This window comes from Streptomyces sp. NPDC091972 (assembly GCF_044756385.1).
In the GTDB taxonomy this organism is placed as follows: domain Bacteria; phylum Actinomycetota; class Actinomycetes; order Streptomycetales; family Streptomycetaceae; genus Streptomyces.
In genome coordinates this window covers 1-41,844 of sequence record NZ_JBIVSV010000013.1, presented here as the reverse complement: position 1 = coordinate 41,844, position 41,844 = coordinate 1, and the positions used below count along the sequence as shown (strand labels likewise).

General features: G+C 71.9%; 26 protein-coding genes. 8 read left to right on the top strand and 18 right to left on the bottom strand.

Features of this window, described 5'->3' with window-relative positions:
• Positions 1-134 precede the first annotated feature (134 nt).
• From ACIQJT_RS31905 to ACIQJT_RS31880, 6 genes are all read right to left on the bottom strand, one after another.
• Entirely contained in the window at positions 135-1,274 is a 1,140-nt protein-coding gene (locus ACIQJT_RS31905) for a hypothetical protein (protein WP_365464802.1), read from the bottom strand.
• Positions 1,275-1,328: 54 nt separating this feature from the next.
• Positions 1,329-1,919 carry a TIGR00730 family Rossman fold protein gene (locus tag ACIQJT_RS31900; protein WP_365464800.1) on the bottom strand — a complete coding sequence of 197 codons (591 nt, stop codon included), beginning with the start codon at positions 1,917-1,919 and terminating at the stop codon, positions 1,329-1,331.
• 132 nt (positions 1,920-2,051) lie between these two features.
• Positions 2,052-3,368 carry an MFS transporter gene (locus tag ACIQJT_RS31895; protein WP_365464797.1) on the bottom strand — a complete coding sequence of 439 codons (1,317 nt, stop codon included), beginning with the start codon at positions 3,366-3,368 and terminating at the stop codon, positions 2,052-2,054.
• Positions 3,365-3,958, bottom strand: a complete 594-nt coding sequence (locus tag ACIQJT_RS31890) for a helix-turn-helix domain-containing protein (RefSeq protein ID WP_365464794.1) — start codon at positions 3,956-3,958, stop codon at positions 3,365-3,367. The genes ACIQJT_RS31895 and ACIQJT_RS31890 overlap by 4 nt, the downstream gene beginning before the upstream one ends.
• Positions 3,959-4,172: 214 nt before the next feature.
• Complete coding sequence (locus ACIQJT_RS31885) at positions 4,173-6,737, bottom strand: FtsX-like permease family protein (RefSeq protein WP_402649322.1); 2,565 nt, start codon at positions 6,735-6,737, stop codon at positions 4,173-4,175.
• On the bottom strand, positions 6,737-7,525 hold the full coding sequence (locus ACIQJT_RS31880; RefSeq protein WP_402649321.1) for an ABC transporter ATP-binding protein: 789 nt from the start codon (positions 7,523-7,525) through the stop codon (positions 6,737-6,739). Before ACIQJT_RS31880 ends, ACIQJT_RS31885 begins: the two co-directional genes overlap by 1 nt.
• A 270-nt stretch (positions 7,526-7,795) precedes the next feature.
• On the opposite strand from ACIQJT_RS31880, the gene ACIQJT_RS31875 reads away from it, so the two are divergent.
• Both ACIQJT_RS31875 and ACIQJT_RS31870 read left to right on the top strand, forming a co-directional pair.
• Positions 7,796-9,100 (top strand): sensor histidine kinase, encoded by a 1,305-nt coding sequence (locus tag ACIQJT_RS31875; RefSeq protein ID WP_402649320.1) that lies wholly within the window; start codon positions 7,796-7,798, stop codon positions 9,098-9,100.
• Positions 9,072-9,758: a response regulator gene (locus ACIQJT_RS31870; RefSeq protein ID WP_402649319.1), complete on the top strand. Its 687-nt coding sequence runs from the start codon at positions 9,072-9,074 to the stop codon at positions 9,756-9,758. Before ACIQJT_RS31875 ends, ACIQJT_RS31870 begins: the two co-directional genes overlap by 29 nt.
• A 152-nt stretch (positions 9,759-9,910) precedes the next feature.
• Here ACIQJT_RS31870 and ACIQJT_RS31865 read toward each other — a convergent pair whose 3' ends face one another.
• Together ACIQJT_RS31865 and ACIQJT_RS31860 are read right to left on the bottom strand one after the other, a co-directional pair.
• Entirely contained in the window at positions 9,911-11,131 is a 1,221-nt protein-coding gene (locus tag ACIQJT_RS31865) for a sensor histidine kinase (protein WP_402649318.1), read from the bottom strand.
• Positions 11,112-11,765: a response regulator transcription factor gene (locus tag ACIQJT_RS31860; RefSeq protein WP_402649317.1), complete on the bottom strand. Its 654-nt coding sequence runs from the start codon at positions 11,763-11,765 to the stop codon at positions 11,112-11,114. Before ACIQJT_RS31860 ends, ACIQJT_RS31865 begins: the two co-directional genes overlap by 20 nt.
• 111 nt (positions 11,766-11,876) lie before the next feature.
• On the opposite strand from ACIQJT_RS31860, the gene ACIQJT_RS31855 reads away from it, so the two are divergent.
• Genes ACIQJT_RS31855 through ACIQJT_RS31840 form a run of 4 tightly spaced genes read left to right on the top strand, consistent with a single transcriptional unit; the run spans position 11,877 to position 15,677 of the window.
• Positions 11,877-12,446 carry a hypothetical protein gene (locus ACIQJT_RS31855; RefSeq protein ID WP_402649316.1) on the top strand — a complete coding sequence of 190 codons (570 nt, stop codon included), beginning with the start codon at positions 11,877-11,879 and terminating at the stop codon, positions 12,444-12,446.
• Entirely contained in the window at positions 12,443-13,744 is a 1,302-nt protein-coding gene (locus ACIQJT_RS31850) for a peptidoglycan-binding protein (RefSeq protein WP_402649315.1), read from the top strand. The genes ACIQJT_RS31855 and ACIQJT_RS31850 overlap by 4 nt, the downstream gene beginning before the upstream one ends.
• Positions 13,741-14,457 carry an ABC transporter ATP-binding protein gene (locus tag ACIQJT_RS31845; protein ID WP_402649314.1) on the top strand — a complete coding sequence of 239 codons (717 nt, stop codon included), beginning with the start codon at positions 13,741-13,743 and terminating at the stop codon, positions 14,455-14,457. Before ACIQJT_RS31850 ends, ACIQJT_RS31845 begins: the two co-directional genes overlap by 4 nt.
• A 47-nt stretch (positions 14,458-14,504) precedes the next feature.
• Positions 14,505-15,677 carry an ABC transporter permease gene (locus tag ACIQJT_RS31840; RefSeq protein WP_402649313.1) on the top strand — a complete coding sequence of 391 codons (1,173 nt, stop codon included), beginning with the start codon at positions 14,505-14,507 and terminating at the stop codon, positions 15,675-15,677.
• 133 nt (positions 15,678-15,810) lie between these two features.
• Here the strand turns inward: ACIQJT_RS31840 and ACIQJT_RS31835 are convergent, their stop codons facing one another.
• Entirely contained in the window at positions 15,811-17,211 is a 1,401-nt protein-coding gene (locus ACIQJT_RS31835; protein ID WP_402649312.1) for a prephenate dehydrogenase, read from the bottom strand.
• Positions 17,208-18,563, bottom strand: coding sequence for a PLP-dependent aminotransferase family protein (locus ACIQJT_RS31830; protein WP_402649311.1), 1,356 nt, complete (start codon positions 18,561-18,563; stop codon positions 17,208-17,210). Before ACIQJT_RS31830 ends, ACIQJT_RS31835 begins: the two co-directional genes overlap by 4 nt.
• A gap of 170 nt (positions 18,564-18,733) precedes the next feature.
• On the opposite strand from ACIQJT_RS31830, the gene hppD reads away from it, so the two are divergent.
• Positions 18,734-19,831 carry a 4-hydroxyphenylpyruvate dioxygenase gene (gene hppD / locus ACIQJT_RS31825; protein ID WP_402649476.1) on the top strand — a complete coding sequence of 366 codons (1,098 nt, stop codon included), beginning with the start codon at positions 18,734-18,736 and terminating at the stop codon, positions 19,829-19,831.
• A complete protein-coding gene (locus ACIQJT_RS31820) occupies positions 19,818-21,044 on the top strand; it encodes an alpha-hydroxy acid oxidase (protein ID WP_402649310.1) in 1,227 nt (408 codons plus the stop codon). The genes hppD and ACIQJT_RS31820 overlap by 14 nt, the downstream gene beginning before the upstream one ends.
• A gap of 55 nt (positions 21,045-21,099) precedes the next feature.
• Here the strand turns inward: ACIQJT_RS31820 and ACIQJT_RS31815 are convergent, their stop codons facing one another.
• The 8 genes from ACIQJT_RS31815 to ACIQJT_RS31780 form a co-directional block, all read right to left on the bottom strand.
• Entirely contained in the window at positions 21,100-21,333 is a 234-nt protein-coding gene (locus ACIQJT_RS31815; protein ID WP_402649309.1) for a ferredoxin, read from the bottom strand.
• Positions 21,334-21,358: 25 nt separating this feature from the next.
• Positions 21,359-22,630: a cytochrome P450 gene (locus ACIQJT_RS31810; protein ID WP_402649308.1), complete on the bottom strand. Its 1,272-nt coding sequence runs from the start codon at positions 22,628-22,630 to the stop codon at positions 21,359-21,361.
• Positions 22,631-22,643: 13 nt separating this feature from the next.
• Entirely contained in the window at positions 22,644-23,837 is a 1,194-nt protein-coding gene (locus tag ACIQJT_RS31805) for a cytochrome P450 (protein ID WP_402649307.1), read from the bottom strand.
• A gap of 18 nt (positions 23,838-23,855) precedes the next feature.
• A complete protein-coding gene (locus ACIQJT_RS31800) occupies positions 23,856-25,340 on the bottom strand; it encodes a tryptophan 7-halogenase (protein ID WP_402649475.1) in 1,485 nt (494 codons plus the stop codon).
• A 37-nt stretch (positions 25,341-25,377) separates the two neighbouring features.
• Positions 25,378-26,655, bottom strand: a complete 1,278-nt coding sequence (locus tag ACIQJT_RS31795) for a cation:proton antiporter (protein WP_402649306.1) — start codon at positions 26,653-26,655, stop codon at positions 25,378-25,380.
• Between the two features lie 28 nt (positions 26,656-26,683).
• On the bottom strand, positions 26,684-26,905 hold the full coding sequence (locus ACIQJT_RS31790) for an MbtH family protein (protein WP_402649305.1): 222 nt from the start codon (positions 26,903-26,905) through the stop codon (positions 26,684-26,686).
• A gap of 70 nt (positions 26,906-26,975) precedes the next feature.
• Entirely contained in the window at positions 26,976-33,458 is a 6,483-nt protein-coding gene (locus tag ACIQJT_RS31785) for an amino acid adenylation domain-containing protein (protein WP_402649304.1), read from the bottom strand.
• Between the two features lie 37 nt (positions 33,459-33,495).
• Positions 33,496-41,835 (bottom strand): amino acid adenylation domain-containing protein, encoded by an 8,340-nt coding sequence (locus ACIQJT_RS31780; RefSeq protein ID WP_402649303.1) that lies wholly within the window; start codon positions 41,833-41,835, stop codon positions 33,496-33,498.
• Positions 41,836-41,844 lie beyond the last annotated feature (9 nt).

The window sequence follows — 41,844 nt, the reverse complement described above, 5'->3', positions numbered from 1 at the left end:
GCCCCCACCCCCCCGCCCCCCGCCGGGCGCGGCGGGCCCCTCGGCCCGGCGGGCGCGCCCGCCCCCGCCCCCGACCGACCCGGTCCCCGGGGGGGGGGGGGCGCCCGGGCCCCCCCCCCACCGCCGTGTCGGAGTCACTTGTGGCGTGCGGCGAACGCCTCGTACTTGCGGCCGAGTTCGTCCGCCCACTGGGCGGTCTCGGAGAGCTTCATGGCGGGGCAGTCATAGCCGAGCATCCGCTTCATGACGGCCATCTCGGGTTCGGTGAACGTCACCGTCCCGTCGTCGTCGATCCGTTCGATGCCGTCGGCGCGCTGGCACTCCACATTCAGCCGTACCGCCTCGTCGAGGGTGAGGGAGGGGTCCAGGTCCACCGTGGCTCCCTCCGCGGTCACCCGGACGGGATAGCCACCGGGCAGCCCGCCGGGCGCGGGGGCGTGACACAGGGCCCCGCTGTCGGTGGCCATCGCCTGTAGCACCCGCATCGCGGAGGAGGCCGTCAGGAGCTGGCCGTCGAGACCGCCCAGGCGTTTCAGCCGGCCGTTGATCTGGGTGAAGACCTCATGGTGGGGCCTGTCCAACGACTCTCCGCCGGCCCGCGCGGTGAGGTGGTAGACGCCCTTGCCGGCCTCTCCGTAGCGCGGCACGTAGTGGCTGAAGTAGTGCTGGGCGACGAGCCGGACCTCGATGTCGGCCGGTTCCCGGTCGGCGCAGTGCGCGTACGCCAGGGTGAGGGCCGGAACGATGTTGGCGACGTTCCCGATGCCGGTGGTGGGGGCCAGTCCGGCGGTGGCGAGTACGGGTCCCACCGCGTCGGGGTAGGCCGCGTTGACCACCTTCGCCCCGGTGCCCGACATCCGAACGGCCTGCATCAGCAGGTGGTTCAAGGTGAGATGGCGAGGCAGCCAGGGGCCGAGCTGAGCCTGGTCGAGTTCCTCGAAGACGTCCTTCGGGAGCTGGGTGATGACCCGCCACGACTGGAGTGACGCTCCCATGAACACGATGTCGGGACGGACCCGGTCGAGCGTCTCGGCGGTGCCGGGAACGTCGTACAGGTCGATCCGCTCCGTCGCCACAGTGCCGAACAACCCGAGGTTCACGGCTGTGAGTTGGGCGAGGTTGGCACGGCGTCGGAGGGTCTCCGGATCGCGTCCGGCCACGACGACGCGGTTGGTGGCGGGGTGGGACAGCAGCATGGTGAGCAGTCGGGAGGACAGGTCTCCCATTCCCACCAGCATGATGAGGGGCTTGTCCGGACCTGTCGGAGTCGGCATGGTCACCACTTCACTCGGTCGGTGTCGGGATCCACGGCCCGGGAGTGGGGCCGTTCACTGGTGCACGACGGCGGGACGGCTTTCCAGCCGGTCGCGTGCCGTGTGCCGTTCGATGTACGTCAGCGCCTCCGCGGGGTCGGCGGCGACGGTGAAGACACGGGGGTCGCGCAGGAAGCCGCGCTCGTGCAGGCTGTCGATCAGCGCCACGAACGGGGTCCAGGCCTTGTCCACGTCCACCAGCACCAGGGGTGCGTCCAGCAGGCCCAGGGCCTTCATGGAGATCACTTCGAGGACCTCGTCCAGCGTGCCGTAGCCTCCGGGCAACGCGACGAACGCGTCGGCCTCGTCGATCATGCCCCGTTTGCGTTCCAGCAGGTCGCCGGTGAGGACCAGGCGCTGTTCCGGGAGTTCGTCGGCCTGTTCGCGCAGACGCAGGAAGTCCGGGATGAGACCCGTGATCCGGGCGCCGCGCTCCGCCGCCCCGGCGGCCACGGCCCCCATGAGCCCGCCCGTCCCGGCGCCGTAGACCAGCCGGTGCCCGCGTCGGCCGAGCAGCGCGCCCAGCTCCCTGGCCGACTCCACGTACCGTGTCCCCGCTCCGGGAGAGAAGCCGCAGAAGACGCAGACGGAAAGGGGAACGGTCATCGGGTCTCCTCACGCAGCGGCCTCGTTGCGCTGTGGAGTCAAACAGAGGACGCGCCGCCGCTCCGGCAGTTTCGCGGGCAGCCTGGCCCTCCGACAGTTCCGGGGCAGCAGCACCGGTCGGCCGCGGTCCGTTCAGGACCGGTCGTCGCGCCGGTGCTGGGTCCGCGCGAGCACCGCGGCACGGGCCAGCCGTCCGCGCGTGAGGATCCTGCCGTGCTTCGCGGCCGAGCCCCTTCCGGGGTGCAGCCGGAGGGCGAGCAGGCCGGCGCAGAGCAGCAGGGCCGCCTGGATGTTGAGGGCGGCGAGGGTGCCGACGACTCCGGTCAGCAGACCGGCGACCAGCATGCCCAGCGCCTGGAGGCCGTCGGACAGTCCGAGCACGAGGGCCATGACCCGGCCCCGTACCGGAAGCGGTGAGGACTGCTGGACGAGGGAGAGCCAGGCGGCGGCCAGCCATACGGCGGGCACGCCCGCGACGGTGAACAGCGCTGCGTACACCCAGAGTCCGGCGGTCACCGTCGACAGGTTCCACGTGAGGGCGCTGACCGCGCCGAAGACGAGGACCCCGGTGCTGAGCAGACGCGGCGCGCCGAGGCGCCGGGTCAGCACCCCCGCGGTCACGGTGCCGGCGAATCCGCCGACCGCCTGCACCCCGCGCAGCAGGCCCGCCTGGGCTTCGCCCGCGGAGATGAGGTCGGTGACGAAGAGCAGGAACAGCACCACGAACATGCCCTGCGCGAGAGACAGCAGTCCCACACAGGCGAAGGTGCCGCGCAGCACGGGGACGTCCCGGATGGTGCGCAGACCTCGGCCCAGACCGGTGAGCAAGCGCTGGTCCGCCCCGGGGGCCTCGCGGGTGCGCGGCCCCCGGGGGATGGTCCACGCCAGTGCGGCGGCGACCAGGAACGACAGCGACCCGAAGCCGATGACGAACGGCAGCCCGGCCGTGCTCAGCAGGATGCCGCCGAGCGGGCTGCCGACCAGCCGGCCCATGGAGACGTTGAGGCCGATCGCTGCGTTGGCGCTGACCAGTTGGTCCGGAGCCACCAGGGTGGACAGGGCGACGTTCTTGACCGACTCGAACGCCACGGTGAGGATCGCCTCGGCGCCTGTGACCAGATAGATCAGCCACAGGTCTCCCCTGTCGTCGACGCCGAGGAGGAGGGGCAGCAGCGCCGCCTGGGCCACGCTGACCACCACCAGGACACCACGCCGGTCCCAGCGGTCGACGAGCGCGCCGACAACGGGAGCCATGAACAGGCTGGGCAGCAGTCCGAGCATCGCCACGACCGAGGTGACCAGGGCCGAGCTGGTCAGCTGCAGCACGTACAGCGGCAGGGCCAGTTGAAGCACCCACTTGCCCGTCTCGGACAGGAGTCCCGAGACCCACAGCCGGGCGAAGGCCGCGTCCCGTAACGGATGGCGTGCGGGTGCGGCCTGGCCGGTCATTCGGTGCGCCCCGCCGCGTTCAGCCGGGGAAACAGCCGCAGCCCCACGTAGGTCAGGGTGGCGTCCTCGGGCGGATCGTCACGGACAGTGGCCAGGTAGGGCCGCAGCAGGGCGTTCAGTCGCTCCGCCAGCTCGTCCATCTCCTCGGGAGTGGCCCGCAGTACGTACCCGTCGAGACGGGCCGTGTCGAGCCACCGGGGGTCGATCTTGTCCCGGTGGTCGAGGAAACGCCGAGTGAGCTGGCTCTCCTCCGCCATGCTCGCCGCGATCAGGGCGTCCTGTTCCGGCATGACGACGGGGTCGGTGCTCATCGCTCCGAAGTCGAGTCCGACCTGTGCGGCCCGCCAGGGGCGTTCGCGGCCGTCGGACGGCTCGACGGGTTCGACGAGTCCGTGGCCGGCCAGATGGCGCAGGTGCCAGCTGATGTTGGAGGCGGTGGAGCCCACCTCCACCGCGCACTCGCTCGCTGTCCGCGGCCCCACCGCCATCAGGTACTGGAGCACGGCGAGCCGCAGTGGGTGGGCCAGTGCACGCAACTGCCGGGGGTCGTTGATCTGCCGCCGCGGCGGCGGGTCCTGTCCGGTCACCATGAGAGAGAAGCCTTATGTTAAAGAACTCTTTCGAAACTGTTCCTTCATTCTGGCTCGCGCTCCTGGCGATGTCCATACCGGAGTTTTTCCGACGGGGCCGGATCGCATGGCATCCGGGAAGGCGCCGGTCGGCTGCCTGCCCGATCTGCCGGGGCTCGGTCGCGTCGGCGCGCTGGACGGGTCGTGTGTCTGGTCGCCTCCCGCGCTTCCGGCGTCATTCCTTCGTACCGATGGCGTGCACCGCAGGCGTCCGCAGCATCAGCCGGGTGGGCAGCATCGCTCCGGCCACTGCCAGGAGCGCTGTCGATCCGACGATCGCGAGCCAGCCCAGGACGGGAACGGTCGGCACGGGGCTGCCGGTCAGCGCCAGAGCGACCAGGGCCAGCGGAGGCACGGACAGCAGAGTGCCCAGAAGGCTGCCGACGGCCGCCACCGTGGCGCTCTCCCGCCGCATCATGCCCAGAACCTGGGACCGGCTCGTACCGGTCAGCCGCAGCAGCGCGAACTCCCGGCGGCGGGTCGCGGTGTTCATCGCCTGGGTGTTGATCACGGTAAGGGCGGTGTAGGCGATGATGAGGCCGACCACCACGTAGTTCACCCAGGCCAGCGCCCGCTGCTCACGAACCTGCGCGTCGGCGGCCGGCGTGGTGCTCAGGGTCGTACCCGGGTAACTGCGCGCGAGTGCGGACAGCTCGGGAGCGTCTGCGGACCGCGAGCGGATCAGCACCGACTGGTCGACGTGCGCCGTGGTGTGGGACAGCAGCAGGTCGTGGTCGAAGGTGAGATCGGCGAAGCCGAGCCCGCGGCTGTACACGGCGACGACCTCGCCGCTGAAGGGCGTGCCGTCGCCCAGGTGGAGGTGGGCGCGGTCGCCGACGTCCAGGCCCAGCCATGAGGCCGCTGTCGTGCTGAGGGCGACCGTCCTTGGGGCCAGGTCCGACAGGTTCCCCTCGCGGACGTCCAGGTCGACGGTGTCGGCCAGGGCAGTGGGTTTCAGGCCCTGGGCGCTGAGAGAGACGGTCTCCTGGGTGCCCAGCAGCGTCCCCACGCCGATGGCCTTGGAGCGGACCACACCGGTGGCGGCCGTGACACCCGGCAGTCGGGCCGCCCTTTCCGCCAAATCGGGGGACACACCCTGGGGGGCGTTCACCACCCGGGTGGCGAGCGTCCCCGCGCGGGTCTCGTCCGCGGCCTGCTGGAGCTGGGTGGTCTGGGTGAAGACGACCGTCGCGGCCAGGGACACGGCCAACAGCAGCGGGGTGACGGCTGCCGCGGTCCGTGCGGCGCGGGTACGGGAGTTGGCGGCGGCGAGCCAGCCGGTGGCACCGGTGCGGGTCAGCAGGGGCGCCAGGACGGTCATCGCCGCCCGGGTGACGAGCGGGCCGAGGACCGCGGCGGCGATGACGAGGACCAGCACCAGGGAGTTGGCCAGTCCGACCAAGGTCATGAAATCGGTGCGGTAGCCGAGTCCGAGGCCGACCACGGACGCGGCCAGCGCCAGCAGGACACCACCGGTGATCAGGCGTCCGCGCCCCAGACGGGCGGGTTCGGTCGATGCCTCGCGCAACGCCTCCGTCGGGCGGACACGGACCGCCCTGCGTGCCGCGACGAGGGCTGCGATCACCGCGGTGAGCACGGTGGTGCCCACCGCCGCCAGGAACGGCAGCGGGCCGAGCACCGGATGGAAGTCCGGCGGCACCAGGCCGCGCCCGGCGAACTGACCGCCGAGCCAGTGGACGACCCCGACGCCGAGCGGACATCCGAGCAGCCCGGCCACCAGGCCCGCCACCGCGGACTCGGCCGCGATCATGCGGCGCAGTTGTCCGGGGGTGGTACCGATCGCGCGCAGCAGAGCCATCTCACGGCGGCGGTGGCGCACCGCGAGCGAGGTGGTGGCGCACAGCACGAACACGGCCACCAGCAGAACGTTGCCGCCGATGCCGGTGGAGAGCTGCACCAGGTTGGCCGCCCCGACGGCGATGTCGGTGAACTCCGCTTCGCCGCGGCTGTCGCCGGTGTACACGGCCGCGCCGCGTCCTCGCAGTGTCTCTTCGACCGCGGACGCCACGTCCGACGCGTCAGTGCCCGGCCGGGTGAAGACGCCGAAGGCATTGACGTGTGCACCCGACCGGGGTGCCAGGTGATCCATCGCCGCCGAGGAGGTGAACAACACGGACTGCCGGGGGGTGCGTCCGCCGTCGAGGGTCACGAGCCCGGCCACCTCGAAAGTGAGCGGTGTGGAGGTTGCCATGATCCGCACGCGGTCGCCGGTCCGCAGCCCGGCCCGCTCCGCGAGATCACGGTCCAGGACGACCTGCCGGCTTCCCTGAGGGCTGTGCCCCTCGCTGAGCCGGAAGCCGCCCAGGACGCGGCTGTTCCAGGTATGGGCCTGCGGTACGGCTCCGTTGGCGCCGGTCACGGTCCGCTCACCGGCCAGCATCCGGACGGGGGCGCCGCGGTCGGGCACCACGGAAGCCACACCTTCCACAGCGGCGAGGTCCTTCGCCAGCGCGGCGTCGAGCCGGGACCGCTCGGACAGCGGCTGGGAGCTGTCGTAGGCGGAGCCGTCGGCGGATTTCACCTGAAGGTCGACGGATTGGCGGCCGGCCACGATGACGGGCGCCTTGGCGTACCGCTCGGGCGGCACGGAGGAGCGCAGGCCTGATTCCAGGAGTACGCCGCAGGCGGTGATCACGGCTGAGCCCATCAGGAGGGCTGCGAACGTGGCAGCGAAGGCTCCGGCGCGCGTGCGCAGGGTCGCGAGAGCGATGCGCAGCATCAGGCGTTCCTCCTCAGCTCGGTCATGGCGGCCTTGATCCGAGGGGCGGAGGGCGTCGTCATGCGGCGTACCACACGTCCCGCGGCGAGGAAGATCACCTCGTCGGTGTGCTGGGCGGCGGCCGGGTCGTGGGTGACCATCACGACGGTCTGGTGCAGGTCGGTGACCGCTTGCCGGAGCAGAGTGAGGATGCCGTCGGCGGTGTCCGGATCGACTGCGCCGGTCGGCTCGTCCGCGAAGATCACCTCCGGACGGGTGATGAGGGCCCGGGCGATGGCCACGCGCTGCTGCTGACCGCCGGACAGTTCCGCCGGGTGCCGGGTGAGCAGTCCGGTCAGGCCCACCGCATCGGTGACACCGCGGACCGTGTCGTGGTCGGTGCCCTGGCCGTCCAGACGCAGGGGCAGGGTGATGTTCTGCTCGACAGTGAGCGCGGGCAGCAGGTTGAAGGCCTGGAAGACGAATCCGATGCGGGTACGGCGCAGTCGGGTGAGCTGCGTCTCGTCCAGCTCGCCCAGGTTCTGGCCGCCGAGCCGGACGGTTCCCGACGTCGGCCGGTCGAGTCCGGCGGCGCAGTGCAGGAAGGTGCTCTTTCCCGAGCCGGACGGGCCCATCACCGCGGTGAAGGTGCCCGCCGCGACGCCGACGCTGACGTCGTCCAGTGCGACCACTTTGCCGGAACCGCGGCCGTACTCCTTGGTCACCTGGGTCAGTCGTACGGCGTTGCCGGATGGATCAGTGCCGATGGGGCCGCTGGGGGACGTGGTGCGGCTGCGTGCTCCGAGCATGGTGGAACCTCACGTTGCGTGGCGGGGGTTCTTCCAGTTGACCGGGGAGCGCGGCCCGCGGCCTCCGCCCCCGCGTCGAATCGGACGCTCCGCCTGACGGCTGAGGCCCGTGCCGCCTTCCTCCGACCGGAGGAGCGCAGGGCGCACAGCGAGGCGTCGCCACCGGGGTGTCTCCTACGAAAGGAGGAGGACCCGGAGGAGGAAACCTGACGGCGGGGGTCAGACCTGGGAAGGTCATCCCGCGTGAACAGCGCCTTTACCGTTGAGAGCATGAGAGAGTCGGGGCCCTTCGCGGGCCACCAGGTGCCGGCGGCGGTCACGGACACCGCGCTGGCCGTCCTCGCGGCGGCCGCATGCCTGGCACTGCCCGCAGCCATTCCACCCGGTGGGCACAGCCTGCGGGCACCCGACCAGTGGTGGTACGGGCTGGCGCTGCTTTCGAGCCTGCCGCTCGCCGTGCACCGCAAGCTGCCGCTGGTGAGCCTGCTGGTCATGGCTGTCGCATCGGCGACGCTCCAGTCCCTCTCCTACATCCCTCAGCTCTCCGGACCGGACGGTACCTCGATCGGTCCCACCTATCTGGCCGTGGCCACGGCCGTGTTCCTGACAGCGGTACGCGACACACCGCGCGTGACGACCTTCGTGGCCGCCGTGGGCATTCCCCTGAGCGCGTTGACCGAGGCACTCCTCGCGCCCTCCGGGTACGCGCTGGCCGCACTGGTCACGGACGCCGTGCTGCTGCTGGCGGCGTGGGCCCTGGGCCGGCTGTCCCGGGCCCGCAAGGCCGTGAGAGACGAGGTCGTGCAGCGTGTCGCGGCCTTGGAGCGGGAGCAGGCGGCCAACGCGCGGGCCGCGGTGATGGAGGAGCGGGCACGCATCGCCCGCGAACTGCACGACATCGTGGCGCACAACGTGAGCCTGATGGTCGTGCAGACGATCGCCGCCGACCGCGTCCAGGACCGCTCCCCCGACAAGGCGCACGAACTGCACTCCGCCATCGAGCAGACGGGGCGGGACACCGTCACCGAGCTGCGCCGGCTGCTGGACGTGCTGCGCACCGACGAGGACGCGGATGCCGCACCCTCGAAGGAGCCGCCCCAACCGACCATCGCGGCCCTGCCCGCCCTCGTCGACGCCGTGCGCGCCACCGGCGCGAAGGTGGACTACGAAGTGTCGGGCACGCCGGTGTCCCTGCCGGCGGGATTCCAGCTCACGGTCTATCGCATCGTGCAGGAGGCACTGACCAACACCGTCAAGCACGCGGGACCGACTCACGCCCGGGTCCGGCTGCTGTGGGGAGAGCACCCGCAGGAGCTGCACGTCCGCATCTGTGACGACGGGCCCAGCGTCGCCGGCGGGCTCGCAGGACGGGCCCCCACAGCCGCGGGCGGCTCCGGTCACGGCCTGCTGGGGATGCGGGAGAGAATCTCCGCGACGGGCGGCACCCTGCACACCGGCCCACGCCCGGGCGGCGGATACTGCGTCCACGCCGTACTCCAGCTGCCCGACGAGGACGGCATCACCCACACCGGAGGAACAGCACACCATGCGGCCGATCAGCGTCCTGCTGGCTGACGATCAGCCGATGATCCGCACCGGCTTCCGGTTCATCCTGGAGGCGGAGGCGGACATCCGAGTCGTGGGTGAGGCAGCCGACGGCCAGGAAGCCGTCGAGGAGACCCGCCGCCTGGCTCCGGACGTCGTCCTGATGGACATTCGCATGCCGCGGATGGACGGCGTCGAGGCGACGCGGTTGATCGCCGAGTCCGGGCTGTCCAGCCGGGTCATCATCCTGACCACGTTCGATCTCGACCAGCATGTGGTGGACGCCCTGCGGGCAGGAGCGAGCAGCTTCCTCGTCAAGGACGGGCCGGCCGACTCCCTGGTGGCTGCGATCCGCACCGTGGCGGCCGGCGACGCCGTGCTCGCCCCCCGGGTCACCCGGCGCCTGCTGGCGAGGTTCGCCGGCATGCCTTCCGCGACCGCTCCACCCGTCCCACCCCAGCTGGACATCCTCACAGGGCGCGAGGTGGACGTCCTGCGGACCCTGGCCCGCGGTCTGTCCAACGCGGAGATCGCTGCCGAGCTGGGCGTCGGGGAGACGACCGTGAAGACACACATCGGGCACATCCTGGACAAGTTCCGTCTGCGGGATCGCGTGCAGGCGGTGATCCTCGCCTACGACTCCGGGTTGGTGACCCCCCACACGGCTCACCGGCCCGACCGCGGCTGACCGCTCCCGCTGCCGGCCGGGCCGGATACCTCCGGGCGCTGCCGGAAGGTGTCGCTGTGGCGCCGAGTCTTTGGGCACGTTTTGGCCGACAGATCGAGCTGAACCGGTTGGCCCGTTCGGGGAAGCGCGATGGCAGGTCGGCGCGCGTACCGTCAACGCCAAGGGGCTCGTGCGTTGGACGGGTGTGGGTCGGGCGTCGCGTACAGGTCGTCCCTGCGACGAGGGAAGGCGACGACGATGTCCAGCCCGCCCTCCGGCCCCTGCTCGGTGACGATGCGGGCCCGGTGGGCGCTGGCGATCGCCGCGACGATCGACAGGCCGAGGCCGTGACCGTCGGCGCCTGCGGAGCGGTGGCCGAGCCGCTGGAAGGGCTGGTACAGGGAGGGGATCGCCTCGCGTGGGACCACCGGCCCGCTGTTCACTACGCGCACCGTGGACACTCCGCCGTCGAGGCCGGTGGTGACCCGGATCCAGCCGTCGGGATGGGTGTAGCGCTGGGCGTTGCCGACCAAGTTGGTCACCAGTCGTTCCACGAGGCTGGTACTGCCCTCGGCGGGGGCGGGGGCGAGCGCGACGTGCAGGCTGACGTCCTCGGGGCGAGTGGGCTCGAGATCGTCGAGTACACCCTTGACGACCTCGGCGAGGTCCAGCGGCTCGGTCACAAAGACGCCGCTCTGACTGCTCGCCAGGGTCAACAATGCCTCGATCAACTCGTTCTGGTCCTCGCCGATGGCCAAGGTCCGCCGACACACCGCCCGCAGGGTCTCCACGTCCGGGTCCGGGTTGCTGAGCGCTACCTCGATCACCGTGCGCTGCAGGGTCAGCGGGGTGCGCAGTTCGTGCGAGGCGTTGGCGACGAACCGTCGCTGCGCGTCGAACGCCGCGTCCAGGCGCGCCAGCAGTCCGTCGAAGGTGTCACCGAGGTTCTTCAACTCGTCGTCGGCGGGGCCGGGCATGGCGAGCCGCTCGTGCAGATTGTGCGCCGAGATGCGCCGGGCCCGTTCCGTCATCACGCGTACGGGCCGCAGCACCCGCCCCGCCACCAGCCAGCCCAGCCCACCGGAGACGGCGGTCATGACACCGAGCGCGATCCCGGACCGGGTCAGCAGGGTGCGCTGTGCCTCCTGGCGCTGGCGGTCGGCCACGTAGGAGATCTGTGCCGAGATCTCCTGTACCGCCGGAGTGCGCGAGGCAGGCAGGGTGGTGATCTTGGTGCCTTTAGAGGCGGGGCTCTGCACGACCAGGAGGTAGGTGACGGCGAGCAGAGTGGCACCCGAGACGAGGAACAGCGTCCCGTACAGGAGGGTGAGCCGGAGCCGGGCCGACCAGCGGATGCGGAACCGGCCGACGCGTTCAGATGCGGTAGCCGACATGCGGCACCGTCTCGATCACGGGCGGGTCGCCGAGCTTGCGGCGCAACCGGCTGATGGTCACCTTCACGGTGTTGGTGAACGGGTCGGTTGCGTCGTCCCACGCCCGTTCGAGCAGATCCTCCGCGGACACCACCGCACCCCGCGCGGCCAACAGCAGCTCCAGTACGGCCATCTCCTTGGGCGTCAGATCGAGTGGGCGTCCGCCACGCCAGGCGGTGTGCTCGGCGGGCGACAGCGACAGGTCACCGTGGGTGAGCACCGGGGGCACGGCAGGGTGTGCGCGCCGCGCGAGGGCCCGGATCCGCGCCACCAGCTCGGCGAAGGCGAACGGCTTGGTCAGGTAGTCGTCGGCGCCCAGGCTCAGTCCGTCCACCCTGTCGGCGACCGTGGAAGAGGCCGTGAGCATGAGGATGCGGGCTCCGGAACCGTGCTTGACCAGCGCGCGGCAGACCTCGTCACCGTGCATCAGCGGAAGGTCCCGGTCGAGCACGATCACGTGGTAGTCGTACACCGTCGCCTGTTCCAGCGCCTGTTGACCGTCCAGTGCCAGGTCGATGGCCATGCCCTCCTGGCGCAGTCCGGCGGCAATCGTCTCGGCGAGCTCGAGATGGTCGTCGACAATCAGCACTCTCATGCTGGTCAGGATGCCCTGGGTGCCATAACAGGGGAATAACGCCTGGGAAGGGTGAGGGCGGTGGACGCGGTGTTCCCCGGGTGTAACCGCGCCGGGCGTACAACTCCGAACATGTTCTCCACACACCGTCGCGCCCTGATCGGGCGCTCGCTTCTACCCGTATCCCTGCTTCTCACCGGCGCGCTGATCAGCGGCTGTTCCGGTGAGTCCAACGCGGCCTCGGGCGATGAGCCGAGCTCGAGCTCCTCCGGGTCGGCGAACAGCCCGTTCGACCAGGCGCTGGAATTCTCCGAGTGCATGCGCGCGGAGGGTGTACCGGAATTCCCCGATCCCCAGCAGGCCGACGGTGGTGTCCGTATGGACGCCGGCGACGTCGACACCAACTCGCCCGAGTTCCAGAGCGCCATGGAGGCCTGCCGCGACAAGGCGCCGCAGGCCCAGGGCCAGGGTCAGGGAGGCGAGGCGCTCGATCCGACGAAGGTCGCCGCCTGGGCCGAGTGCATCCGCAAGAACGGCGTGCCGAACTTCCCGGACCCTGAGATCAACGGGGGCCAGATGGCTCTCGACTTCGCAGGTGCCGGCCTCAGCATGGCTGACCCCGCGTTCCAGAAGGCCCGTTCCGCGTGCCAGGACAAATGGCCCGGCGGCGGCATGATGATCCAGGGCGGCGGAGGGCAGTGACCACGCAGGACGAGACCGAACACCTACCGGCCGTCGTACAGCCGGGCACCGCCCCGGCGGTCTCGGACGACGCGGAGCGCGCCCCGGACGTCGCCGAGAAGGCGGCTGAGCCGGCGGTGGCCGAGGAGGGCGACCGCCCACCGGGGGACCGCAACAGGCGTCGTATCCGCCGCAGGGCCGTCATCCTCGTCGTCGCCATCGCCGTGGCGGCCGCTGCGGGACTGGCCGCCACCGGCACGTTCAGCGGCGACGACGGACCCACGGCGCAGGCCGCCCCCGACGGGCCGACCGCGACGACGACCATCCGGCGGATGACGCTCACCAGTACCGAGACCGTGGACGGCACCCTGGGCCATGGCAAGCCGACCGCCGTCACCTACGGCTCCGCCGCCCCAGCATCCGGACAGGCCGGGCAGAGCGGTGGCGGCCAGGCCGCCAACGGCGAGTTCGTCACCTGGGTGCCCGGCGAGGGCGACACGCTGAAACGCGGCGACGCCGTCTACCGGGTCAACGAGCGCAAAGTTCCGCTGTTGTACGGATCCATCCCCTTCTACCGCACGCTGGAGCCCGGCAGCGAGGGCAAGGACGTGCGCATGCTGGAGCGCAATCTCGCCGACCTGGGCTACGACGGCTTCGATGTGGACGACGAGTACACCTCGGGCACCGCCCGGGCGGTCGAGGAGTGGCAGGACGACCTGAACGCCGAGGAGACCGGAACCGTACGGCCCGGGGACGCGGTCGTCGCGTCCGGGGCTCGACGGGTCACGGAGCTGAAGACCTCGCCCGGCGCGGTCGCTGGCGGGGAGGTGCTGACCTGGACGGGCACCGAACGGATCGTCTCGATGGACCTGGACCCGCAGCACGAGGACCTGGTGAAGGAGGGCTCCAAGGCCACGGTCCGGCTGCCGGACGGCGCGACCGTGGTGGGCGAGGTCACCGACATCGGCAGCCCGGGCAACGACTCGGCCGGTTCCGGGAGCGGGAGCGGCGGCGAGAGCAAGGGCGCGGACGAGGCCACTCTCCCGGTCCAGCTGAAGATCGAGGACCAGAAGAAGCTGGGTCGCTACCAGGCGGCGTCCGTCGACGTGATCCTGGCGGCCGACAGCCGCCGGGACGTGCTCGCGGTACCGGTCAACGCGCTGATGGCACGACCGGGCGGCGGTTACGCCCTGGAAGCGCCGACCACCGGGGGCGGCAGCAGGATGGTCCCGGTGGAACTGGGAATGTTCGCCAACGGCCTGGTCGAAGTGAAGGGCTCGGGCATCAAGGAAGGCATGACCGTGGGGGTGCCCAAGTGACGCCGCCCGTGGTCGAGTTGTCGGGTGTCTCCCAGCGGTACGGGGAGGTCGTCGCGCTGGCCGACGCGCATCTGGTGATCGCGCGCGGTGAACTGGTCGCGATCGTGGGGCCGTCCGGGTCCGGGAAGTCGACCATGCTCAACATCATGGGCACCCTGAGCCGCCCCACCTCCGGGCATGTCCGCGTCGACGGCCACGCCGTCGAGGAGCTGAGCGACCGTGAGCTGTCGGCGCTGCGCGCCGGCACGATCGGTTTCGTGTTCCAGCAGTTCCACCTCACCTCGGGCATCCCGGTGCTGGACAGCGTGGCCGACGGCCTGCTGTACAGCGGCACCACGCGCGCCAGGCGGCGCCGGCTCGCCGAGGCGGCGCTGCGCCGCGTGGGTCTCGGGCACCGTCTGTACCACGAGCCGCACCAGCTCTCCGGCGGTGAGAAGCAGCGCGTCGCGATCGCCCGAGCGGTGCTGGGCGATCCGCCGCTGCTGCTGGCGGACGAGCCGACCGGCGCGCTCGACTCCCGGTCCGGCGCGACCGTGCTGGAGTTGCTGCACGAGCTGAACGATGCCGGCACCACGGTCGTCGTCATCACGCACGACCGGGACGTAGCCGCGTCCCTGCCGCGTGAGGTGCGGCTCAAGGACGGGCGGATCCAGCACGACTCGGCGACGGCCGGCCGGGAGATGGCGGCCGTCACCTCCGGGGCGGAGGGGTGAGGGGGCCCCGCCGGCGCACTGCCGGCTCCCGGCCCCAGCCGGCCCGGATGAGTTTCGCCGACGTCCTGCGGGTGGGCGGGTACGGGTTGCGGGCCCGGCCCATGCGGGTGTTCCTGTCCGCGCTCGGCATCGCGATCGGTATCGCCGCGATGGTGGGCGTGGTGGGCATCTCCACGTCCAGTACGGAGGATCTGGACCGGAGGCTGAATGCCCTGGGCACCAATCTGCTGTCCGTCACACCGGGGCCGTCGCTCAGCGGCGAGGCCTCTCATCTGCCGAGCGAGTCGGTCCGGATGGTGGGCAACATCGCGGACGTGGAGTCAGTGACGGCGCTCGGCAAGGTGGACGCCAAGGTGTACCGCAACGACCACATCCCCCAGGCCGAGACCAGCGGTATCGCCGTCAACGCGGCGAGGACCAACCTGCCGGAGACGACCGGCGCGAAGCTGACCGACGGCCGCTGGCTGAACGCGGCCAACGAGCGCTATCCGTCGGTCGTCCTCGGTCCCCGCGCCGCCGAACAGCTCGGGGTGCACCGGGCCGGGGCCGACGTCCAGGTGTGGCTCGGCGACCGCTGGTTCACGGTGATCGGGCTGCTCGCGCCCAACGAGCTGATGCCGGAACTGGACACCCAGGCGCTGGTCGGCTGGCCCTATGCCAGGGAGAACCTCGGCTTCGACGGCTATCCGACGGTGATCCACGTACGCGCCGTCGAGGAGCACGTCTCCGAGGTGCAGGGCATCCTCGGGGCCACCGTCAACCCGGAGAAGCCGGACGAGGTGGCCGTCTCCCGGCCCTCCGACGCGCTCGCCGCGAAGGAAGCCACGGACGACACCCTGAGCGGTCTGCTCCTCGGACTCGGTGCGGTGGCACTTCTGGTCGGCGGTGTCGGCGTGGCCAACACCATGGTCATCTCGGTGCTGGAGCGCCGCCCAGAGATCGGACTGCGTCGTTCCCTGGGGGCGACCCGAGGCCAGATCCGCAACCAGTTCCTGTGCGAGTCGCAACTGCTGTCCCTGCTCGGCGGCATCGGCGGGGTGGCCGTGGGAATCGCGGTGACCATCGGTTACGCCTCCTACCAGGGCTGGCCGTCGGTCGTGCCGGTCTGGGCCATGGCCGGAGGCATCGGCTCGACCTTGCTCATCGGCGCGCTGGCGGGCTTCTACCCGGCGGTGCGCGCGGCCCGGCTGCCCCCGACGGAGGCGCTGGCCACCCCCTGATCACCGGTGGCCCCCGACATCCCCCGCGGGGGGCACGGTGCCGGGTCCGAACCTGACCGGACCCGTGCCCTCCTCGGCCACTCGGCCGGGGAGGGTTCCGGTGTGCCGGGTCCGGCGGGAAGGGAAGCTGCGGTCACAGCGGATCGCCGACGGGAGCGGGACGGGTCGTTGCCCGTGCGTCGTCCTCGCACTCGGCGTCACGGGGCACTGCGGCTTGTTGCGGTACGGCGGCCGGGTGCGGGCCGGCCCCGCACCTGCCGTGCTCGCGCAGGGCCGCCGTGAGGACGGCGGCCCTGCGAACCCCGTCTTCGTGCACGCCGTCTTGGTGCACGCCCTCTTCGGGCTCGCCCAGCCGGTGTCCGTCCGCCTCATGGGCGCCGGCCTGGTGCCCGCTCTTCGTGAGTTCGCCGACACCGTGGCCGCCGGCCTCGTGGACCACGTCCCACCCTGCGGCGGCCAGCTTCTCCCCCAGGGTGCCCGCTTCGGCCGGGGCGAGTTCGAACCGGATGACGAGAGGTCCCTCAGGGCCGTGCGGGGCTAGCGGCGCGGCGACCGTGTCGGGTCCGGCGCCGAATCCGGCCGCGGCGTCGAGGAGCCGGGCGAGTTCCCCGGGACGCTCGGCGATGGTGACGTCGAGCCGGGTGTTGTCCGCGGCGAGCGGTCCGGACGCCGCGGAGACTGGGGCGGGCAACGTATCCAGCGCGGCGATGCCTCGTTCCAGCAGGCCGGTGAGGTTACGCCGGCTCCGCGCCCGGTTGCGCGGGTCTCGTGCCGCCAATTCCCGTACCACCGTGAGCAGTTCGGCGAGGTCGCCCTGGAGCGCAGTGAGAACACCGGCGACCTCGCCGGCGTTGGTCTCGATGATGTCGGTCCACAGCCGGGCCTCGCCGCGGGCGATCCGGGTGGCATCCCGGAATCCCTGGCCGACGAGGAGCGCGGTGACCGGAGACCGGCCCTCCAGCCGGGCGGCGACCAGGCTGGCCATGACGTGCGGGGCGTGAGAGGTGAGCGCCACCGTCTCGTCGTGGGCCGTGCTCTGCATGACGGTCGGCACGCCTCCGCACAGGGCGATCAGGTCCAGGGCCCGGTCGAAGGCGGGCTTGGAGGTGAGCCGGGAGGGGGTGAGCACCCACACCCTGCCGCGGAACAGATCGGGACGCGCGGCGAGCGGCCCGGAGCGTTCGCGGCCGGCCAGCGGGTGACCGCCGACGAAGTGCGTGGGCCGCGGGGCGCGGGCCAGCACCTCCCGCTCCGGACCGGCCTTGACGCTGGCCACGTCCGTATAACTCCGCGCCAGACCCCGTGCCTGCTGCTGGGAGAGCACGTCGGCGACCTTGCTCGGGGGCACGGCGAGCACCGCGAGGTCCACCGGTTCCTCGGGCGGCCGCGCGGTGCCGGCGCCGAGCAGCTCGGCGGTGCGCACCGCGGAGGCGTCGGCGTCGAGGAGGTGGACGGTGACCCCGCGCCGGGCGGCGGCGAGCGCCACCGAGGTGCCGATGAGTCCGGTGCCGACGACGGCCAGGGAGCGGATCACGACAGGGCCCCGGTCCCGAAGCCACCGGGCGCGGTGCTCCCGGCAGTGGTAGGCGTGCTTCTGGGCAGGCGTGCGGTGACGGCGTCGGCCAGCCGGTCGAGTCCCTCCTCGATCCGTTCCGGCGTCAAGGTGCTGATCGACAGCCGCAGTTGGCAGGACTCGGTGCCCGCTCCGAAGAAGTGGTGCATGGGTGTGAACAGCACGCCGTGCTCGCGTCCCGCATAGTCCAGGAACGCGTCGTCCACGGTGAACGGCACGGTGACGACGACGAAGAACCCGCCGTCGGGCTCGTTCCAGGACACCCCGTCCCCCTCCCGGAACCGCTTGGCGAGCCCGTCCAGGACCTGGGCCAGATTGCTGTGGTAGACGGCTGTCTCCCTGGTGTTGGCGGCGACCAGACTGAAATCGTTGGCGATCAGCTTGCCGCCGATGACGGCCTGCGCGATCGGTGAGGTGTTCACCGTCAACATGCTCTTGATCTTCGACAGTTCGTCGGCGAACAACCCGTCACCCATCGGCTGGTCGGCGACAGCGAAACCGACGCGCGCGCCCGCGACACCGCTCTTGGCGAACGAGCCCAAGTACACGACCCGGCCCTCCGTGTCGAGCGACTTCAGCGTGGGCGGGCGCCGGTCCGGGGTGCGGTGGAACAGCCCGTAGGGGTTGTCCTCCAGCAGCAGCAACCGCTCCGACGCGGCGATCTCCAGCAACCGGTGACGGTCGACGACGGTCATGCTGACACCGACCGGGTTGGCGAAGTCCGGCGTGACATAGCAGGCGCGCACGCGGCGCCCGGCGTCACGTGCGGCCCGAAGCTGGCCCACCAACTCCGCCAGGTCCGGGCCGCGTTCCCCGGAGGGGACCGGGATCACCGGCAGGTCGGTGAGCAGGGCCGCCCCGGTGAGACCGACGTAGGTGGGAGACGGGGCGAGCAGCGCGTCCCGGTCGTCGGCTCGCAGGGCGCGCAGCACCAGGAACAGCGCCTCCTGGAAGCCGACGGTGACGACGACGGAACGCGGATCGGCGTCGATGCCCTCGTCGACGGCCAGGTTGCGGGCGATCAGCTCACCGATGACACCCTTGGTGTCGCCGTACTGGAAGAGGGTGCGCGAGACCTGCTGGTCCGTCATTCCCCGCTCACGCCGCAGATAGTCCGTGAACACGTTCAGGTATTCATGGAGCTGATCGGTGTCGAAGAATCCCTCATAGGGTCGGCCGGCCGCGAACGATATTGCCTCCGGATAGGTTCCGGAAATATTGTTCAGCAGATTCATCGACTCCATGGACGCGGCGGCGAGTGAGGCGTGCAGCGGCTCAGAACATAATTCCGCAAGATTTTCCCGGATCGACATGGGGGCCAGTATCACGTACTTCGCCAGCTGCGACAACGACACCTCTTTGACACCATCGTGACGTCCCTGGCCAGCGTCTCCCGAGGCCGCACTTTGACAAGTGCGGTATTACCGAATCGAGTTGTACGGTGAGCCGCAAATCCCGATCCTTCTTCGACCCGGGGACCGTCATGAATGATCGAGCGAACGCGACTCAACCCATCAGTCACTACACGATCGACTATGTCGAGTTGTATGTGGAAGACGTCGAGCAAGCGGCCCGAGGCTGGCAGGAAGCCTACGGTTTTTCCGTGGTCGGCGAGAGCATGTCCGCCGACCACTGTGCCCTGGCGCTCCGGCACGGCGGGATCACCCTGGTCCTGACGACCCCGCTGAGCGACCGCCACCCCGCGTCCGCGTATCTGCCGGCCCACGGCGACGGCGTCGCGGACATCGCCCTGCGCACCCGTGACGCGGGCGCCGCGTTCACCACCGCCGTGGCCGCGGGCGCCCGCGGCCTGCGCAAGCCTGAGCAGCACTCCGGGGAGGGACCGCGCGCGACCGCGCTCATCGGCGGCTTCGGGGATGTCGTCCACACCCTGGTGGAGCGCGAGCCCGGGGCACCGGGCGGCCTCCCTGCCGGGTTCACCCCCGTGGCCGGTCAACAGCCTTCCTGGCAGGGCGAGGTGGGGCTGCTGGAGATCGACCACTTCGCGGTCTGCCTCCCCGCAGGGGACCTCGACACGACCGTGCGGTTCTACCGCAACGCCCTCGGTTTCAACAAGATCTTCGAGGAGCGGATCGTCGTCGGCACGCAGGCGATGGAGTCGAAGGTCGTGCAGAGCCCGAACAACGCCGTGACCCTCACTCTCATCGAGCCGGACACCAAGGCCGAGCCGGGGCAGATCGACGACTTCCTGAAGAACCACGACGGGGCCGGCATCCAGCACATCGCCTTCTCCAGCGACGACGCCGTACGCTCGGTCCGCGCGCTGCGCGACCGCGGCGTCCGTTTCCTGCAGACGCCGGGCGCCTACTACGACCTGCTCGATGGCCGCATCGAACCGGCGGCGCACTCGATCGACACGCTGCGCGAGACGCAGCTGCTCGCGGACGAGGACCACGGCGGTCAGCTGTTCCAGATATTCACCTCCTCCACGCACCCCAAGCGCACTCTGTTCTTCGAGATCATCGAACGGCAGGGCGCGGGCACGTTCGGCAGCGCCAACATCAAGGCGCTGTACGAAGCGGTGGAACTGGAGAAGTCCGGGCAGCATGGCCTGCGGTGACGGCGACGGACGGGCCTCGGCGGCGGTCCCGCTCGACATGGACGACATTGAGCGGGCCGCCGCCGCGGCCCTGCCGCCGGAGGTGTGGGACTTCATCGCCGGAGGCAGCGGCCGCGAGCTGTCACTCGCGGCCAACCGAGCCGCGTTCGACGGGGTGTTCGTGCGTCCCAGGATCCTCAACGACGTGTCCGCGTGCGATACGAATGCCGCCCTGCTGGGGCGGACGGTGCGGCTGCCGGTGGCGGTCGCGCCGGTGGCGTACCACCGACTGGTGCACCCCGAGGGCGAGTTGGCGACCGCACGAGCCGCGAAGGCGGCGGGTGTCCCGTTCACCGTGGCGACGCTGAGCAGTGTCCCCGTGGAGGAGGTCACGGCGGTCGGCGGGTCGGTGTGGTTCCAGCTGTACTGGCTGCGTGACACCGCGCGGACGCTGGACCTGGTCCGCAGGGCGCAGGACGCGGGCTGCGAGGCGATCGTGCTCACCGTCGACGTGCCGTGGATGGGCCGCCGGGTGCGTGACCTCCGCAACGGATTCGCCCTGCCGGACCATGTCCGCGCGGTCCATTTGGGCGGCGGTGCCTCCACGGCACAGCGCTCCGGGGCCGGATCCTCGGCGGTGGCAGTGCACACGGCTCAGACCTTCTCCCGGTCCCTGACCTGGTCGTGCGTGGAGCGGCTGCGCGCGTGCACGCGGCTGCCGATCGTACTCAAGGGGGTTCTGGCCCCCGAGGACGCGCGGCGGGCCGTGGAGCACGGCGTCGACGCCTTGGTGGTCTCCAACCACGGTGGCCGCCAGCTGGACGGCGCGATGACGGCCGTGGACGCACTGCCCGATGTGGTGGAGGCCGTCGGCGACGCCTGCGAGCTCCTCTTGGACGGCGGTGTGCGCAGCGGCACCGACGTCCTCAAGGCGCTCGCGCTCGGCGCGTCGGGCGTCCTGGTGGGCCGGCCGCCGCTCTGGGGTCTGGCGGCCGGCGGCGAGGACGGCGTCCGGCAGGTGCTGGACCTCCTGGCCGAGGAACTGACCGACGCTTTGGGACTGGCGGGGTGCGAGGGGATCGCCCAGGCACGACGGCTGGAGACGTGGGTGGCGACAGACGGCGGGAGGCGGCGCCCCACCGGCTCCCTGAGCCACCACCCTGCACCCGTGCCCGGCGCAGTCCCGCCGGGCACCACCACCCCTCGCACCACGAAGAAGTCGCCGGCGACATGAGAGGGGAGGGCCGGGTCACCGGCCCTCCCCTCCTCGTGCCCGGCCCGACGGCGGCTCAGCGGCCCGCCTCGGGAACCTCGTCGGTCGGCGCCGGTTCCTGGTCGTACACGGTGATGGCGCGTCCCGGGCAGCGCCAGACGACCGACCGCACGGCCGCAGCGAGTTCCCGGGCCGGTACGGCATCGCTGACGACACCCATGCCGTCGTCGTCCTGGTCGAACACCTGCGGGGCGAACATCGCGCAGACGCCACCGCTCACACACTTGTCGCGGTCGATCCGGATCTCCATCGCTGTGCCGTCTCCTTCGCGTCGGTCACCAGGCCAGCGGCAGCCGGTGCACTCCGTGGGCGAGCGCACGGTTGTAGAAGCGCACCTCCTCGACGGGCACGGCGAGGCGCAGATTCGGAAAGCGGCGCCACAGCGCCTTGTAGGCGACACGCAGCTCGGTACGGGCCAGTGCCGCGCCCAGGCAGTGGTGCACGCCGTGCCCGAAGGCGACATGGGCTACGGGTTCGCGGGCGAGGTCGAGCCGGTCCGGCCCGTCGGTGAGGGCCGGGTCGCGGTTGGCCATGGTGAGCGAGCAGATGACGGTCTCCCCCGCCCTGATCAGCTGGTCGCCGATCTGCACGTCCTGCACAGCGGTGCGCGGGGTGGGCGCGTTCGCGACCGACATGTAACGGATCAGCTCGTCCAGAGCCCGGTCGGAGGCGAGCCGACCGCCGTCACCCCGGCCCGCTCCCATGGCCGCACCGACCTCCGCGCCCCGGCCGTCGCGGTCGCCGAGCAGCAGCGGCAGCTGGTCCGGGTTCTCCAGCATCGCCAGGACACCCAGGCCGATCATGCCCTCGATGTTGTCGATGCCGGCGAGGATCAGCAGCACGCACACGCCGCGCATCTCGTCGTCGGTGAAGCGGTCACCGTGCTCGCGTACCAGTGCGCCGATGAACCCGTCGTCGGGATCCTTACGCTGCCGCGCCACCATCGACACCAGATAGCGCGAGAACGCGGCGCCGTCGGCCGCCCGCACCTTGCGGCTGCGGGAGAAGTCCAGATGCCGGTGGCAGTGGCGCAGGAACTCCGGTCGGTCGTCACGCGGCACGCCGATCAGCTCGCACAGCACCTCGCCCGGCACGGGCTGGGCGAACAGCGCCATCAGGTCGGCGCCCGGCCCCGTGGCCTCGACGGCGTCCAAGTGCTCCTCGACGATCGCCTCGATGTTCGGCTCCAGCCGGCGCAGCCGCCGTACGGTGAACTCGGGGGTGAGCATCTGACGCAGCCGGGTGTGCTCCGGCGGGTCGTAGTCCATCAAATGCCCCACCAGCTCCGGGGGACGCCAGTCGGGGCCCTCGGCGCCCCACCTGCGGCGGGTGCTGAAATGGGCGTGGTCGCCGAGGATCCGGCGCACCTCGGCGTAGCCGGTGGCGAGCCAGACCCATTCGTCCGACTCGTTCGGGCCGATGGTGTACCGGCTCAGGGGCGGTGCGGCTCGCAGCTCGTCCGCCGGGTCGAACCGGGTGCGCCGGGTGTAGAGCAGTTCGGGGTACGCCTGTGCCTGGGGTGGTTGCTGTCGGGTCTGCTGCGGCATGAACGTTGTCCTCCTACCAGGCCACCGGCAGCGCGTCCACGGAGTAGACCCGCGACGACGGAAGCCGGAACTGGATCTCCTCGTGCGGTACGGCGAGCCGCAGGTCCGGGAAGCGCCGGAACAACGCCAGGTAGGCGGTGCGCAGTTGCATCCGGGCCAGCGGGGCGCCGAGGCAGTGGTGCACGCCGTGCCCGAAGGCCAGGTGCGGGGCGGGTTCACGGGTGATGTCGAGACCGCCGTCGGGATCGTCGCCCGGGGCGGCGACGCGGTTGGCGGCGAAGGCGGAGCAGATGACCCGCTCCCCCTTCGGCACCACCTGCCCGCCGAGGGGCACGTCCTCCAGCGCGGTGCGCGGCGACAGGGTCGGTATCACCGAGACGTAGCGCAGCAGTTCCTCCACCGCGCGGTCGACGAGCCCGGGGTCCTCTCGCAGTTTGGCGAGCTGGTCGGGGTGTTCGAGGAGGGCGAGGGTGCCCAGTCCCAGCATGCTGGCGACATTCTCTATGCCTGCGGAGGTCAGCGATGCGGCCAGGCCCTCCAGTTCGTCGTCGGTGATGTCGTCGCCGTACTCGCGCACCAGCATGCCCAGCAGGTCGTCACCGGGGTCCCGGCGCTGCCGTGCGATCAGCTGGTGGAAGTAGGCGCGGTAGGCCCGGCCGGCCGCCATCTGGCGGGTTCGGCCGCGGCCGTCGTCGCGGGTGATGTCGAGATGGCGGGACAGCTCCGCCCGGTCGTCGCGGGGCACGCCGAGCAGTTCGCAGGCGGTCTGGCCCGGGATCGGCCAGGCGAAGTGGTGCATCAGGTCGGCCGGCGCGCCGGCCTGCTCCATCGCGTCGAGGCACTCCTCGACGACGGCCTCGATACGCGGCTGGAGCCACCGCAGGCGCCGCATGGTGAACTCGGGGTTGAGCATCTTGCGCAGCCGGGTGTGCTCCGGCGGGTCGTAGTGCAGGAGGTTGCCGATGTTCTGCAGCCGCCGGGACTGCGCCTCGGTGTCGGCGGGCGGCAGCATGGTGAACCGGTGCTGGTCGCTGAGCACCTCGCGGGACTCCTCGCTGCCGGTGACCAGCCATCCCACGACCTGCTGGGAGGGCCCGCCGTGCAGTTCGGTGCGCAGTACCGGGCATTCGGTGCGCAGCGCCACCAGCTCCGGAACCGGGGCGAACCGGTTCCGGCGGTTGTACACGGGGACTTCACGGGACGCCATCGTCGGAGCTCGCCTCCCTCAGCGAGTCGTGGTGGGCAGCCAGTGCAGGCCGTCCGCGGAGCAGACCAGACCGCCGGGGAACATGGGTGCTTCAGGCTCGGCGTCCTCGCCGAGCAGCGCCCGCATCTGCACCTGGCCCGCCTCGTGCATGGCGTTGCGCACGACGGAGGAGCTGAACAGCGGTACCGAGCTGCCGTCGTCGTTCGCGGCGAACTTCTCCACGGCGGTGGCGAACTCCTCGGAGTTCTCCGCGAGCCGCTCGCCCAGCGCCTCTGCGTTCATCAGGCCCTGCTCCCCGGAGGAGACGCCACCGATCAGCTCGACGAACGCCTGGAGTTCCGGCTCGCTGTTCTCGGTGACCTTCTTGGCCTGCCAGAAGTAGGAGTTCTCGTCGCGGTGCATCTCGTAGAAGGAGACGAGGAACTCGTAGAAGACGCCGTACTCGCGCCGGTATCGGGCCTCGAACTCCCGCATCGCGGCGTCCTCGTCGACCTTGCCCTCCAGGACGCTGTTGAGGGAGCGGGCGGCGAGCAGCGAGCTGTAGGTGGCCAGGTGCACGCCGGAGGAGAAGACCGGGTCGACGAAGCAGGCGGCGTCGCCGACGAGCATCATGCCGGGCCGGGTGAACGTGGTGTGGTGGTACGAGTAGTCCTTGCGGACCCGGATCTCGCCGTACTGGCCCTCGGTGACGCGGATGGCGTCGGAGAGGTAGTCGGCGATCATCGGGCACTCGTCGATCAGCGACCGCAGCGCCTTCTCCGGATCGCCCTGGATCTTCTCTGCCATCTCCCGGCGGACGACAGCGCCGACGCTGGTCAGGGTGTCACTGAGCGGGATGTACCAGAACCAGCCGCTCTCGAAGGCCACGCAGAGGATGTTGAACCGGTTGGGTTCGGGCATCCGCTTGCCGTTCTCGAAGTAGCCGAAGAGGGCGAGGCTGCGGAAGAACTCGGAGTACTCGCGGCTGCCGCCGACCTTGTTGTACAGCCGGCTCTTGTTGCCGGAGGCGTCGACGACGTACCGGGCACGTATCTCGTGCTCGTCGCCGTCGGGGTCGGTGTAGGTGAGGCCGCGCACCCGCTCGTCGTCCTCGAGGACGTCCCGCACCGAGCAGCCCTCGCGGACGTCGGCGCCCTGCTTGCGGGCGTTCTTCAGCAGGATGTCGTCGAACTTGGACCGCTCGACCTGGTAGGCCACGGAGGTGGGGCCCGCCATGCGGGGTGACACGGAGAAGGCGAAGGTCCAGGGCTCGGGCCGGGCGCCCCAGCGGAAGGTGCCGCCGCGCTTGAGCGGGAAGCCCGCCTTGGCGAGGTCGTCCGCGGCGCCGGACAGCCGGCACACGCCGTGGATGGTGGACGGCAGCAAGGATTCACCGATCTGGTAGCGCGGGAATGTCTCCTTTTCCAGTACGACGACCCGGTGCCCTTGTTTGGCGACGAGGGCGGCAAGGGTGGAACCGGCGGGTCCGCCGCCGACGACGGCCACGTCGAATTCTTCGGTCACTGCTGCCACAGCCAACTCCAATGTCCGTGTTGCTTTCTCATTGAGCCTGAATTTGTCCGGCCGGTTCGTCAACTTGTCCAATTCCCGCGTCCAGGCGCTCCTTTCGCCCTATCAGGGTCAGCAACGGTCCGGTCATGAACGTGGTGACAAGGGCCATGAGGACGAGCACCGTGAAAAGTCCGGGGCCTATCACTCCCGCTGCGAGTGCCACGTTGAGCACGATCAGTTCGGTCAGCCCGCGGGTGTTCACCAGGGCGGCCACCCGCGCCGACGGGTGCGGCCCGAGTCCGGTGAACCGGCAGGCCGCGTACGCCGGGACGAGCTTGCCGACGCAGGCGATGCCCAGGATCAGCGCCAGCAGCACCAACCCGTGGCCGTCAAGCGTGCCGACATCGAACTTCAGCCCGGTACTGACGAAGAACAGCGGCAGCAGCAGCGCCGCCGTCTGCTCCATCGGCTGCAGCACCTCGGCGTCCGGGACCTCGTTGCGGCGCGGCATGATCAGCCCCGCAAGGAAGCCGCCGAAGACCGGGTGCAGACCCAGTTCGGCCGTCACCCAGGCGCAGCCCAGCGCGAGTCCCAGCGCCACCGGGACCGGGCTGAGCAGCCAGGACTCCGAGCGCCTCAGCAGCCGGTCGAGCAGGGGCCGTCCGACGAGGAACATGACCGCGCCGAACAGCACGACCAGCAGCAGGGCCGAAAGCCACGACGGCCCCGAGGAGTGCCCGGTGCCGGCGAACGCGGCGGCGAGCACCAGCCAGGCCGCCACGTCCATGATCCCGGCCGCGGTGGTGGCCACCGTGCCGGTGGACGTGCCCGCCATGCCGCGCTCGCGGACGATCGCCACCAGCACCGGCAACGCGGTCACCGAGCAGGCCACCGCCATGAACAGCACGAACGCCCGCCCACCGACGTCCGGTTGCACCGCGGTGAACACCGGGTCCAGGAGGGTCACCGCGCCGACGCTGAGCCCGGCCGGGACCAGCAGCGACAGCGTGGCCACCGCGAGCACGGACCGGCCGCCGCTGCGCAGTTGCCGGTAGTTGATCTCGTATCCGGCGAGGAACATGAAGATCACGACGGCGACCTGGGAGAGCACCGAGAGGAAGGGCAGCACCTCCGGCGGAAAGAGCGTCTTCGTCGGATCGCCCGGCAATCGGCCGAGCAGGGTGGGGCCGAGGGCGATTCCCGCCGCGATCTGCCCGATCACGGTCGGCTGCCCCAGTCGTCGGGCCAGCGCCCCCAGCAGCCAGGAGGCGACGACGATGATCGCGACGTCACCGATGACCACGGCGGTCACCTGTTCGGTGTCCACGCGTCTCCCTTCGTCCGTGCGCCGCCGCTCACGCCGTGGCAGCGCCCTCCGTCCTGGCGATGAGGCTCTTGGGCCGCATGTCGGTCCAGTGCTGCTCGACGTATTCCAGGCATTCCGCCCGGCTCGCCTCGCCGAACGCGGTGGTCCAGCCCTGCGGGATCTCCGCGAACACCGGCCAGAGCGAGTGCTGGCCCTCGTCGTTGACGAGCACGAGGAAGGTGCCGTTCTCGTTGTCGAAAGGATTCGTCATCGTGTTTTCCGCCTTCTTGTCCGGTGGTTTTCTCGGTGTGGTCGAATGCCGGGATCCGCATGCGAACGGGTCACTCGGAAAAGGTGGGATTCCGGGGCGAGGTGAGTTTTTCCGTGAGGATGCGGCCCACCGGCGGAAGGTTCGCCGGGTGCAGCATCCGGTAGTGGTCGACCGGAATCTCGTGCGCCTCGACGGTGCCGCCGGTCAGTGGCTCCCAGCCGGCCCTGGCCCGGGAGACGGGCAGGTCGTCCGGGCGGTCGTGGGCGGCGATCAGCAACAGGACGTCACCGCCGAAGCGGCGTGGGGCGTGGCCGGGCGCGAACCGGGCCATGTTGCCCAGCACCTCCCGCATCCGTGACAGCACCGGCTCACCCAGGTTGCTCCGCGCGTCGGCACCCGCCGCCACCTCGATCTCCTGCTCCATCAGGGTCGCCATCTGTTCGTCGCGGGCGGCACCGCGGTCCCGGGAGACCGACCTGCCGGCACTGGGATAGGAGTCGAGCAGCGCCAGCAGGGCCACCTCCTCGCCCGCCTCCTCCAGCCGGCAGGCGACCGCCTGGGCGATCAGGCCGCCGAACGACCAACCGAGCAGGTGATAGGGGCCTTCCGGCTGCACCGTACGGATCTCGTCGGCATAGTCGGCAGCCATCTCCTCGACGCTGCCCGGCAGTTGCTCCGGCCCGGCGAGCCCGCGCGCCTGCACGCCGTACACCGGCAGGTCCGTCGGCAGATACGGCACCAGTGCCGCGTACGACCAGCTCAGCCCCATGCTCGGGTGGAGGCAGAACAGCGGCGGCCGACTGCCCTCGGGGCGCAGCGGCAGCAGTACGCCCAGTTCGCCGCTCCCCCGGCCCCTCGGCCCCGCGGCCTGCGCGACGCGCCGGTCGCACAGCGACAACACCCCCTCACGCTCACGCCGGGCCCGCCTACCGGTCCGCAGCATCCGGCCGCCCGGACGGTAGGGGTCGGCGACGAACCGCTCAGCGGTCGCCGCGGGCCGCCCCGCGTAGCCTCGGGCGAGGGTGTCGCCCGCCACGTACAGCTCCCCCTCGACTCCGAAGGGGACCGGGCGCAGCCTGTCGTCCAGGACATGGGCGAGGGTGTGCGGGACGGGTCGTCCCGCCGGGTGCCCGGAGCTGCCCGGGTGTTCGCCGGGGCCCAGCCGCTCCTCCAGCCAAGCGCCGCCGGTCTCGGGCAGGGCGTGGCCGATGACCCGGGCGGTGGCCGCGGGGATCCGGTGTGCCTCTTCGTCGACCACCAGGATCTCCGGGTACGGCGCCGGGTCCGCGGCCTGTTCGGCGAGCAGGGCTCCGGTGGTGACCAGGAGATCGGCTCCTCGCTCGTCACCGGCGGGCGTGCCGAAGCGCACGGTGCCACCGGCGCTCAGGGTGGCGAGCAGCGGGGTGATCAGGGAGGCGGTCGGCACGCGGGAGTCCAGGAGGGTCACACCGGTGACGGGAGCGGTGAGCGCGCGGTGCGCGACGCGGGCGGCGAGCGTGCGGTGCTCGACGACCGAGTCAGGGCCGTCCCCGGCCGACGCGGGCAGCAACAGGGCGGAGTGGCCGGGGAGCGCGGTGCACGGGGTGACGTAATCAGCGGGGGTTCCGTCGCTGTCGGTCACGTCGGCGAGGGTTCCGTCGGTCTCGACTCCGTCGGGGTCGGTGAGCACCAAGAGCGGGCTTTCGGGAGACGCCCAGCTTCCGGCGCCGGCCGCAGTGGTGACCACACCGGTCAACGGTGTCGCCCCCGGTGACCGGTCCGGGCCGGCCACCGGCCGGAGTGCTGCTCCGGACCTCAGCACTCCGAGGATCGCGCCGACGAGTGCCGCGCCCGCGGGCCGGTCCACGGCCACGACGTCCTCGGCGCCGACTCCCTCCGCTGCGAGCCGCCGCGCCAGCGTCCGCGCCGAAGCGTCCAGTTCGGCGTAGGTGACCGGTCCCGACGTGTCCGCCACCGCGACAGCCTGCGGCGTGGCGGCCGTCTGCGCGGCCAACGCCTCGAGGACCGTCGTCCCTGGCGCCTCGGTGCCGGCCCGGTCGTCGAGCTCCGTGACCGCTCGACGCTCGGTGTCGTCCAGCAGCAGGTCGACGTCCCCTACCCGCAGGTCCGGGTCGTCGGCGACCTGCTCCAGGACCCGGACCAGGCGTGCGGCGAGGGTGGCCGCCATGTCCCGGTCGAACAGGTCGGTGGCGTAGCGCAGTTCGCCCGTGAGGCCGCCGGGGGCGCCGTCGAAGTCCTCGGTCACGTCGAGGTGGAGGGACAGGTCGAACTCCATGGCGGCGGTGCCCAGGTCGAGTGGGCTGGTGTTCAGGCCCGGCAACTGCCAGGCATCCCACGGGTCCTCGTCCTCGTCCCGGACGTCGAGGGCGATCTGGAAGACGGGGTGGCGGTCGGGTGTGGGCGGCACGCCGAGGACCTCCAGCAGCCGGGCGAAGGGCACGTCCTGGTGACGCCGGGCCTCGCGTCCCGCCTCGTGCGCCCGGCCGAGCAGCTCGGTGAAGGTGGGATCCCCCGAGAGGTCGGTGCGCAGGGCGAGGGGCCTCTCGAAGGCGCCGACGAGTCCTTCCAGCTCGACCTCGTCGTCACTGCGCGGCAGCACGGTGCCCAAAGTGACGTCGTCACTCGCGCCCAGCCTGCCGAGCAGCAGCGCGAGCGCCGCCTGGACCACGGTGAAGGCGGAGGCCCCCGACGGCCGGGCCGCGACGGTGAGCCGGGCGTGCGCCTCGGCGTCCAGCCGGACCGGCACGGATCCGGCCCGGCGGGAGGGCAGTACCGGGCGCGCCCGGTTCGTGGGCAACTCCAGGGCGTCCGGGGCTCCTTCGAGGGCACCGCGCCAGTACTGGATCTCGTCCCAGGCCAGCGCCTCGCGGTCCTCCTCACCGCTCAGCAGCTCCCGCTCCCACAGCGCGTAGTCGGCGAACTGCAGCGGCAGCGGCGCCCGTTCGGGAGCACGGCCCCGGCGCCGGGCACCGTAGGCCGCGGCCAGGTCGCGCATCAGCACACCGGTCGACTGGACGTCCGCGGCGATACGGTGCACGAGCAGGTGCAGGACGTGGTCGGTGTCGGAGAGCGCGAACAGACTGTGGGTCCAGGGCACTTCGCGGGGGAGGTCGAAGGTGTGGGCCGCCGCCCGCTCCAGCAGCGCGGGCAGTTCCTCCTCCTGGGCGTCGGTGAGCCGCAGCGCGGGCCGCCCTGCCTCCGGTGGCAGCACCTGCTGGCGCACCGAGCGGCCGGCGCCGGGGAACGTGGTGCGCAGGATCTCGTGCCGGTCGGACACATCGCCCAGCGCCGCTGTCAACGCGTCCCGGTCGAGGGCGCCGCGCAGCCGCACCGCGAGGGCGTGGTGTGCGGGCGTGGCCCCGCTGTCGTCGCCGGCGAGCCGGTCCAGCAGCCAGGTGCGCAGCTGTCCCGCGGTAACGGGCAGCGGGTCCGGGCGGTCCTCGACGTGCCGCAGGACGGGCCGGACCTTGGCGGCGAGCGCCCTCGCCACACCGGCCGGGGTGGGCGCCGAGAACAACTGCCGGATGGGCAGATCGACGCCGAGTTCCTCGCGGATTCGGCGGGCCAGGCGCATCCCGAGGCCGGAGTCGCCGCCGAGTTCGAAGAAGTTGGCCTCGGCGCCGACCTCGTCGAGGGCGAGGACCTCGGCGAACAAGGTGCACATCAGCTGCTCGGTCTCGCTCTCCGGGGCCCGTCCGGCGGCCCGGGAGAGGAAGTCGGGGGCCGGCAGCGCCTTGCGGTCGACCTTTCCGTTGGCGGTCACCGGCAGCGTCACCATGGCCATCACCAGCGCCGGGACCATGTACTCCGGCAGCACCCGGGCGACCTGCTCCCGGACCCGCTCGGGGTCGAGGTCCGGCCCGTCGGCGACCACATACCCGATCAGGCGCTTCTCACCGGGCCCGTCGTCCCGGACGGCGACCACGGCCTGCCGTACTCCGGGCTGCGCGGCGAGCACGGTCTCCACCTCGCCCGGCTCCACGCGGAACCCGCGGATCTTGACCTGGGCGTCGGCCCGGCCGACGAAGACCAGTTCGCCGTCGTCCGTCCACCGCACCAGGTCTCCGGTGCGGTACATCCGCCGCCCGTCCGCGTACGGGTCGGCCACGAACCGCTCGGCGGTCAGCGCGGTCCGCCCGGCGTACCCGTGCGCCATGCCCTCTCCGGCGATGTACAGCTCACCGGCCACCCCGACCGGTACGGGCTGGAGAAAGGCGTCCAGGACGTGGACCCGGCGGTTGGCCAGTGGCCGCCCGATGGGCAGCGTGCCGTCGTCGGGCGAGCCGGGGGTGATGAGGTGCCAGGTGGCGCACAGCGTGGTCTCCGTGGGCCCGTACAGGTGCCGGATCCGCAGTTCCGGGCAGACCTGCCGCACCCGTCGCACGGCCTGCGGCGGTACGACGTCACCGCCGGTGAGCACCTCGCGCAGCCCGGTGAAGCACTCCGGCGCCTCCTCGGCCAGCACCCGGAAGGTGCCCGCTGTCAGGTGCAGGGTGCTCACCCCGGCGGCGACCTCCTCTGCGATCCGCTGGGCGTCGACCACGCCCGGCTCCGCCACCACCACACGAGCCCCGGAAACCAGCGGCACCCATGTCTCGAACAGGGACGCGTCGAAGGCGTGCGGGGCGTGCAGCAGCACCGCGTCGTCCGGGCCCAGGCCCCAGCCCGCGTCCCCGGCGAGCGCGGCGACCGCGCCGTGCGGCACGGCCACGCCCTTGGGCGTACCGGTCGAGCCGGAGGTGTACATCAGGTACGCGATGTCGTCCGCGGTGACCGGCACCGAGGACAGCCGGTCCCCGTCGGCCGGCAGGTCGTCGAGCACCAGCGGCGGCACCGGGGTGTCCTCGGGCACGCCGGCGAGGGTGGCGCGGGTGCACAGCACGGCGGTCGGCGCGCAGTCCTTGAGCAGGAAAGTGATCCGCTCGGCGGGGTGGGTCACGTCGACGGGCACGTACGCGGCGCCCGTCCGCCAGATCGCGAGCAGCGCGGTCAGCAGCTCGGCCGAGCGTTCCATGAGGACGGCGACCCGATCGCCGCGCGCCACCCCGCGCCGTGCCAGCTCACCGGCCAACCGGCCCGCGGCGACGTCGAGTTCGGCATAGGTCAGGGTCCGCTCGCCGTCGACGACGGCGACCGCGTCGGGGACGCGGGCCGCCTGCTCGGCGAACAGTTCGGACACCGAACTCCCGGGCACGGCCGCCTCGGTGGCGTTCCACTCGCTCAGCACCCGTTCCCGTTCCGGCCCGCCGACCGTGGCGAGCCGTCCCACGGGCACCCGCGGGTCGGCGACGAGCTGTTCCAGCACCCGCAGCAGCCGGCCCAGCACTGCTTCGGCGGTGTCACGGTCGAACAGCTCCAACTGGTGGTCGAGTTTGACGTGCAGCCGCTCACCGGGGGCGACGACCAGGGTGAACGGGTAGTGGGCGGTGTCCCGGGCGAGCTTCGCCGGCTTCATCGACAGGGCCTGGGAGCCGGGCTTGCCGGGGGCGTGCGGGAAGTTCTCGTAGACGACGAGCGTGTCGAAGAGGGCGCCCGGCCCGCCGAGCCGCTGCACCTCGGGCAGCCCGAGGTGCTGGTGGGCGATGAGCCCGGCCTGCCGCTCCTGGAGTGCGGCCAGCATCTCCACGGCGGGCTGCCGTCCGTCCAGCGGCACCCGCACCGGCAGGGTGTTGATCAGCAGGCCCACCATGGACTCGACGCCGGGCAGTTCGGCAGGCCGGCCGGAGACGGTGGCGCCGAACACCACGTCAGTACGGCCGGCGAGCTGCGCCAGCACGACCGCCCAGGCGCCCTGCACGACCGTGTTGAGGGTCAGCCCGTGACCGCGCGACAGCTCCACCAGACCCGCCGTCAGCTCCTCGGAGAGGTCGGTGAGGACGAACCCGGAGTCGGGCAGGCGGGTGAGGTCGGCGGGCGCCACCAGAGTGGGGTCGTCCAGCCCCGCCAGCTCGGCCCGCCACGCGTCCCGCGCCCGCTGCTTGTCCTGCCGGTTCAACCAGGCGAGGTAGTCGCGGTAGGAGGCCGTGGGCGGCAGCCCGGAGGCGTCGCCGCCCGCCGCGTACAGGGTGGACAGTTCGCTCATCACGACCGGCATCGACCAGCCGTCCATCAGTATGTGGTGGCTGGTGACCACCATCCAGTGCCGGTCCTCGGAGAGTTTGACCAGCGCGATCCGCAGCAGAGGGGCGGTGGCCAGGTCGAACCGGCGGCCCAGCTCCTCGCCCGCCACCCGGTCGGCGGCCGTCGCCGCCTCCTCCTCCGGCAGCCCGCTGACATCCTCCTCACGCCACGGCAGTTTCACCTCCCGCGCGATGACCTGTACCATCTGGGCGCCGCTGACATGGCGGAAGCAGGCGCGCAGCGCGGAGTGCCGGGTCAGCAGTGCCTCCCAGGCGGAGCGCAGCCTGGCACCGTCCACCGGTCCTTCGAGCGCGAGCACGGCCTGCACCGTGTACACGTCGGGGCCGCCGCGGTCGTCCAGGGCGGCGTGGAAGAGCAGACCCTCCTGGAGCGGGGACAGCGGCCACACGTCTTCGACAAGGGATCGGGGCATCGCGTTACTCCTCACAAAGGCTTGCGGTCGTGTGCTGTCACCGGTCGTCGGTGAGTCCCGCCTCCAACTCCTCGATCTGGCTCTGTGCGAGGTCCAGGAGGGAGAAGTCGGAGGGGGTGTGGCCGCCGGCGGCGGGGTCGTCGGTGTGTGCGGCGAGGCCGCCGAGCAGTTCCTGCCACGCCCGGCCGAGCCGTTGGAGCGCGTCGGGGCCGAGAGCGTCGGCCCGGCCGCGGAGTTCGAGGGTCAGTTCGAGGCCGTTCGGGGTGTCCCGCAGCTGGGCGGTGGCGTGCACCGCATGGCCCGAGACCCGTGTGGCGGTGGACCGGGTGACGGGGCGCCACGGCTCGTCGGCGTACGAGGCGTGACCGTGGTAGCCGAACGCCAGCGTGGGCGGGGCGAGGGCGGCGAGCCCGGGCGCGGTGTCGGGGTTGAGGTGGCGCAGCAGGCCGTATCCCAGGCCGTCGCCCGGCACCGCCCGCGCCTGCTCCTTGACCGTCTTCAGCAGGTCCCCGGCCGCCTCGCCGCCGGCCCGGGCCGAGCCCAGGTCGAGGCTGGCGAGATCGATGCGGACCGGGATGTGGTGGGCGAAGCGTCCGACCGTACGGGACGGATCGGCTCCGCCGACGGGCTGCCTGCCGGAGATCTCCAGGTCCACCGGCACCGCTGAGGCGGTGCCGTACTCCACCACGGCGCCCACCAGGGCGGCGAGGACCACTTCGGCCGGTTCGCAGTGGAAGGTCTTCGGGGTGCGGTCGGTGACGACGGCCGTGACCTCCGGCGTCACCGACCAGCAGGCGCGGGCCTCGTCGCCGACGGCGGCGACCCGCTCACCGGAGCGTGCCAGTGCCGTCCAGCCCTCCAGTTCCTCGGTGCGCCGCGGGTCGGTGGCCTGCTCGGCGAGCAGCCGTGCCCAGCGCCGGTACGAGGTGCTCTCCTGTTCCAGTGCCGGTTCCTGTCCGGCCGCCGCCGCCTCGTACGCGGTCCGCAGGTCGGACACCAGGATCCGCCACGACTCCTCGTCCACGACCAGCTCGTGGGCGACGAGCACCAGCCGGCTCTCCCGGCCCGCGTCCGCCCACACCACGCGCACCAGCACGCTCTGGGCCTGGTCGAGCAGGGACGCGGCGCGTGCCACGGCGTCGTCGAGCCGCTCGTCGGAGTCGACCCGGTGGATCAGCGCGGCCGTGTCCGGCACGGCCGCCTCCGCGACGACCAGCGCCGAGCCGGAGCCCTCGTCGCCTATACGGCAGCGCAGCATCGGATGGGTGTCGAGAACCGTCCGCAGCGCCCGCGCCAAGGCATCCTGGTCGAGACCCGCCGGAACGGGGAACGCCCTCCACTGGGCGGACCCGGTACCGTCGGCCGGCACGGCCCGCATAGCCGCCGTCCACGGCACCTCCCCGGTCGCCGCCTCCTCCGCGGCAGTCGCATCGGCGAGTACGGCGAGCCCTTCGGGTGTCTTCTCGACGAAGACCTGCCGGGGAGTGAGCAGGATCCCCTCACGGCGGGCTCGCGAGGCGAGCTGCATCGAGGTGATCGAGTCGCCACCGAGGGCGAAGAAGCTGTCGTCGGCGCCGACCCGCTCCAGCCCCAGCACCTCCGCGAACAGACGGCACAGCAACGCCTCGGTCGGGGTACGGGGGTCACGTCCGCCCGCCCGGCCCGCGAAGTCGGGGGCGGGCAACGCGCGCCGGTCCAGCTTGCCGTTCGGGGTGAGCGGCAGCCGGTCCATCGGCACCAGGAAGGTCGGGACCAGGTAGGCGGGCAGCCGCCGCTCGAGGTACTCGCGCAGCTCGGCCAGCAGAGCGCCGGTGCCGCGGCCGGCGGTGGGGTCGTTGGTGAGGACCGGGGGCGGCACCGGCGCGGGTGTGTAGAGGTCCACCACGGCCGAGGAGCCGGCGAGCGCGGAACGCACGAACACGGCGTCCAGTTCGTCGGGCGCGCTCGCCGACCAGGTGACGCCCACCCAGTAACCGAGCCGCTCGCCGAGTTCGTACAGCTCCTCGACGCTCGGGCCGGGCACCGCCTCCCCGGTCTGCGCGGGGACCTGTTCGTCGAGTGAGCGGGCCAGCGCGACCTCGTGCGCCACTCGGGCGTTGGGCACGCCGGTCAGTCGCAGCCGGTCGGGGTGCGCGGACTCCAGATGGCGGGCGAGCCCGGTGAGGTCACCGGCACGGGCCCAGGTCAGGCGGGGTGCGTCGGCGACGCTCAGGGTGGCCGTGCCCGTCTTGCGCAGCACCACGTCGTACCGGTGTCGGCTCAGCTCGTTGACGTGCCGGGCCCGCTTGACGCGAATGTCGACGCCTGCCACGTCGGGAAGGCGGGTGCCGAGCGCGGCGAAGAACTCCGGGTCGACCAGCAGTTCCTTCTCGATGGTGAGGTTCTGCTCCACCGCCCGGCGCAGCGTCGCGACGTCCTGGTCGGTGGTGCGCGCCGTCTCCACAGCGGTGGCGAAGGGCCGCAGCAGCCGGTGGTTGCGCACATCGCCGACGAACACCGCGCCGCCCGGGGCCACCAGCCGGAGCGCCAGGTCGAGCACCCGCCGCAGATAGTCCGGGTCGGGGAAGTACTGCGCGACGGAGTTGAGGACGACGGTGTCGAAGTGCCCCTCGGGCAGCCCGTCGGCCTCGTCCGCCGCCTGGACCCGCAGCCGCACACGCGCGGCCAGTTCCGGATCCCCCTCGACATGGCGGCGCAGCTCCTCGACGACCGGCGCGGAGAAGTCCGTGGCCCAGTACTCCTCGCAGTCCAGGGCCAGCCGGGACAGAAGCAGTCCGGTTCCCACCCCGATCTCCAGCACGCGGCGGGGCCGCAGCGCGCGGATCCGTTCCACGGCCCGTTCCCGCCACTCGCGCATCTCGGCGAGCGGGATGGGCTGCCCGTCGTAACTGCTGTTCCAGCCGGCGAAGTTCTCGCCGAACCCGGCGTCCGTGGACTCGGCGTGCACGGAGTCGTACAGCACCTGCCACTCGCCGACCTGGTCACGCGCGATCCGCTCGTCACGGCTGCGGTCACTCGTGTCGGGGACCACGTACCCGATCAGTTTGCGCTCCCCGGGCGTGTCCTCGCGGGCGACGACCGCCGCCTGCGCCACGCCGGGGTGTGCGAAGAGCACGGCCTCGATCTCACCCGGCTCCACGCGGTGGCCGCGCACCTTCACCTGGGCGTCCGCCCGTCCGGCGAAGACCAGCAGGCCGTCCGGGGTCCAGCGGGCCAGGTCCCCGGTGCGGTACATCCGCCCACCGGGGGTGAACGGGTCGGCCGTGAACCGGGCCGCGGTCAGCCCGGCCCGTCCCAGGTAGCCGCGCGCCAGCCCGGCGCCCGCGACGTACAACTCGCCGGTGACACCGGGCGGCACCGGCCGCAGGAAGGGGTCAAGGACGTAGGTCCGCCCGTTGGCGATGGGCCTGCCGATCGGGACGACGTCCGCTCCCGGAACCAGCGGCGGGCTCATCGAGGCGCACACGGTCGTCTCGGTCGGACCGTACGCGTTGATCATCCGGTGGTCGCCGGCCCAGCGGTCGGCCAGGGCGGGCGGGCACTCCTCACCGGCGACCACCAGCGTGCGCAGGCCGTCGGGGAGTTCGTCCGCGGTGGCCAGCGCGCTGGGCGGCACGGTGACGTGGGTGATGTCCCAGTGGCGCAGCGCCTCCCCCAACGACACCTGCGGAGGGAGTGTCTCGGCGGGCGCCACGATCACGGCGGCGCCGGACAGCAACGCCATCAGCAGCTCGGAGACGGCCGCGTCGAAGCCGAGGGAGGCCAGTTGCAGGACACGCGCCTCCGGTCCGACGGCGAAGCGGTCGATCTGGGCGGCGGCCAGGTTGCCCAGGCCGGCGTGCGGGACCACCACCCCCTTCGGAGCGCCGGTGGAACCGGACGTGTAGATCACGTACGCGCCCTGCTCCGGTGGTATCGGCACCACGTCCAGCGGTTCCGCGAGCAGGTCAGCGTCGTCGAGGTCGTCGAGCACCAGGATCCGGCCCGGGTAGTCGTCGGGCACGGCGGCCCGGGTCCCCGTGGTGCACACGAGGACCGGGGGCGCCGCGTCGGCGAGCAGATACGCGATCCGTTCGGCGGGGTACGAGGGGTCCACGGGGACGAACGTGCCACCGGCCCGCGACACGCCGAGCAGCGCCACCACCATCTCCACCGAGCGCGGCACCAGCAGCCCCACCCGTGTCTCGGCGACCACCCCGAGATCGCGCACCCGGCGGGCCGAACGGCCCACCTCCCGTTCCAGCTCGGCGTAGGTCATCTCACGGTCGGCGCCGACGACGGCGGTCGCCTGCGGCGTACGGGCCGCCTGGGCCGCGAAGAGCTCCGGGAGCGAGGCCCGGGGCGGCCGGGTCTCGGTGGCGGTGTCGTTCCACTCGCCCAGCACCAGGGCTCGTTCCGCGGTCCCCGTCACCTCCAGTCGCCCGACAGCGACGGCCGGATCGGCCACCACCTGCTCCAGCACCCGCACCAGGATGGCGAGCAGCTCCTCGACGTCCGCGCGTGCGAAGGCGTCGGGCCGGTAGACGAGGTCTCCGCGCACCCGCTCGTCCTCCAGGACCGCAACGAGGGTCAACGGGTAATGGCCCGCGTCCTCGGGGGTTCCGGCCGGGCGGACGGACAGCGCGTCCGGGTCGTCCGAACCGAGTGGCGGTCGCGGGTAGTTCTCGTAGACGACAAGGGTGTCGAAGGTGGCGCCGGGCCCGGCCAGCCGCTGGATCTCGGTGAGCCCCAGGTGCTGGTGGGACATCAGCGCCACCTGCCGCTCCTGGAGGTCGGTCAGCATCTCCAGCATCGGTTGGGCGCCGTCGAGACCGACGCGCACGGGCAGGGTGTTGATGAACAGCCCGATCATCGACTCGACACCGGGCAACTCGGTGGGACGCCCGGCGACCGTGGTTCCGAACACCACATCGTTACGGCCGGTGAGCCGGGCCAGCAGGACCGCCCAGACGCCCTGGAGGAGGGTGTTGAGGGTCAGACTTCGCCGTCGGCCGAGCGCGATGAGCCTGCGGCCCAGCTCCTCGTCCAGTTCGTACGTCACCCGTTGCGGCTCGGCGGGGGCCGTCACCCGATCCGCGGAAATCACGAGGGTGGGTTCGTCCACGGGGGCCAGCTCGGCCCGCCAGGCGGCGCGCGCGGCCTCCTTGTCCTGCCGCGACAGCCACTCCAGATAGGCGCGGTAGGAGGTGGCCGGCGGCAGGGCGCGAGAGTTGCCGCCCGCCTCGTAGAGCCGGACGACCTCGCTCACCATGACCGGCAGGGACCAGCCGTCGGAGGCGATGTGATGGCTGGTGAACGCCAGCCGGTGCCGCCGCTCGGTGATCCGCACCAGCAGGACCCGCAGCAGCGGTGCGCTCGCGAGGTCGAAGCGGTGCTCCTGGTCCTCGGCGGCCAGCCGCTCGAACGCCGCCAGCGCCTCGGCCTCGGGCAGGTCGGAGACGTCCTCCGCCCGCCACGGGATCTCGACCTCGCGGGCGACGGTCTGGACGAACCTGCCGGAGTCCAGCTGCCGGAACCCGGCGCGCAGTGTTGCGTGCCGGGCCACCACGGCCTGCCAGGACGCCCGCAGACGTGCCTCGTCCAGCGGCCCGGTCAGCTCCAGCCAGCGCTGTCCCTCGTAGACGTCGGGGCCCTGCTCGTCGTAAGCGGCGTGGAAAAGCAGCCCTTCCTGGAGCGGCGAGAGCGGCCATACGTCGGCAAGTGCCGGCACCGCGGCGTCGATCTCGGCGACCTCCTGCCCGGTCAGCTCGAGCAGCGGGAAGTCGGAGGGAGTGTGGCCGCCCGCCCCGGGTTCGGTGAGGTGGGCCGCGAGACCGTCCAGCATGGCCAGCCAGGCCCGGCCGAGCGCCTCGGCGTCGGCAGCGTCCAAGGCCTCGCCGGCCCAGCTGAGGCTGAGGGTCAGCTCCGACCCGTCGGGCGTGTCGCGGACGGCGGCACCCGCCTCCACGACGTGTTTGACGGGTGTGGCGGGGTCGACGGATCCGCCGATGCCGCCCACGACCTGCCAGGGCTCGCCGGCCGTCCCGGTGAAGGCGGCGGACCGGCCGAGGTAGTTGAAACCCATCCGCGGGGTGGGGAGTTCGGCCAGCACGGTTGCGGTCCGCGGGTTGAGATGCCTGAGCAGCTCAAAGCCCAGTCCGTCACCCGGCAGGGACCGCACCTGTTCCTTGACGGTCTTCAGCAGCGTCCCCGCCGCCGGTCCGCCGGCCAGCGCCGACGCGAGGTCGACGCCCGCGGTGTCCAACCGCACGGGTTTGACGCTGGTGAACCAGCCGACCGTACGGGACAGGTCCACGCCGTCGAGCGCCTCGCGCCCGTGGCCCTCGATGTCGAGGAGTACGGCGGTGCCGGCGTCCTCGGTCCGCCCCCGCCAGTGGGAGACGGCTCCGGCGAGGGTGGCGAGCAGCACCTCGTGGACACCGCAGTGGAAGGCGTTGGGGGCGCGGTTCACCAGATCCTGGGCCTGTGCGGGAGAGAGCGTCCACGTGGCGCGGCGCACGGTCGCCGCGGTGTCCCGCGTGGGGTCGAGCGGCCGATCGCCGATCTGGGCGTCGCCCTCGCCGAGCAGCGCGGCCCAGGCGGGCAGTTCGGCGGTGCGGGTGTCGCTGAGGGCCTCGGCGGCCAGTTTCTCCGCCCAACGCCGGAAGGAGATCCCGGCGGGCGCCAGCTGCGGCTCCCGCCCGGCGGCCGCGGCCTCGCACGCGGCTCGGAGGTCGGTGAGCAGCACGGGCCAGGACACGGCGTCGACTGCCAGATGGTGCACGACCAGCACCAGCCGTCCGGTCTCCTGGCCCGCGTCGACCCAAACGGCCTGCGCCATGACGCCGGCCGTGGGGTCGAGGCGGGCGACCGCGTCGCGGGCGGCACGGTCGGCCAGCGCGTCGAGGCTTTCGCCACTGCCGGCGGTCGCGCTGATGCGGCTGACCAGTCCCGTGGCCTCCACGCTGCCTCGCTCGGCCACGAACAGCCTGGGCTCGGCCCCCGGTTCGACGCGAGAGCGCAGCATGCCGTGTGTGTCGAGCACGGCGCCGAGGCCGGCGGCGAGTGTTGCCTCCCCCAGGGCGGGCGGGGCCGCGACCACCGCCCACTGGGCGAGACCTCCGGTCTCCACGGCGCGCGGGGCCCGTTCGCACAGGGCTCGCATCACCGGGGTCCACGGCACTTCACCGGCGGAGTCGGCCTCGGGGGCCTCAGGACCGGCGGTGCCGTCGGCGAGTTGCGCGACGGCGGCGAGGGCGGCCGGGGTCTCACGCTCGAAGACGTCCTGCGCGCTGAAGGCGATGCCCTTGCGGTTACCGCGTGCGGCGAGCTGCATCGACATGATGGAGTCGCCGCCCAGCTCGAAGAAGCTGTCCTGCACTCCGACCCGCTCCCGGCCCAGCACCTCGGCGAACAGTTCGCACAACAGCTTCTCGGCGGCGGTGGCAGGATCACGGCTCTCCACGGCGGTGAACTCCGGTGCGGGCAGGGCCCGGTGGTCGACCTTGCCGTTGACGGTCAGCGGCAGCGCATCGAGCACGACCAGGGCGGCCGGGACCATGTACTCAGGCAGCGAGCCGGACACCCCAGCACGTACCGCCTCGGTGTCCAGGTCTCCGCCGCTCGGCACGAGGTAGCCGACGAGCCGTTTCTCCCCGGGCCGGTCCTCACGGGCGACCACCACGGCCTGCCCGACACCGGGCTGCGCGGCCAAAGCCGCCTCCACCTCGCCCAGTTCCACGCGGAAGCCCCGGATCTTCACCTGGGCATCCGCCCGGCCGACGAACACCAACTCGCCCTCGTCCGTCCAGTACGCCAAGTCGCCGGTGCGATACATCCGCTCCCCGACCGCGAACGGACACGCCACGAACCGCTCCGCGGACAAAGCGGCCCGCCCCAGATACCCGCGCGCCAAACCCACCCCGGCCACATACAACTCACCTGTCACACCGGGTGGCACCGGCTGGAGGAAGGCGTCCAGCAGGTACGTCTGACGGTTTGTCAACGGATGGCCGACAGGCAGCTCCTGAGGGATGTCGTCGCTCGGCTCGATGAGATGCCATGTGGCGCACAACGCCGCCTCGGTGGGGCCGTACAGGTGCCGGACCCGCACCTCGGGGCAAGCCGCACGCACCCGCTCCACCGCCCGCACTGGGACGACGTCACCGCCGGTGAGGACCTCCCGCGCTCCCGCGAAACACTCCGGCGCCTCCTCCGCCAGCACCCGGAACAACCCCGCGGTGACGTGCACATGAGTCACCCCGGCGGCAATGTGCCGCCGCACGGCCGCCGCGTCCACCACCCCGGGCCCGGCCACCACAATCCGCGCACCACACGCCAACGGCACCCACACCTCGAACAACGAGATGTCAAAGGCATGCGGCGCATGAAACAACACCACATCCCC

Coding starts and splice junctions, on each gene's coding strand:
- ACIQJT_RS31785 (WP_402649304.1), bottom strand. CDS start 33,458: ATGCCCCGATCCCTTGTCGAAGACGTGTGGCCGCTGTCCCCGCTCCAG.
- ACIQJT_RS31895 (WP_365464797.1), bottom strand. CDS start 3,368: ATGACCGGCCAGGCCGCACCCGCACGCCATCCGTTACGGGACGCGGCC.
- ACIQJT_RS31900 (WP_365464800.1), bottom strand. CDS start 1,919: ATGACCGTTCCCCTTTCCGTCTGCGTCTTCTGCGGCTTCTCTCCCGGA.
- ACIQJT_RS31855 (WP_402649316.1), top strand. CDS start 11,877: ATGTTCTCCACACACCGTCGCGCCCTGATCGGGCGCTCGCTTCTACCC.
- ACIQJT_RS31880 (WP_402649321.1), bottom strand. CDS start 7,525: ATGCTCGGAGCACGCAGCCGCACCACGTCCCCCAGCGGCCCCATCGGC.
- ACIQJT_RS31905 (WP_365464802.1), bottom strand. CDS start 1,274: ATGCCGACTCCGACAGGTCCGGACAAGCCCCTCATCATGCTGGTGGGA.
- ACIQJT_RS31815 (WP_402649309.1), bottom strand. CDS start 21,333: ATGGAGATCCGGATCGACCGCGACAAGTGTGTGAGCGGTGGCGTCTGC.
- ACIQJT_RS31790 (WP_402649305.1), bottom strand. CDS start 26,905: ATGACGAATCCTTTCGACAACGAGAACGGCACCTTCCTCGTGCTCGTC.
- hppD (WP_402649476.1), top strand. CDS start 18,734: ATGAATGATCGAGCGAACGCGACTCAACCCATCAGTCACTACACGATC.
- ACIQJT_RS31810 (WP_402649308.1), bottom strand. CDS start 22,630: ATGCCGCAGCAGACCCGACAGCAACCACCCCAGGCACAGGCGTACCCC.
- ACIQJT_RS31885 (WP_402649322.1), bottom strand. CDS start 6,737: ATGCTGCGCATCGCTCTCGCGACCCTGCGCACGCGCGCCGGAGCCTTC.
- ACIQJT_RS31890 (WP_365464794.1), bottom strand. CDS start 3,958: ATGGTGACCGGACAGGACCCGCCGCCGCGGCGGCAGATCAACGACCCC.
- ACIQJT_RS31820 (WP_402649310.1), top strand. CDS start 19,818: ATGGCCTGCGGTGACGGCGACGGACGGGCCTCGGCGGCGGTCCCGCTC.
- ACIQJT_RS31840 (WP_402649313.1), top strand. CDS start 14,505: ATGAGTTTCGCCGACGTCCTGCGGGTGGGCGGGTACGGGTTGCGGGCC.
- ACIQJT_RS31870 (WP_402649319.1), top strand. CDS start 9,072: ATGCGGCCGATCAGCGTCCTGCTGGCTGACGATCAGCCGATGATCCGC.
- ACIQJT_RS31860 (WP_402649317.1), bottom strand. CDS start 11,765: ATGAGAGTGCTGATTGTCGACGACCATCTCGAGCTCGCCGAGACGATT.
- ACIQJT_RS31875 (WP_402649320.1), top strand. CDS start 7,796: ATGAGAGAGTCGGGGCCCTTCGCGGGCCACCAGGTGCCGGCGGCGGTC.
- ACIQJT_RS31830 (WP_402649311.1), bottom strand. CDS start 18,563: ATGTCGATCCGGGAAAATCTTGCGGAATTATGTTCTGAGCCGCTGCAC.
- ACIQJT_RS31805 (WP_402649307.1), bottom strand. CDS start 23,837: ATGGCGTCCCGTGAAGTCCCCGTGTACAACCGCCGGAACCGGTTCGCC.
- ACIQJT_RS31865 (WP_402649318.1), bottom strand. CDS start 11,131: ATGTCGGCTACCGCATCTGAACGCGTCGGCCGGTTCCGCATCCGCTGG.